Below are 54,435 nucleotides of genomic sequence, written 5' to 3'. Positions count from 1 at the left end.
GCACCGACCGGCGGATCCTGAGGGCGCTCTCACAGGATCCCCGGCAGACGGTGGTGGCGCTCGCGCAGAAGCTGGGCCTGTCCCGCAACACGGTCCAGGCCAGGATGGCCCAGCTGGAGCGCAGGAACGTCTTTCTCTCGTTTGACCGCCGGATCAACCCGGCCGCTCTGGGCTATCCGCTCATGGCTTTCATCTCGGTGCACGTCCAGCAGCGCAAGCTGGGCCAGCTGAGCCATGACCTCGCGGAAATCCCCGAGGTGCTTGAGGCCTTCGGGCTGACCGGGTCGGCTGACCTGCTGCTGCGGGTGGTGGCGCTCGACGCCGAAGATCTGTTCCGGATCAACGGCAAGATCCTGGCCTGCGACGGGGTGGAACGGGCCGACACGGCACTGGCAATGGGGGATTTGATTCCCTTCCGGATGGAGCCGCTGCTGGAGAAGGAACCCCCGGCAGCCTCATGAACAGCCGGGCCCTCCGGGCGGTGGAGTACGCGTGGACGGGCCGCTGAATCGAAATATGCTTGAAGCAGCTGAACCCGATCCGGTGTCATCGATGTGCAAGGAGCCAGGATGTCCACACCCGCCGATCCGCAGGAGCCCGGACGCGGGCCCGCAGACGGCCGTGCACCGGAGCCGTCAGGCATCCCGCCGCGCCCGCTGATGCCGCCGAATCTGGCGGCCCCCTCCTACCCTGCCCAAGGCGGCTATCCCGGCGGACCCCAGTATCCCGGCGGAGCCCAGTACCCCGGCGGACCCCAGTACCCCGGGCAGCCCTATCCCCCGGATGCGTTCGGCAGGGGCGGTCCCCCGAAGGGCCGCAGCCGCCGGGGCCTGTGGATAGGCCTCGGTATTGCCGGAGGCGTCGTGCTGCTGGCCATTGTCGGCCTCGTGGTGCTCTTTTCCTTGATCGGCAACAGTGTCAGCAGGGTGCAGTCGGCCGCCGACGAATTCAACCACCACATCATCAAAGGCGAAACCTCCGAGGCCTACGAGCAATTCGATCCTGCCCTCAAGCGAAACCTGTCGGCCACCCGCTTCGCTAATGGCGTCGCCGGCCTGCGGCTGACCCCGGACTGCGCGCTGAAATACTCCGACGTCTCGAGCAAGACGGTCAACGGTGCCACCCAGGGGTCGGCCGCCGGCACCCTCGACTGTCCCAACGGCAACGTCAATTTCTCCTATGTCTTTTCCGGCTCCGAACCGCCGCTGATGACGTCCATCCAGATCAGGCCCCAAGGCTAGGCTGCGCCGGCGGCTCCCCCGCCGGGCGGAAAGGCAACACCATGCGCGTGGGAATCCCCAGGGAAGTCAAGGACAACGAGTTCCGGGTGGCCATCACTCCCGCGGGTGTGCATGAGCTGATGCTCGACGGGCACGACGTATTCGTCGAGTCCGGCGCCGGGTTGGGCTCCTCCATCACTGACGGCGACTACGCCGAGGCCGGCGCCCGGATCCTTCCGGATGCGGACCATACCTGGGGCGAAGCCGACCTGGTGCTGAAGGTGAAGGAGCCGGTGGCGGAGGAATACCACCGCCTGCGCGGGGACCTGACCCTCTTCGCCTACCTCCACCTGGCTGCCGCGAGGTCCCTGACCCACCAGCTGTGCGAGGCGGGGACCACGGCGGTGGCCTATGAAACGGTGCAGCTGCCCGACGGTTCCCTGCCGCTGCTCGCGCCGATGAGCGAAGTCGCCGGGCGGCTTGCGCCGCAGGTGGGAGCCGAGGCGCTGCTGCGGCCCAACGGCGGGCGCGGGGTCCTGCTTGGCGGCGTCCCCGGGACCCATCCGGCGAACGTCGTCGTCCTCGGCGGCGGCGTCGCGGGATCCAACGCCGTCGCCATCGCCGCCGGCATGCGCGCCGACGTGACGGTCCTGGACACAAACATCGCCAGGCTGCGCCAGCTCGAGGAGGAATACGCCGGACGGGTCAACACCGTCGTCAGCAACGCCTGGGAGGTCACCCGGGCCGTCCTCGACGCCGACCTCGTCATCGGTGCCGTGCTCGTCGCCGGGGCCAAGGCCCCGAAGCTGGTCAGCAACGACCTGGTGTCCCGGATGCGGCCCGGTGCCGTCCTCGTCGACATCGCCATCGATCAAGGCGGCTGCTTCGAGGACTCGCGGCCCACCACCCATTCCGATCCAACCTTCCTGGTCCACGACACCGTGTTCTACTGCGTCGCCAACATGCCCGGGGCGGTGCCGCGGACCTCGACCTACGCGCTGACCAACGCCACCCTCCCCTATGTGCGGGCCATCGCCGGCCAGGGCTTCGACCTGGCGGCCGAACGGCTCCCCCAGCTCCGGCCGGGACTGAATGTCCGGCACGGGCACATCGTCTCCGCGCCGGTGCGCGAGGCGCACCCCGGACTCTAGCCGGCGATTTCCCGTTGAGGTCCCATCCTCCGGCGCAGCAGCCCCGAACCACTGCGTGAGAGCCCCAGAAGGGACTCGCAGGCAAGGATCCTCCGGCGCCGAGCCGGGATCCACAACGGAAGGTTCGAATCATGCGCACATCACCCAACCGGTTGATCGCCACCATTTTTGGCGCGGTGTACCTCTTGGTGGGCGTCCTGGGCTTCTTTGTCACCGCCGGGGTCGGTTTCTTCGCTACCTCCGGCGCCGACCTGATCATCTTCGAGGTCAACCCGCTGCACAACGTCATCCACCTGGCCATCGGAGCTGCCCTGCTCATCGCCGGGCTGAACTCCGTTCCCGCCGCCAAGTCGGTGAACACCACCGTCGGCGCTGTGTACCTGCTCGTCGGCATCCTGGGCCTGTTCCTGCTCAACAGCGCGCTGAACATCATCGCCCTGAACGGCCCGGACAACGTCCTGCACCTGGCCAGCGCCGTGCTGCTGCTCGGCGTCGGCCTCTCCCAGGACAAGGCGGCCGTCCGCACCTCCGCCGGCACCCGCGCCGTCTGAGCATGGCCGCCGCCACCCTTCCCGAGTCCGTCCGGCTGCTGGCCTTCTTCGCCGGCTACGGAGCGGCCACGGTTGAGTTCGGCATCAGCTCCACCGTGCTGGCCGGGGGTCCCGCCCCGGCCAGCACCGCTGGAGCCGCGCTCATCGGCCTGTGGGCTGCGTCCCTGGCGCTCTGGGCGACCCTGAGCCTCCGGGCAGGGCGCGTGCGCTTCGGCCGGTCCATCGCCGGCCTGCTCGCCGCCGCGGCCGCCGCCCATCTGGCCGCAGTCGTCGCCGAAGCGTGGTTCGCCCCCGCCGGCCAGCGGGGTCTGGACATCAGCAACCTCTGCGCCTTCGCCCTGAGCCTGCTGGTTCTCGGCTCGCTCGGCTGGCTCCGCTCGCACCGGCAGACCGCCCGGCCGGCAGCCGCAGCGGCACCTCCCGCCGGCCGGTTGCTCGGCGCCCTGTTCGCTGCCGCCGTCATCGTCGCCTCCGTCACCACCCCCGGCCTGGCCGCAAGCGCCGCCGGCCACGTCGCCGTTCCGCACGGCGCCCACGGAAGCCACCTGCAGGACCCGGCCCAGCACCACGGGCACTGATGACCACGGGCACTGAGCACCAGGCACGCCGACCACCAAGTGCACCAGCAGGAACGGAAGAGCCCCCGGCCGCGCGCCGGGGGCTCTTCGCATGCGTCGGCAGGCGCCCTGCAGGCTAGTGGTGCGCCGCCTTCTCAGCACCGATGCCGGTCAGCGAGCGCACCTCCATCTCTGCCTGCTTGACCTCGCTCTCCTTGTTCTTGTCCAGGACCGTGCCCAGCCAGCCGAGGAAGAACGCGAGCGGAATGGACACGATGCCCGGATTGCTCAGCCCGAACCAGGCGAAGTGCGCCCCCGGGATCATCGAGGTCTTTGCCCCGGAAACCACCGGCGAGAAGGCGATCAGGATCACCGCAGCGGCCAGGCCGCCGTACATGCTCCACACCGCGCCCTGGGTGGTGAACCGCTTCCAGAACAGCGAGTAGAGGATCGTCGGAAGGTTGGCGCTGGCCGCCACCGCGAAAGCGAGAGCCACGAGGAAGGCCACGTTCTGGCCGTTCGCGAAGATGCCACCGACAATCGCGAAAATGCCGATGACGACGACGGTGCGTCGGGCGACTTTGACCTCGCTGAGCGCGCTCGTGCGGCCCTTGGCAATGACATTCGAGTAGATGTCATGGGCGAAGGACGCCGCTGCCGTGATCGTCAGGCCGGCGACGACGGCGAGGATCGTCGCGAACGCCACGGCGGAGATGAAGCCCAGCAGCAGCGGCCCGCCCAGCTCGAAGGCCAGCAGCGGGGCCGCCGAGTTCACCCCGCCCGGTGCGGCGGTGATGGTCTTGGCTCCGATCAGCGCTGCCGCGCCGTAGCCGAGCACCAGGGTGAACAGGTAGAACAGGCCGATCAGCCAGATGGCCCAGACCACCGAGCGGCGCGCTTCCTTCGCCGTCGGCACCGTGTAGAAGCGCATCAGCACGTGCGGCAGGGCCGCTGTACCGAGCACCAGGGCCAGCGCCAGCGAGAGGAAGTCCAGCTTGGACGCATCCGTCTTGCCGTACTGCAGGCCGGGGTTGAGCAGCTGGGGGTTGCCGGTGGTCTCCGCGGCATGCCCGAGCAGCGCGGAAAGGTCGAAGCCGTGCATCGCCATCACCCAAATGGTCATCACGAAGGCGCCCGCGATCAGCAGGCCGGCCTTGATGATCTGGACCCATGTGGTGCCCTTCATCCCGCCCAGGAGCACGTAGAGGATCATCAGCGCGCCCACGACCGTGATGACCACGGCCTGGCCGCCCCAGTCGCTGATGCCCAGCAGCAGGGAGATCAGGCTCCCGGCGCCGGCCATCTGGGCCAGCAGGTAGAAGAAGCACACGGCCAGCGTGCTGGTGGCCGCCGCGATCCGGACGGGCCGCTGCTTGAGCCGGAAGGAAAGCACATCCGCCATGGTGAACTTGCCCGTGTTGCGCAGCAGCTCAGCAACCAGCAGGAGGGCCACCAGCCACGCCACCAGGAAGCCGATCGAGTAGAGGAAGCCGTCGTAGCCGTTGACCGCGATGGCTCCGGTGATGCCCAGGAACGAGGCGGCCGAAAGGTAGTCGCCTGCGATCGCCGTTCCGTTCTGGCCGCCGGTGAAGGACCGCCCCGCCGCGTAGTAGTCAGCCGCGGTGCGGTTGTTGCGGCTCGCGCGCAGCACGATCACGAGGGTGATGGCGACGAACACGGCGAAAATGAGCATGTTCAGCCAGGTGGTGTCCTTCAGGTTGGCCACCGCGGCCATCGGTATCCTCATCGCTGCACCTTCTTCGCGTCGTGTTCATGTCCTTCAATGCTGGTGCGGATGTCCGTCGCCTCAGGGTCCAGCCGCCGGTTCGCGTAGCTGACGTACCACATGGTGATGGCGAAGGTGCTCACGAACTGCAGCAGGCCGAAGAGGAGGCCGACGGTGATGTTGCCTGCCACCTTGATTGACATGAAGTCGTGCGCGTAGTCGGCCAGCAGCACGTACAGGAAGTACCAAAGCAGGAACGCCACCGCGAGCGGGAAGACGAAGCTGCGGTGCCGGCGTCGAAGTTCCTGGAATTGCCCCGTGGCCTGAACTTCCTGAAAGTCAACGGAGGCCGCGGGGTCGGCATCCGTGATGTGGGCGTCTTTACCCATCATTCCTCCTTGATCCGGACACAGAGCAAAAGTCTGTGATCTGTATCACCTTGCGCCCTGCGCGGCGGCGCGGCGCTTTCCGTCGCCACTGCAGTCGCCCAGCGGCTGCGGGCGTGCGCCGAACGGTCCCCGGCGGCCGCTGGTTACTCTTGTTCCATGCCCGAATCCGCGTTCGTCGTCGCCGCCTCCATCGCGGTGATCGCCGTCGCCGTCGCCATCGTCGCTGCCATCGGCTTCCGGCTCTCGCGCTCGTACCGGGACCTGGGGACCGATGCCGAACGCGCCACCTACAACACCCTCCATTCGGCCGCGCTGGCGGGTCAGCACCTGCGGGACGGGCTGCGCGGCGGGGGCGCGGCGAAGGCGAGCCGCCACCTGCGCTCGATGCTCGGCTGCGCCGCGCTGGCCCTCACCGACGACGACGAGGTGCTCGCCTGGGACGGTGCCGGTGAGAAGCACCGGCCCGCGGTCATGGAGCTCGCGGCGAGGGCACTGGCCACCGGCCGCACCCAGGTGGTGCGCGCCGGAAAGCTCCCGCACGCCGCGGCCGGCTGCACCGACGGCGGCTGCCCGCTGCACGAGGCGGTGATCTCCCCCATCCGCGTCGGTGCCAGGACGGTCGGCACCGTGGCCGCCTTCGCGGACGTGGCCGGGGCCGGCCTTGTGCGGGCCACCAGCGAGGTCGCGGACTGGGTGGCGGCCCAGGTGGAACTCGAAGAGCTCGACTCGTCCAAGGCGATGCTCGCTGAGGCGGAGGTGAAGGCGCTCCGGGCGCAGATCAGCCCGCACTTCATCTACAACTCGCTCAACGCCATCGCCTCCTTCATCAACACGGACCCGGCGCGCGCACGCGAACTGGTGGTCGAGTTCGCGGATTTCACGCGCTACTCGTTCCGGCGGCACGGGGATTTCACCACCCTGGCCGAGGAACTGCGCTCCATCGACCGGTACCTGCTGCTGGAGCGCGCCCGGTTCGGCGAGCGGCTGCAGGTCAGCCTGCGCATCGCCCCCGAGGTGCTGAGCACTGTCATCCCGTTCCTGAGCCTGCAGCCGCTGGTCGAGAATGCCGTGCGGCACGGCCTCGAAGCAAAGGAAGGAGTTGGGCACATCGAGATCACCGCCAACGATTCCGGCGCCTACGCCGAGGTCACGGTCGAGGACGACGGAACCGGCATCGACCCGGAGAAACTGCGTTCCGTCCTTGCCGGCCGCGGCGACGGGGACCACGTGGGCCTGCGCAACGTGGACACGCGGCTGCGGCAGGTTTACGGCGACGACCACGGCCTGGTGATCGACACAGCCCCTGGCGCGGGAACGCTGGTCACGCTCCGCGTGCCCAAGTCCCAGCCGCAGCACGACGTCGACTGACCGCTCCGCCGCCGGACCACCGCAGGCAGCCGCCGGCCGGACCGTAAACTTTTGCCATGATCAACGTTCTCGTCGCCGACGACGAAGCCCCCGCCGTCGAGGAACTGGCGTTCCTGCTGGGCCGGGATGACCGGGTCGGGGCCGTGCACAGGGCTTCCTCCGGGGCCGAGGCGCTCGGGGCCCTGGAACACCACGACGTCGACGCGTTCTTCCTCGACATTCACATGCCAGGGCTGTCCGGCATGGACATCGCCCGCCGGCTCGCAGAGCTGCCGAAGCCGCCCGCCGTCGTGTTCGTCACCGCGGACGAGGACTGCGCGTTGGAAGCATTCGAGCTCGCGGCCGTGGACTACCTGCTCAAGCCCGTCCGCGCCGAGCGGCTGGCGAAGTCGGTCGGCCGCATCTGTGAACTCCTCGACGACGGCGGCCAGAAGCCCGACGTGATCACCGTCGACCAGGGCGGCGTCACCCGGATGATCCGCCGCGACGACGTGCGCTACGTGCAGGCGCAGGGCGACTACGCCCGGCTGCACACGGCTGAAGCGAGCTATCTGGTGCGGGTGCCCCTGGCCGACCTGGAGAAGCAGTGGGCTGAGCACGGGTTCGTGCGGATCCACCGATCGTATCTGGTGGCGATGCCGTATGTCGGCCAGGTCAAGCTCGGCTCGGCCCATCCGAGCGTGCGGGCCGGTGACGCCGAACTGCCCGTCAGCCGACGGCACCTCCCGGCGCTGCGCGAGATGCTCAAATCCAACCGGATCCGGCCGGCGTCATGACCGGTGCCGGCGAACAGGACCCATCCGGTACCTCCTCCCCTGCCGCGGCGGTCCCTGCCGCCCCGGTCCCTGCCGCTGCGCGTCCGGCGCGGGTCCGGGTCACCGCCCCCTCACCCTCGGCCCGGGAGCGGTCGCGCCGGCTGGCGGCGGCCGGCCCGCGGGATGCCGCGGAGCAGACCGAGGCGGGCGAAGTGTTCATCCGCTCCCTGATCCGCTCCCAGTTGCGGCTCGCCGTCGTCGTCGCGGGCGGCTTCCTGCTGATCCTGCTCGGGTTCCCGGTGCTGCTCTCGGTCGCTCCGGCGGTCGGCGCCATCCCCGTGTTCGGAATCCCGTTCTCGTGGCTGCTGCTGGGCCTTGGCATCTATCCGGTCATCGGGCTCTCGGCCTGGCTCTACATCCGCAGCGCCGCACGGAACGAGGACACCTACCGGGACCTGTCGGAGGAGCGGTGAACCCGGCGGTCGGAGTCCTGGCCCTCCTGCTGGTCGCCGTCGCGACGGCCCTGATCGGGTTCTACGGGCTGCGGGTCTCGCGCACCACCGGGGACTTCTACGTGGCATCGCGCACGGTGCGGCCGTGGTGGAACGCCTCGGCCATCGGCGGCGAATACCTTTCGGCCGCCAGTTTCCTCGGCGTCGCCGGGCTGATCCTGGTCTCGGGAACCGACGCTCTCTGGTTCCCGATCGGCTACACCGCCGGGTACTTGATGCTGCTGCTGTTCGTGGCAGCGCCGCTGCGCCGCTCGGGCGCCTACACCATCCCCGACTTCACCGAGGCGCGGCTGGACTCGCCCGGGGCCCGGCGGGTGACGAGCGCCCTGGTCGTGGTGGTGGGGTGGTTCTACATTGTCCCGCAGCTCCAAGGAGCCGGGCTCACCATCCGCATCACCACGGGCCTGCCGGCGTGGTCCGGGGCGGTCGCCGTCGTCGTGGTGGTGTGCCTGACCGTGGTCGCCGGCGGCATGCGCTCCATCACCTTCGTCCAGGCGTTCCAGTACTGGCTGAAACTGACGGCGCTGGCCGTTCCGGCGGCTTTCATCCTGGTCCATCTGGCCGGTACCGGCCGCAGCTTCCCCGACAGCGCCGCCGTTTACACCGCTGCGCTGGATCCGCAGGGGCCTGCGAGCCTGTACCGGACCCTGTCCCTGGTCATCGCACTGCTCTTCGGCACGCTCGGCCTGCCGCACGTGCTCGTGCGCTTTTACACCAACCCCGACGGCCGTTCCGCCCGGCGGACGACGCTGATCGTGCTGGGGCTGCTCTCGGTCTTCTACCTGTTTCCGACCATTTACGGGGCGCTCGCGCGGGCCTTCGCCCCGGACCTGGCTGCGGGCGGCCAGGCGGATGCGGCGGTCCTGCTGCTGCCGGGACGGCTCGTTCCCGGCCCCGCGGGTGACGCCCTGACGGCGCTCGTGGTGGCCGGCGCCTTCGCGGCGTTCCTCTCCACGACGTCCGGCCTCGTGGTCTCGCTCGCGGGCGTGGTGAGCCAGGACCTCTTCGGCGGCAGCGTGAAGGGGTTCCGAACGGCTGCCGTGCTCTCCGCGGCGGTGCCGCTGCTGGTCGCGCTCAGCACCGACTCGGGCGCGCTGGCGGGAAGCGTGGGCCTGGTGTTTGCCTTCACCGCCTCAACGATCTGCCCGATGCTGCTCCTGGGGATCTGGTGGCGCGGCCTTACCCCCGCCGGCGCGGTGGCCGGAATGTCCGCCGGAGCTCTGCTCTGCGGCGGCGCCATCCTCATCGGCGCCCAGGTGGCCCCCGCCGGGCCGGTGCACGAGCTGCTCGCCCAGCCGGCGGCGTGGACCGTGCCGGCGGCGTTCGCCGTGATGGTGTCCGTCTCCCGGGCCACCAAGGGCCAGTCCCCTGCGGCCGTCACCCGGATCATGACCCGGCTGCACGCGCCGGAGCGCACCTACTGAGCCGGCACCGCGCGGCCCTCGCGCACCAATCTCAGTCGATGGCTGCCATTAGCTCGACGACGCGGTCCAGGAAGGCGTCCACCTGGGTTTCCTCATAGCCGGCAGCACCCTTGGCCGGCTGGAAGACGGCGCGGCGCACGACGTCGACACTGAGCGGTTTGTCATTTTCGAAGTAGCCGAGCAGCTCGTTGCAGAGCCGGTCGACGTCGGCGGTGCTGTAGCTGCGCACCCGCCGCTTGGGGCGCCGGAACCGCTGGCCGTCCGGCCGGTGCAGGCGGGCACGCAGGACGGCGGAAATCCGGCCGATCTGGGCCAGCCAAGCCTCCTCGCCTTTGGACGCAATCAGCTCGTCGCGTTCGCGTTGCGCAAAGACATCCTCAAGCCGGTCCAGGGCAGCGTCCACGGCCTGGGCGTCGTAGCCGCCCTTGGCGGGGTCGAACGACGTCGAGCGCACCTCGTGGCTCGTCACGGCGGCGGCGTTCTTGTCGGCCGAAGTGTAGTAGGCGCGCGCCCGGCGCAGGAAGTCATCCACCTGCTTGGGGTTGTACCCGTATTCGTTGCCGTCCACCCGCGCGAACGGAGTGGCAGCGCGCTGCTGTTCATCCACAGTCATTTGTGTCCCTTGTTACTGACTTTCGTCGATTCCGCTGCCCATTTTACGGTGCCGCGCCGGGCGCAGCCCCAAAGGCGCCCGCGCGGGCCCGGCCGGCTAGCTGTGCCCGAGCAGCAGGAAGAGCAGGTAGGCCACCGGCGAGGCGAACAGGATCGAATCCAGCCGGTCCATCATGCCGCCGTGCCCGGGCAGGATGCTGCTCATATCCTTGATTCCCAGTTCCCGCTTGACCATCGACTCGGCGAGGTCCCCCGCCGTGGCGGCCGCGACCAGGCCGGCGGCGATGATCAGCCCGGACCACCAGGGCATGTCCAGCAGCAGCAGCGACGCCAGCAGGCCCACCACCATGGCTCCGGCAATTGACCCCGCAAACCCTTCCCATGACTTCTTCGGGCTGATCTTCGGCGCCATCGGATGCCTGCCGAAGAGCACCCCCACAAGGTAACCGAAGGTGTCGTTGGCGACGACCAGCAGCAGGGTCACGGCGATCTGCAGTGCCTCAAAGGGAACCGACGCCCCGGGCCAGATCAGCGCCGTCGGCACGGTCTCGGCGGCGTGCAGCGGCAGTATCGCGAAGCTGATGAAGAACGGCACCCAACACAGCGTGAAGATGCCGGCAAAAATGCTCTGCGCCGCGCCCTCCGCCGGTTCCAGGCTGCGCCAAAGCAGCACCGCCACCGCGCTGCCGGTGAGGGCGAACATGAGGCTTTCGGTGCCGCCGAAGTAAGCCACCAGGGGCATCGCCAGGGAACCGACCAGGACAGGGACGATAGGCATGTGGATCCCCCGCACGCCCATTGCCCGCGACACTTCCCACACACCGAACACCGCGAACACGGTGACCAGCAGCACGAAGGCGAGCGGGATGAGCAGCAGGCCCACGAGCACGGAGACCAGCATGGCCACGCCCACAATGATGGCGGCAGGAAGGTTCCGGCCGGCCTTCGGCGTCGGGTTCTGGGTCATCCGGAAGCGTCGGCGCGAACCAAGCACCGGCGCCCGGCCACCAGCCCCGTGCCCCCGCGGGCCAGCCGGGCCGGCGCCGGGGGCACTCTCAGGCTGGGATCGCTCCATCAGACTTCGAGGAGCTCTACTTCTTTGCGCTTGAGCAGTTCGTCGACCAGGTCGGTGTGCGACTTGGTCAGCGCGTCCAGCTCCTTCTCCGCCCGGGCGCCCTCGTCCTCGCCGGCGTCCCCGTCCTTGACGATGCGGTCCAGCTCGTCCTTGGCCTTGCGGCGGATGCTGCGGATGGACACCTTGGCATCCTCGCCCTTGCCGCGCACGATCTTCACGTATTCCTTGCGGCGTTCCTGGGTCAACTCAGGGACGGTCACGCGGATGACGTTGCCGTCGTTGGACGGGTTCGCACCGACCTCTGAGTCGCTGAGCGCCTTCTCGATGTCGCGCAGCGCGCTCTTGTCGTAGGGGGTGATCAGGATCGTGCGCGCTTCGGGAGTCGCGAAGGACGCCAGCTGCTGCAGCGGCGTCGGCGAGCCGTAGTAGTCCACAATCACCTTCGCGTACATGGAAGGCGTGGCGCGGCCGCTGCGGATGGATGCGAAGTCTTCCTTGGCAACCTCGACGGCCTTGTCCATCTTCTCTTCGGCTTCGAGCAAGGTGTCTTCGATCACGATGTCTCCTTAGACGTGTTGTGCCGCCACAGCGGCAGGATTCTGCTATTCATCCTATACGGCGGGCCTGCGGGCCCGGGCGCCGGCGCAGCGCCGGTTCAGGCGCTGACGACGGTGCCGATGGTTTCGCCGAGGATGGCACGCGTGACGTTGCCTTCGCCTTCCATGCCGAAGACCACCATCGGGAGGTTGTTGTCCTTGCACATTGTCATCGCGGTCAGGTCCATCACCCGGATGTCCTGGCGGATGGCGTCGTCATAGGTGAGCGTGTCGAGCTTCTGTGCCGAGGGGTCCTTGCGCGGGTCCGCGGTGTAGACGCCGTCGACGCCGCTCTTGGCCATCAGCACCACTTCCGCGTGCACCTCAAGGGCCCGCTGGGCGGCGACGGTGTCCGTGGAGAAGTAGGGCAGGCCGGCGCCGGCGCCGAAGATCACGACCCGGTTCTTTTCCATGTGCCGGATGGCGCGGCGCGGGATGTAAGCCTCGGCCACCTGGCCCATCGTGATGGCGGACTGGACGCGGGTCTCGACGCCGGCCTGCTCAAGGAAGTCCTGCAGGGCCAGGCAGTTCATCACCGTGCCGAGCATGCCCATGTAGTCGGCGCGGGAGCGGTCCATGCCGCTTTGGGACAGTTCGGCCCCGCGGAAGAAGTTGCCGCCGCCGACGACGATGGCGACCTCGACGGTGCCGACGGTTGCGGCAATCTGCTTGGCCACGTTGCGGACCGTCTCGGGGTCGACGCCGAGCTTGCCGCCGCCGAAAACCTCGCCGGAGAGCTTAAGCAGGACGCGGCGTCGGACCGGATGACCGGTGGGGGTTGGGGTGTCCATGGTGCCTTCCGCTGGAACAGATCGAACTGGTAACTAACCTATCGCGCCCGGCCGGGCAGGGCGTAACACCTGGCACCGGGCGGGGCGAAGGCGGGCAAACGAAAGGGCGGCCACCTGAAGTGACCGCCCTTTCGGTGCTTGTGACTGAGGCTCTTAGGCGCCGACGCGGAAACGCGCGAAGCCGGTAGCGGTAACGCCGGCTTCCTGCAGCACCTGGGCCACGCTCTTCTTGGCGTCCTTCGCGAAGGCCTGGTCCAGCAGGACACCTTCCTTGAAGAAGCCGGTGAGGCGGCCTTCGACGATCTTGGTCAGCGCGGCTTCGGGCTTGCCCTCGGCGCGTGCGGTTTCGTCGGCGATCCGGCGCTCGTTCTCGACCAGCTCGGCCGGAACGTCGTCGCGGGTCAGGTAGGTCGGAGCGAACGCGGCGATGTGCACCGCGACGTCGTGGGCGGCTTCCTCAGCGGCAGCGCCTTCGCCGTCGACGGCGAAGAGCACGCCGACCTGGGCCGGGAGGTCCTTCGAGGTCTTGTGCAGGTAAGCGGAAACCAGCTTGCCTTCAAGACGGGCCACGCGGCGGACGACGATCTTCTCGCCCAGCAGGGCGCCGGCTTCGACGACCTGCTCGGAAACGGGCTTGCCGTCCAGTTCGGCGGCCAGCAGGCCGTCGACGTCGGAGGCGCCGGAGGCGACAGCGGCGGCGAGGACCTTGTTGGAGAACTCGATGAACGGAGCAGCCTTGGCCACGAAGTCGGTCTCGCAGTTGACCTCGACCAGGACGCCGACGCCGTCGTTGACCTGCGCGGCCACGAGGCCCTCGGCCGTGGAACGGCCTTCGCGCTTGGTGACGCCCTTCAGGCCCTTGATGCGGATGATTTCCATCGCCTTGTCGGCGTCGCCGTTGGCCTCGTCGAGAGCCTTCTTGACGTCGAGCATGCCAGCGCCCGTGCGCTCGCGCAGAGCCTTGATGTCAGCGGCAGTGTAGTTCGCCATGTGAACCCCTCTGATGTAGAGAATGAGTAGTTTACGGACTGACAGGACAGCTGCTCAGCTCCTGAGCAACCGTCCTGTCAGATGCCTCCGGCGCGTTTCGCACCGGAGAAGGTCCTGATTTACTTGTCGGCGTCGGCTGCGTCCGCGGCCGGAGCCTCGGCAGCCGGTGCCTCAGCGGCGGGGGCAGCCTCAGCAGCGGGTGCCTCAGCGGCAGGGGCAGCTTCAGCAGCCGGTGCCTCAGCGGCAGGGGCAGCCTCGGAAGCTGCGGCTTCGGCCTTGGAGCTCTCGAGCAGCTCGCGCTCCCACTCGGCCAGGGGCTCTTCAGCACCCGTCTGGGCGTCGGTGCCGGCGGCGCGGTTGTTGCGGGCGATCAGGCCCTCGGCAACGGCGTCGGCCACGACGCGGGTCAGCAGGTTCACGGAGCGGATGGCGTCGTCGTTGCCCGGGATCGGGAAGTCGACCTCGTCCGGGTCGCAGTTGGTGTCCAGAATGGCCACGACCGGGATGTTCAGCTTCTTGGCCTCGTCGACGGCGAGGTGTTCCTTCTTGGTGTCCACGATCCAGACCACGGACGGAGCCTTGGTCAGGTTGCGGATGCCGCCGAGGGTGGTTTCCAGCTTGGTCTTCTCGCGCTGCAGGAGCAGGAGCTCCTTCTTGGTGCGGCCGGAGCTGGCGACGTCCTCGAAGTTGATCTCTTCGAGTTCCTTTAGGCGCTGGATGCGCTTGGAGACGGTCTGGAAGTTGGTCAGCATGCCGCCCAGCCAGCGCTGGTTGACGTAGGGCTGGCCGACGCGGGTGGCCTGCTCGGCGATGGCTTCCTGTGCCTGCTTCTTGGTGCCGACGAAGAGCACGGTGCCGCCGTGGGCAACCGTGGCCTTGACGAACTCGTAGGCGCGGTCGATGTAGGACAGCGACTGCTGCAGGTCAATGATGTAGATGCCGTTGCGCTCGGTGAAGATAAAGCGCTTCATCTTCGGGTTCCAACGGCGGGTCTGGTGACCAAAGTGGACGCCGCTGTCAAGCAGCTGGCGCATGGTTACGACGGGCATGCCGACGCTCCTTCCGGCAGCGCGGAACTCATTCCAATCGCTGCCAATTGACGGTTGTCTTGCTGTGCACCCGGGCGGGTGCCGCACCTGGTATCCCTCGCGCGCCGCACCGCTGCCGAAACAGCGGACCGAAGCGGGCGCAATCCTGCACCAACCGGCTTCCCGGCAAGTGGAGGTGTGGATACGCGTAGTCAGTGCGCCGGGCTCCGGCCGTCTCCGGAAAGGCTCCCGGTGTTGGAAATGAGCACAGCGAACTGCTCGTCCCAGTGTACTACAGCCGCGTGTCCGCCACGGCCGCGCTCCCCGCCGGGTTATCCACATGGCCGGGGATGCCCGTGGCCCGGCTGCCGGCGGTGCGGCCAGGGTGAAGGGATGGACCTTGGACCCCGACGCAGAGCCAGTTGCGCCCATTTCGCCGGCGCCATTCCCGATCTGGCGGTGGGCCGCTGCAGCCGCTGCCGCACCGTCCTGTTCGTGCTGGCGGCCCTCCTTGCACTGTGTCTCGCGGCCGGCGCGCCGTGGCCCGCGGGCGCGGGCGCGGCCGCAGCCGGGCCAGCCGGCACACCCGTGCAGCCGGTTGGCACCCCCGCGGAGCCGGCCGGCACGGCTTCCCCGGAACGGCCGGCGTGGACGTGGCCGCTGGTCCCCCGCCCGCGCGTCGTGGCGACGTTTGATCCGCCGGCGCGGCCGTGGCTGAGCGGGCACCGCGGCGTGGACCTAGGTGCGTTGCCCGGCGCGCCGGTCGTGGCGCCGGCCGCGGGTGTGGTGGTGTTCGCTGGTCAGGTGGCGGACCGCCCGGTGCTGACCATCGCCACCGCCAGCGGGCTGCGCAGCAGCGTCGAGCCGGTGGAGAGTCCCCTCGCAGCCGGCAGCACCGTCCGGCGCGGCCAGGTCATCGGCACACTTGCCCGCCCGCCGCAGGCCGGAGGGCATTGCTCGAACGGCTGCCTGCACTGGGGAGTGCGGCGGGGCCAGGACTACGTCAATCCCCTGGCGCTGCTGCTGGACCTGCGTCCTTCAGTGCTGCTGCCGCTGGAGGGCCCGCCCCCGGCGCCCGGGCCTCAGACGATCGCGGAGATGCCCGTGATGGCGCGGCCGGTCACGAGGGTGTTGATTTCGTGGGTGCCTTCGTAGGAGTAAATGGCCTCGGCGTCGGCGAAGATCTTCGCCATCTCGTAGTCGGCGACGATGCCGTTGCCGCCCATCAGGCTGCGGCCGATGGCCACCGTCTCGCGCATCCGCGCAGTCGTGAAGGCCTTGGCCAGCGCGGACTGCTCGTCCTTCGCGTTGCCCTCGTCTTCCAGCTGCGACAGGCGCACCATCATTGACATGGAGGCCACGGTGTTGCCGAGCATCTGGACCAGCTGGCTCTGGACCAGCTGGAAGGAAGCAAGCTGCCGCCCGAACTGCAGCCGTTCGATCGAGTAGCGCCGCGCGACGTCGAAGGCAGCCAGCTGCTGGCCCACGGCCTGCCAGGCGACGGAGAGACGCGTCACCTTCAGGACCTTGTTCGTGTCGCGGAAGCTGTTGGCGTTCGCGAGCTTGTACTCGTCCGGGACGACGACATCGGTGAGCGTGATGTCGGCGTTCTGGACGGTACGCAGCGAGATCTTGTTTTCGATCCGGGAGGCGGCGTAGCCCTCGGTGGCGGTGTCCACCAGGAAGCCCTTGACCTGGTTGTCCTCGACGTCGCGTGCGTAGACCACTACCCAGTCGGAGAAGGTGGCGTTGCCGATCCAGCGCTTGGCGCCGTTGAGGATCCAGTTGCCGCCTTCCCTGCGCGCGGTGGTGCGGGTGCCGCCGGCCACGTCGGAACCGCCCAGGGGCTCGGTGAGGCCGAAGGCGCCGATCTTCTTCAAGGAATAGATGTCCGGCAGCCACTGCTGCTTCTGTTCCTCGGATGCCAGCGCCTCGATGGAACCAGTGAAGAGGCCGTCGTGCACCCCCATGAAGGTCGCAATCGAAGAGTCGGCGCGCGTGAATTCGGCGTGCACGAGTCCGGCGAACAGATTCGAATAGCCCTGGCGGCGGACCGGGCTGACCAGGTCGATCTCGGCCAGCTTGGGGATCAGGTCCATCGGGAACTCGGCCCGGTTCCAGCAGTCCACGGCAATCGGGCGCACTTCCTTGTCCAGGAAGTCGCGGACCTCCTGCAGGCGGTCGCGTTCGCGCTCGGTGAGCATCTGCTCAAAGCCGTAAAAATCCCCGTCGGCGTAGGGAAGGTCGTTGAGGTCTACTGATGCCTTGGCCATGGACTGTCCTCCTGCTCGGATCGGCGTCGATCACTAAGTTACTGAGCAGTAACATATCCCATCCCCCGCCGGGCGGCAACGGCGCGCAGCAGCGCGGCGGCTCCTGGAAGCGGGCGCGGTAAAAGCAATCAAGCCGCAGCCCCGGCATCTCGATGCCAGGTCTGCGGCTTGTTCTGTAGGGCTGGTGGGGCTTGAACCCACGACCGACGGATTATGAGTCCGGGCTTTTCATGGGTTTCCGTTGGGTGGTGTCTGGCCTGCCGTGGCGCGGACTTTCGCGCCTTTTGCGCCTCCGTCGCTTTCACTGGTTTTCGTTGGGTTGCGCTGTTTTCGTTGGGTAAACGTTGGGTCAGGACCAGCTACCCGACTACCTCTTCATGCATCGTCACGCCGCCGAGCCCGTCCGCGATCGTCCCGGCCGTCACCTTCTCCCCCGGCAGGTCTTTAGGCGCCGGCGTCTCCCCCTGGTGCGCGAACGTGTACTTCAGCAGCTCGCCGCCCTGGTTGGTGAATTGCAAAGCCAATGTCGCGTCCGCGTCGACGAAGGCAGTCCACCCGGTGCCCTGCGCGTAGTAGAGCTCCTGCTTATTCGCGTTCAGGAGGTTCACGACGCTGTCCTCCGCGGCCGGCGTGGACCAGCTGTACACGTCGACCCGACGCCCACTAAGCGTGCATGAGGCCCAAGACGCGAGATTCGGGCCGCCCTGCGCCACATCGCCCGGCTTCACATCGCCACAGCCGGGAATCCGGGCTGCGACCGCGGACGCGGTCTCCCCGTAGTAGGACGTCGGACGGATGGTTGGTGAAGGCGTCGCCGGTGCGGCTTGGTCGTTGGTGCCGCAGCCTGTGAGAAGGAGCGTGGAGACGGCGAAGGGCAGTAGGACAGGTTTCATGATTCCCCCAAGGTTTGTTTGTTTGAAAGCTGGTGTGCATAGAGTACGGCGAGCCGCCGACACAGAGTAGGGGCGACGGAGAGCCTTCGATCTCCCATTGCGTCTGTCAGAAATCCGGTTTAGGCTCCCTAACATCCTGTCTGGTCTCGCTTTGGGGGATGGACAGGGGCACAAGAGAGGCCCTGCCGGTTGATTGGGGGATACGACCGGCAAGGCCTCTCGGTGTGCACACTAGCAGGGTTGGGTTCGAGGCGATACCCACCAGCTCGCGAGGCCGGCCCGATCATGGGGGCAATCTGGCCGGCCCCCAGAATCTAGCACAGTGACCTCTTCACGGCCACTTCCACCCGGGTTTAGGCTGTGGTCGGTGGCCCCGCCGGAGCGACTACCTCATCCTCATCCTGGCGGGGCCACCCCATAACCTCAGGCGCCCGGACGCCGTCGGTTCTGGTCAGCGACCCAATTACCAATCTGCTGGACGGCCACATTGACCATGTCGGACCGCATTTCCCGGCCGTCGATGTACACGTGCACGACCGGCGCCGGGGCCGGCCCGGATGGGACGGGGACGGGTTGTGTGAGCAGCTGCCCGGTGCGGTTCATGTACTCGAACGCGTCGGGACCGATGGACCTGACCGAGGAGGCTTTGGTCATGAACTCGTCCGGGGATCCCATGATCGGCACCAGGTCCTGGGTGGGTCCCCCGGCGCCGTGCAGGAGGCCGCCACCGGTGATGTCGGCCCACCCGCCGCTGGCGAGGTGCCGGGGCACGAGACCGCCTTCACGCTGCGCGAAACGGGTTCCCCCTCCATGTGTTCCCACACCGGACGTCAGCCCCGTGTTCCCGCTGTTCATGGTCGATTCCATGATGGTCGTGTAGATGACCTTGTCGTGCAGGTTGTCCAGGCCCGCCTTGACCGCGGCAATTGCCGCGACGGCCTGAGCGTTATCGACCTCAAGCTGCGTGGGCGGAATGGACCTCGGAATCTTGAACAGGCTGTCCAGGTACCGGATGACAGAGTCCCTGTTTTCGCCGTGCGCGACCGCATTATCAATGATTTCGTTGCGCATGGCGATCATCTTGTTGCGGGTCTCGTCGGTCTTGGCCCCGTTGTTGCGCATGGCCTCAGCCACACTGTTCAGGTCCGTGACTTGGTTGATGAGCTCGCCACGGTTCTTCACCGCCGCCGCCGACATGCCGTCGAGCGACGTCGAGGCCCGGTTGATGGTCTTTCCCGTCGCATCCACGTGCTTATCGCTGTTGGCGATGGCCGAATCGAATGTGTTCTGGGCCTGAGCCGCACTGATGGTTTTGCCGTTCAGCGCATCGAGGGTGACTTTGAGAAGCCCGCCGGCGTCGTTCTCCCGGTACATGGCGTTAGCGGCCGCTTGCTGTTGGGCCGCCTGGGCGTCCGCTGCCTTACCCGCCGCCAAATACGCGTCCACCGACATGTGAGCAGCGTTAGCGGCCTGCTGCGTGGCCCATGCCTGCGCTGTGGAAGCCGTTGAACTACTGGTGATCGCTGATGTGTAGTTCTTGTAGTTGTGCTCCCCTTGCTGCAGGCCGCCATTCAAGCTGCTGATGCCGCTCAAGAGCTTGGTCGCCGCATCGTACTGGTCTTGTTGCTGCTGGGTGACAAGGTGGGTGGCCCGGCCCATGTTGTCCACACTGACCGCGCTGTTGTCGTAAGCGTCGATGGCCTGCTCGGCCTTCGCCTTCACCTGGTCAAGGGAGTCACCCTGGCCGAGGATCGCGTCGGTGACCTGCGGCAGGGATATCCCCAGCTGGTTAGCGGCGTCGAGCAAACCGCCGTCCTCCGCCTTCTTCGCGGCCATCTTCTGGATGTTCGCGTCGATCGCACCGTTGGACTGCTCCAGGGCGGTGGTCCAGCTGGTGACGTCCCCGGTGTTGGTCTGGGTGGCGGCGGACATGCCCACCAGCGCCCCGGCGAGCAGGCCCACGCCAGCGACGATGAGGCCGACAGGACCCAACGCGATGTTCTCGGCTATACCGAATGCCTCCAGGACGGGGATCACGTTCTTGAAGAGCATGAACGCCCCAACAGCACCGGACACCGCGGGGGCGAGGACCGTGATGGCTTCCACCGGCAGCGCGTTGATCGCGTCAGCCAGGACCTTCAGGCTGGTGAGTGCGACGTTGCCGATGGGTGCGAGTCCCTGCAGCAGGTGGAACGCCGCCGTCACCAGGGACTCGATGGTCGCGGTCACCGGGGGAATTGCCTGCATGGCGTACTCGGCGAAGTCCTTCATGCCCTGTGAGTGGCCGAACGCGTCCAGCTTCGCCGTGACGTTCGTCAGCCAGGCACCGAAGATCACAGCCGCGGGCTGCAGCGCCTGCATCGCACCGAGAGCGAATCCGAGCCCGTGGGTGACGGTGTTGCCCATTTCCGCGCCGAACACGGACACGTCGCTGGTGAGCTGCGGCATGACACCGTTGAGGGTGGCCACCCCGCCCTGGAAGGTGTTCAGGAACGCGGACGCGCCGGTCCGCGACAGCCCATCCAGGTCGTCCTTCAGCACGGACAGGCCGGCCGCGTACTGGTTGCCCTGGTACGTGCCAGCCGCCATTTCGTCGTGGATACCTTTGATGGCCAGGATGCCGGCGGCGCCCATCCCCGCGAGCGCGACGCCGCCCGCGGTGGCAGCGGCTGCGATCGGCACCGCAGCGGGGGCGATCATGGCCAGGGCACTCCAGAGGAGTCCCATCGCGCCCGCGTTGTTCTGGGTGGCCTGGGTGTTGTTTTTCTTGGCCGCCGTATCGGTCTCGGTGGCGGCCGCGTCCTCCACCGTCCTTGCTACCGCGGTTTCCTTGGCCTTGTTGAGCGCCTCAGTGGCAGCCAAATGGCGGAGTTCCGCGCCTTCCGCGTTGCGGTCCGCTCTGGCGAGGGCTTCCTCCGCGGCCGTCAACTGCAGGGTGGTCGCACTTCCGCGCTCGCGCATTACCTTGAGTCGTTCGGAGGCGACGTAGGCAGTGGACGCAGCGTTAGCCGCTTGCCGGCTGGCTACATCCAGGCGGTGCTCGGCCGCGGCGACCGCGTCCAGTTTCGCGGAAGCGTCAGCCGCGCCCGTGGTTTCGATCTTGACCTTCGGGTCCACCGACTCCAGCTCGCGGGCCTTGGCCTCAGCGGCGTCAAGTGCCGCGTTCCAGGCAGAGGAGTCGATGCGCAGCCGACCGACAATAGAACCAACTTCGGTCTCTTCCGACATGGCAAGTCTCCTTCGCGTCTAGTGGCGGGGAACGCGGAACGCGGTAATGGTCCCGGTGAAACCCGCGCCCAGGTCGAGGCAGATACTGCCGTCAGCCTGCTTGACGTGGGCGGACGTGAAAGGCCCGATCCACTGGGTCTGGCCGGCGCCGATACTCACCGCAATCCCCGTGTCGGCGGCGAACATGAGCTTCCCGCCGAGGACGGTGAGCGACTGGGCGGTGCCCGCGGTGTTCTGCACCCGGAGCACGGTCTGTTCGGGCCAGGAACGCGACGGGACGGCCGTGTCGCGAATGACGTGCCCGTTCACCGGGTCAGCGGTCGTCCCCGTCACGTCAACGAGGTTCGCGTCCGTGAGGAGGTTGGTGTACGGGATGAGAGTCCGTGCCATCAGTTACCGCCTCCAGGCTTCTTCTCCGAGCGGCCGGCGAGGACGTCGTCGAGCCGGCCTTCCTTCTGCGCTTTCACGATCTCCTCCGGGGAGGCGGTCTTCAACCACGACTCGGGCAACTGGTCGGCGCTCATTCGCCCCACGCTTCCTGCCGGCTGATCGCGACCAGGTTGCCTCGGGTGAGGAAGTCCTGGTCCTTGGGCTTGTCGAAACGGAACACGGCACCGGTCTCCTGGTTCCTGTAGAAGAAGAGGGCGCCGTCGGCGGGTGCCCGGTCGAAGTCGACGTTCGCGACGTCGGCTAGCAGGTCGCCGGCCTGGACACCTTCCACTGGGCGGAAGAGTCCTTCTGCGCGGAGCAGCTCGAACGCCCTGCTGATGAAGTGGTTGGCATCCAGGTTGTCGATCTGCCGGCGGCCGGCGATGATGCCGGCTCCCGTCCACCCGGTGTACCCGTTCTTCGCCAGCCCAAGCCGTCCATGCTCCGCTGGCGGGGTCGTCGGGTGCAGGTGCACGGGCACGCCGAGCTCCTCGGCCCGGGCCCGCCACCCGTACACCCGCTCGTTGTGCTCGTTGACGGCGGCGACGAAGGCCCGCAGGCTGTCCAGGGCGCCGCCGAGATGCTGCGCCAGGACTTCACCCTCACCCGCAGTGTGGGCGTCGATTTCGGCTTTGAGCGCTTCGCAGGCCTGCCGGCGGGCCTGTTCCCGGGCTTTGGCAGCCTTGACCGCTGCCCCCTCCCTGCGGAGCCTCACGAAGTCCAGCAGTCGCCGGGCGTTGGAAATCTCTTCGTGGGTCACCGTGTCGTCGCCGGACCGGACCTTCCCCTCGAGGGTTTCGACGAGCTGGGCGGCCTCCTGGGCTTCCTGCTCGGCGGAGGCGATGATCGCGTCCGGGTCTTCGGTTGGTGTTGTGGTCATGCCGCCCTCCTAAGGACGTTGGTAAGTGAATTTAGGTCTATGCGCCAGGTGCGTCCTCCGAAGCGCTCAGCGCGTACCTGGCCGGCCTGAGCGAGGCGCCGAATGTGGCGCTCGCTCAGGCCGGTTTGGGCGGCAGCAGCAGCAACTGGAACCCAGTCGTCACCTGACACCTTCACAGTCTCAAATGGAGGTCCGCTAGCGGACATGACCGTCGAAGGTCTCAGCACGGCCTCGCCCGACGCAGCCTCCAGCGCCTGGTACACGGGCAGCGCCCAGGCCGGGATCGGGGCACCGTTCAGCCGGGCCTGGGCGTTTAGGTCTCTCATGAGAGAGCGCAGCATCGCGTGGGCGATCGGTCCGCGTACGAGCGCGCCCAAGGGCACCAGATCAGCCATTGCGGCGCTCCTCCGGCAGCATCCCGCCCCAGATCCCTGTGCGCTCCGGGGCTGCGTACGCGTATGCCTGGCATTGGAGGAGCACGGGGCAGCCTGCGCACGCGGCGGCCGCTGCTTTGCGTTGCGGCCTGGATGGGGTGAACCACTGCTCCGGAGTGAGCATGGTCCTGCACGGGGTGACCGGGTTCGCCTCCAGTGCGTCGAGCAGGGCCCGCCACGCGGCCATGGCGTGGTGCGGGACGCCCAGCATGGACAACGGGGCACGTCCATGTTCGAGCAGCTCCGGCTCAACCATGGTTGACCTCCGCCCAGGCGGCCGGGTCGTCCACCCGTTCCCAGTCGAGGATGTGGCCGCCCCGGATGAGCCGGAAGTGCCTGGACGGCAGATCGACCTCCATGCCCAAGTCGTAAGCTTCCTTCACCATGACCGTGAACGCCCGGTCCACGGCCGCAGTGGCCCGGGTACCCGACGCAGGCCAGACGAGATCAACCAGCCCCCACCCGCCTGACGTGTCGGGTAGGCCGAAGCGAGCAGGGTTGCTGACGATGAAGACGCCGGTCACGGCCGCCCGATCCTCGCCGGTCACGAGGGCCCTTGGGACTGACTCATAACCACGCATTCCATGGATCGAACCCGGACATTCCCGCGCCAGCACTGGGAAAGCAGCGGCACTGAGCGCCCGGGCGACGACAGGACCCAACGTTTACCCAACGCTTTCACCCGATTCACCCCGGTTGCGACGGACCGTGACCTCGACCTCGGCGAGCGCCTCCGCCCTGGCCAAGTCCTCCCGCGCCTGCTCGATCAGTGGTGCAAGGATCGCAGCCTCCCGCTCCACCAACGCCGCCGGCAGGCCCTTCGCGGCCCTGCGGTTGTCCTCCTGGGTGCGGAGCAGGGACCGCAACGCCCACTCCGCCTGTGACACGGTGAGCGCCTTCCGGGCCGGCGACCGCCGACGGTGATGCGTCCGTAAGCTCGGACCCGCCAACGCCCTCAACCTGTCCACGCTGACCGTGGTCGTGACCGGGTCCAGGACGGCGGCGAGGGCGTTGATGCTGTCCACGGTGGGACGGGTGCGCCCGTGCTCGAGTCGGGACAGGCTCTGACGGTTCAAGCCGGCCAGCTCCGAGGCCCGGTCAATCGTGAGGCCGGCGGCAGCCCGCAGCCGGGACAGTTCAGCACCGAAACCAGCGGCCAGCCGCTCCCGCTCGACGTCGCCCACCTCCCCGCGCCGGTCGCGTCGCGTAACGCCCGCACGCCCACCGGGGCCGGCCGATCGACCGGTCGCCTCGTTGTTCATTTGTTGCTCCCGAGGATGATGAGGGGCAGGCGGGCGTACTCGTCGTAGAGGGCGGCGAGGATCGGGTCGGTGTGGCTGGGGTCTTCCGGCTTGCCGAGGATTGGATGGCGGGTGGAGTGGAGGTGTAGGCGGCAGAGCTCTCCGGTGGGTTTCCAGAGGCCGACCAGGCAAAGCGAGAAGAAGTGTCCGGTGTCGATGCCGTTGACGCGGCCGATGGGTTCGAAATGCTCCCATTTCTCGGCCGGGACGTAGTCGAGTTGCCAGTAAATTCTTTTGGTGAGGCGTTCGCCGGCGATGTCGAGAACTTTGATGGGGACGGTCAGGAAGCTGATTTGGGTGTTGGTGGCATTGGTGGTGGCTGCCATTTTGGGTCCTAGGTGTGTTGGTGGGTTGGGTTTTTGGAGGTTAGTGACGTTTGTGACGCGGGAAAGTGTTATCTCCCGTATGTGTGTGTGCGTAGGGGGAACACTTGAACAGGTCACTAACGTCACTGTTGGTCCAAGCCGTTGCCGTAAGCCGGCGTTTTCAGAGTGATTCCGAGCCTCGATCGGATGCCGCCAGTACCTCGCTTCACGGGGAATCCGCGCGCCTCAAGCGCCTCGCCGAAGGCTTTTTTGCCCATTGGTGAGGCGCCTTCCTGGAAAGCCCAGGTGCTCCATTCCCGGTGCAAGGCCTCGGTGAGCGCTGACAGGCCCGGCCCGGTTTCGCAGCATTCCTCCAGGAACCTGCCGAGCGCATCGCTGTCCGCCTGGTAGTGCTCCGTGGCCACCATGACCGCGTCCGGCTCCGCCAGCCCGTGCGCTTGGTATTCCCTCCAGCCACAAGCAGCCCAGGTCAGGACGGCGTCGAGCTCGAGGTGGAGTTTCTCCGGCAGCTTGGGATCCCGTTCGGCGCGGGGAATGACGACGCCGAACGGGACGACGCGGATGCGAGCCCAAATGGCGGGGTCGTCGCCGCTGACTTTGGGCAGGTGGTTCGTGATGAGCGCGACCGAATGCGAAGGTGTGAACTCGACAAAGTCCTGCCGCATTTTCCGGGCACGAATTTTGTCACCGCCTGTGAGGCGTTTGACGGTCGCTTCGGCTAGCCGGCGGCCTTGGTCAGATTCGGAGACAGCGACGAGGCGGCGGCCGAGGAGGTCCATTTCGCCGGTTGGGTGGGCGTTCTCGCGGTGCATGAACAGGTCGGGTTCTGCCATGGCGGCGTAGTCTCCGAGCGCGGCGGAGATTGTGGCCCAGAGGACGCTTTTGCCGTTGCGGCCGGTGCCGGTGAGGATGGCCAGGAGGTGTTCGAGGGTGAGGCCGACGAGGGCTTGCCCGATGAAGCGTTGCAGGAAGCCCCTCACGGCTTCGTCGGGGAGGCTCCTGGCCAGGAAGGCATCCCACGTTTTTGAGGGCGCATCCGGGTCGTAAGCGGCCGCCGCGAGCTTGGTGATGTTGTCCGCCGGGTCGTGAGGCCTGAGTTCACCTGTGCGCAGGTCGAGGGTTCCGTTGGCGACGTTGAGGAGGTATGGGTCGGCGTCGAGGTCGGCGACGGTGATGGCGTAGGGCGGGAGCGCTGCTGCGATGTCCAGTACGCCTGCGATGCCGGCGGCGCTTTCGCAGCGTTCGGCGTCTCGCATGAGCCCCTTGTCGTCGTCATCGATGGCTTTGTGTTTCGCGGAGAGGATGGTTTCGAGGACGGCCCTTTTGGCGTGGCCGTGTTCGTCGGCCGCCCAGCGCTTCCCGTCCCAGTGGCGCCAGCCGAGGTTGTAAACGTGCCGTAGCTTGTCCGGCCAGTTGTGGACGAGCGTTGTCGCTATGAGCGCCTGGCCGCGGTGTTCGGTGGTGTCCGCGCCGGTGGCGGGTTGGGTCGGGGCGGCATCTACCGGGCTGGTGGCAGCCGTGGCAGCTGCTTCGAGGTGTGTGCGCACGTCGGGGGGCATGTTTTTGCCGGGGTTGTCTTGCTTCCATTCACCTGCGCGCCGCCCAAACTCTTTGAGGAATGGTGCCCGCTGCTTTTCCGGCAGCTGCATGAAGTACGGGCCGGTGTTCACTCGTCTGCATCCCCGGCGGCCTGGATACGGCGGGCGAGGATGCTGGTGTCGAGGAGGCTGTGTGACAGCGTGATCATGTCGATGATCGACACGTCGATACCGTAGTCGACTGTGATTTCCCTGATTTCGTCGGCGTGCCGGATCTCGACCGCGGCGAGGAGGTCGGCCGCGAGCTGCAAGGCCGCGGCCTCGGTCAGATAGGTGCCCGCCTGACCGTCGCCGCCGCGTTCCGGGCCGAGGAACACTCCGCCCTGATCGATGTCCTCGCGGTGGAACGGATAAACGACCAGATGGTCGGGTTGGGCGGCGCCCTCGTCGTCCTCGATTCCCGGGGCGGTGAGGGTCTGCGGACCCACACACTCGTCGCCGGCGTGGCAGACGCAAAATTCCGCGCAGTCGGGGTGCCGGGGCCCGTCGTCCTGGAAGAGGAACTGATTGGGGCGGTCACTGTAGGTGGTCGAGACGTGGTCGGTTACAGTGGACATCACTGGACTCTTTTCCTTTTGGTGGGTGGGGGTTTGGTGTTGAGGGAGTCGGGTGGTGCCGGCTCCCTTTTTCGTGCCTGGACAGTGGGCGTGCTGGGTCACTTGCTGCCTGCCTCGACTTTTGCTTGCTCCCATGCGAGGACGTCGGAAAGGCGGTAGCGGACGTGCCGGCCGAGCTTCATGGCCTGCGGGTCTACGCCTTTGTGCCGCCAGAGACGGACGGTTTGTAGAGGGACGCCGAGGCGGTCAGCCAGGTCCTGGGGGGTGAGGTGACGCTCCGGTGTGTCGATAGCGCTCATGGGAGGGGCCTTTCTCTATCTCGTTTTACGATGGACTTCCATCCGTAAACAGAGTAACAGCAATACGCAATAGTACGCCACTACATATTGCTGTATCTTCAATGGCATGAGTGAGGACCAAGAAAATAACCGAGCAGTTGGACGAGCCGTGGCCCGCCTGCGCGAGGAGACAGGCTTGAGCCAGTCAGAACTGGCGCAAGCACTCCGGTCACGCGGCGTCCCGTGGACACAAGGAACACTGTCACGCGTTGAGAATGGAGACCGCGCCGTCAAGCTAACCGAAGCACCGGCACTTGCGTCGGCGTTGGGGTCTACGATCGATCAGCTACTGACCACGCCCGTCGACGATCTGAATGCCACGCTGGTGGACGTCATCAACCGGCTCAAGGCCGTAGATGACATGTCGGATCAGGTCATCCGTACGCTCTCTCAGATGCGGCAGGAACTCCGAGCGATAAATATCAACCTCGTCCTGACGCCCCAGCTAGGACCGACTGCTGCTGATATTGATGAGATGGGAAATGAGGTCCCAGCTTCAGCGCACGAGCTGAGCGAAGGCGACGCAAGGAAGGGTGCCCGGTAATGCCTAGGCCGGCCCTGCCCCTCGGCTCCTGGGGGAAAATCACCCGCACACAGCAGGGCAACGCTGCTTGGGTGGCGAAAGCCCGCGTGCGTGACCTCGACGGCATCACCCGCCTGGTCGAACGGTCGGGGCGTACCGGGGCCGCAGCCGAACGAAACCTCGTCGCCGCCCTCACCGAACGCACCGCCCCCACCACCGAAGACCTCAGCCCCAACACGAGGCTCACCGCCCTCTGGGACGCCTATTTGGGGCACCTGCGCACCGAAGGCCGCTCCCCCAGGACATTCGAGAGGTACGAGTACGTCGCCGGGTACGTCGTGAAGGGCCTGGGAGGGCTCAGAATCCGCGAAGCCACCACTCAGCGCCTCGACGGGTTCCTGAAGGCTCTGGCGGCCAACAGCGGCCCCTCCGTCGCTGTTACGGCCCGCGTCATCCTCTCCGGCATGTTCGGGCTCGCCGTCCGCTACGACGCGATCACACACAACCCCGTCCGCGACGTCGGCAATGTGCGCACCGCCCCCGTGAAGAAAGCCCGCGCCCTCACCGTCGACGAGCTCCGCGGCATTCTCGACGCCGTGCACCACTCCCCTATTCCGATCAACCCGGGCAACAAGGTCCGTCCCGGCCTCACCCTGGCGGAGTACTGCGCGGAGGCTGACCTCGCGGACGTCGTCACCATGTTCGCCGGCACCGGGGCCCGCATCAGCGAGGTGCTGGGCATCCGGTGGGAAGACATCAACCTCGACGCCAAGACGGTGGCGATCAGCGGGAAGGTCGGCCGCACCAAGGGCCAGGGCATGATCCGTGAAGGTTTCCTCAAGAGCGAGGCCGGTGAACGCACCCTGCCCCTGCCCGGTTTCGCTGTGGCCATGCTGCTGCGCCGGCAGGTCGAGTCCGTGCCGAACCTGCACAACGCCGTGTTCCCGTCGTCTACGGGGTCGCTGCGGGACCCGTCGGCGGTGTCGAAGCAGTGGCGGAAGGTGCGGGACCGGCTCGGATTCGACTGGGTAACGTCCCACACGTTCCGGAAGACGGTGGCGACCATGATTGATGCGCAGGGGCTGTCGGCCCGTGTGGGCGCGGATCAGTTAGGGCATGCGAATGTGTCCATGACTCAGGACCGCTACCACGGACGGAAAACTACGCATGTGGAGGTAGCGGAGGTCCTCGATCAAGCGGTGAGAAGGAGACTTGATGTCTAGCTCGGATTGGGTGGCTATCGCGGTGGCTGTCGCGGCATCCATCTTCAGCTTTCTGATGTGGAGGCGCGCGGGTACTGCCAACAGGCATGCGGAGGCGTCGTCCGAGGCGGCCAGGCGTTCGGCGGAAGAGGCTGCCCGTTCATCGGACATCGCGGAACGGGTCGAGCAACGCCAGATCGAGCGCCACGATGTCGTCTGGGGCCTCGAATGGGATCGAACGAAAAAGGTCCTGAAGATGAGGAACAAGGGTTCAGACGACGCTGAGAAGGTTGTCTTCGTGGTGGATTTCCTGGGGGGAAGCCGCGTGGAGGAAGCGGGGACTATTCCGAGCTTGGTGTCGTACGACTTCGACCTTCTCGAAAGTTGGGTCGACCTGTCGCAAAGTCTGCGGGCGGCGAATAACGGGCTTCCTGTGATGCCCTTGCGGGTCCCATTCCAGCGGCCGTGTGATCTGGGAGTCCCGTCTTGGCACTCCGTATTCGCACACGTTTGAGAAGCTAACACTCTCTTGAGCCGTCCGCGTCGCTTATCGATTTGATTTCGTTGGGTAAACGTTGGGTCCGTGCCAACGAAACAACCGCAGGCCAGGGGCATTGTGCCTCTGACCTGCGGTTATTGTAGGGCTGGTGGGGCTTGAACCCACGACCGACGGATTATGAGTCCGCTGCTCTAACCGGCTGAGCTACAGCCCCCTTCGGGCGCCGCGGTTCCGCCGCGCCACAGCTATGGTAGCGGCTAAACCGCGTGGTCCTCGTAACTTTCGCCGCGGTAGAGGCCCTCGAAAGTGTCCAGCGTGGAGGCCATGCTGTGCTTGCCCACCATCTCCCTGCTGACCCGGCCCATGGCTTCGCGCTCCTCCGCCGGCAGGGACAGGATCTTCGTGATCTTCTCCGCCAGTTCGGTGCTGTTCATCGGGGTGAAGAGGTAGCCGTTTTCTCCTTCGCGCACCAGGTGCGGCAGTGCCATCGCGTTGGCGAGAACCACCGGCGTCGCCGCGGACATCGCTTCGAGGGTGACCAGGGACTGCAGTTCGGCGGTTCCGGGCATGCAGAACAGGTCGGCCCGGATGTAGGCGGTCCTCAGGTCCTCGTCGCTGGCGAGTCCGAGGAATTTCACCCGGTCCTCAAGCCCGAGCCGCGCCACCTGGGCCTCCAGGGCGGGCTTCACTTCGCCGCCGCCGACGATCTCCAGGTGCACATTCAGGGCGCGGTCCGTCTTGGCAACCGCGTCGATGAGCACGTCGATGTGCTTCTCCTCGGCCAGCCGTCCGGCAAAGAGCACTGTCGGGAACGTGTGCTTCTCCACCGTCTCGCCTTCGCGGAGTTCGTAGACGGAGGCGTCGATGCCGTTGGAGATCGGCAGCACCTTGTGCAGGAACGCGTGGTCGTGCATCGCCTTTGCGGCCAGCGGGGTCGGCGTCGTGACGACGTCGGCCTTGCCCATGACCTTGCCCATGTCGCGCCAGGAGTTCTTGGCGACGATGTCCAGGAACCACTGCGGGAACGGCAGGAACGGTGCAAGGTTTTCCGGCATGAAGTGGTTCGTGGCGACGACCCGCACGCCGCGTTTGACCGCCTCGTACAGCGTGTACTCGCCGATCATGTAATGCGACTGGATGTGCACGACGTCGGGCTGGATCCGGTCGAAGAGCATGCTGATGTGCTTCTTGATCTCCCACGGCAGGCAGATGCGGAAGTAAGGGTGGGTGGGCACGGACCGGGACCTGAGCCGGTGCACTGTCCCCTCCGGCCGGGACTCCGTGAACGGGCCGCCCTTGTCCCCGCGCGGGGCGAGCACGTGCACGTCGTGCCCGCGGGCCGTCATGCCCTTGGCCAGCCGCAGGCCGAATTGCGCCGCACCGTTGATGTTCGGCTGGTAGGTGTCCGCTGCGATCAAGATGGTCAGGGGCTTGTGGTCGTCGGGCAAGCTCACTCATTAACTCCTGGTCGGTGGGTCCGCTGCCAACGGCGGCAGCCTGCGATGCGCAGCGCGCGTCAGCGGCGTCGACCCTCTGTACGCGGGTCTTTGGCGGCCTTGACGACGTCGGGGTGGTGACGGGACAAGGCAACGACCCCCACAATAGCAACCAATGCCGCGGCGCCCATGGCAATCGCGGTCACGGCGTGGACGTCCGGACGCAGCTCGCCGAGGATGGAGATGCCGATCGCGATGCCCACCATCGGGTCGACCACTGTCAGGCCGGCGATGACCAGGTCGGGGGGCCCGTTGGAGTAGGCGTTCTGCACGAACCAGGATCCCAGCAGGCCGGCGACGGCGATCGCCACCACTGAATACCAGGACACATTGAGCAGGAACCGGCCGTTCGGGTCCAGCAGGTGCTTGGCGATGATGCGGGTGAGCACCGCGACGAACCCGAAGAGCATGCCGGCGCCCAGAATGTAGACGAAGGCGCTGATCCGGTGCCGCAGGAGGACCGCCAGGCTGCCGAAGAAGCCGACGACGACCGCGAGCAGCAGCACGATGGTCAGTTCCTGCGGGACCCCGACGTGGTTGTTCTCGTTGGTCACGTTCACCGCCAGCAGCACGAACAAGGCCGACCCGGTCACGCACAGCGCGATCGCGACAACGGTCATGCGGTTCAGCCGGATGCCCTGGTCCCGGGAGTTCACCACCGTTGTGATGACCAAGGCGATGGCCCCGATCGGCTGGACTACGGTCAGCGGAGCGGTGGCCAGGGCGATGACATTCAAACCCATCCCGGTGATCAGCAGGACCAGGCCGAAGACCCACCGGCCGTTGGCGAGCAGACGCAGGAAACCGTGCGAGCTCAGTGTCAGGCCCCCGGTGTTGGCGCGGACCGCGCTGCCCTGCCGCTGCGCGCCGACCGCGAGGAAGAAGGAGGCGGCGACCGCGCAGGCTACGGCAAGCCACTCCATCAGGCGTCTCCCGTTCCGGCCCCGCGCCGGCCAAGGCTGCGGTACTTGGCGAGGATCGCACGGAAATACACCACGGCGGCGGCCAAGTGCAGCGCGCAGCCCGCAATGAGGATCCCCAGGGCGAGCGCGCGCAGCACCGGCGCGGCGGGTGAGGTGACAGCGGAGAGCAGCAGCAGCGGCGTGCCGACCAGGAACAGGGCCGTGCGGATCTTGCCGATCCAGAGCACCGGCAGGTCGGGGTGGCTGTGGAAGAGCCACAGCGAGGTCGCGACCAGGACGGCGTCGGGCACGAACACCACATACAGCAGCCAGGCCGGAGCGATGCCGGCCACGGCCAGCGTGATGAACACCACGATCAGGGCCAGCCGGTCCGCTATCGGGTCCATGATGCGCCCCAGCCTGGACGTTTGGTTGAACCGGCGTGCGAGATAGCCGTCCACCCAGTCGGTGCTGCCCATCACGGCCAGCACCACGACCGCAGCGCCATAGTCCCGGGCGGAAAGTACGAGCCAGACGAAGACGGGGACGCCGCAAAAGCGCAGCACGGTCACCAGGTTCGGTACCGTCAGCACGTCATCCCGGTCAGGGTCGGGCTGCTCGGACCGGCCGCTTGCGCCGCTGAGCCTCATGTCCTCCCCTTGCGTAGCCAGAATGCCGCCTCCGGGGCCACCGTCCCGGCGCCCCGGTTCTAGGACTTGCCCAGCTTACGCGCCAGAACCGCAACCGCGGCCAGCGAGGCGCCGAGGACAGACAGCGGCTTCCAGCGGTCCATCACGGTGTTGATGACGTCCTCAGGCAGGATAACGGGCTTGGCCTCCCCCGCCGTGGCGGGCTGGCCGGCGGCGCGCCGGCCGGAGGAAGTGGCCCCTGCGCCGGAAAGGCGGGCGCCCGCGGTGCCCTTCACTGCCACCATGAGCTCCTCGAACTTCTTCTTGACGTCCAGTTCCTCACCGAGGTCTTCGCGCAGGCCCGTGAGGTGCTCGCGGCGTTCGCCGGTGCGGGTCTGCAGCTCGGATTCCGAGGGAGCCGGCGGCTGGGCGGCCTTCTCCGCCTTCGCCCTGGCCTTTTCTTCCTGCTTGGCCTTGTCCTTGTTTTCGTCAGCCGGAGACTTCTTGTCCAGCGTGGACGGGTCGAAGCGGCGGCCTTCCTTCAGCACGCCGATGTCGTACTTCACGCCGCGGATCGCCTGCTCGGGCAGCAGCGGCATGGCCTTCTTGAACCGCGACAGGCCAAGCATGGCGCCGAGCCCCGCGATGATCACGAACAGCAGGCCGAAGATCAGCGCGGAGAGCCACGCCGGCATCACGGTCGCCAGGGCCATGACGGCGGCAATGATCAGGGCCACCGCCAGCGCCGCGACAAACAACAGCGCGACCACGAAAAACGCCGAGGCAATCCCCGCCTGGATCCCCTTGCGCTTGAGTTCGGTCTTTGCGAGCTCCAGCTCGTCAGCAAGCTGCTTCGGCGCGAGCCGGGACACCAGCTTGACGGCGCCGACAAGCGAAGGCTGTCCGGTGGCCTGAGTGGCTCCGGCGCGTCGGGAAGTTGCCATGGGTACCGCCTCCATCAATGGTTCCTGCAGTGCCGCGTGGCCCCTCGCGCCCGACAGAACGCGGAAGGAAGCACGCTTACTGAATAAAATTACCATTGAGGAACTTCCCGCCCGCCTACCCGCCCTACCCGACGCGGCAACTGCTGCCGTTTCTGCGCGTCCGGGGCCGCCTGCGACCCTAGGATGGAATAGCACGCGCGCGGGCCGCGTTAGCGCCCCCGGAGCCGGTTTGCTTCCGCCCCGGCACAGCTTCCCCTCACCGCACCAGCCATAAAGGACCTCTCTTGAGCACCACCACGCATCCGGGCGATGCTCTCAGCCGGAACCAGAAGCTCGTCTACGTCCTCGTGCTCGGCGCCCTGACGGCACTGGGTCCGTTCACCATCGACCTGTACCTGCCCGCCTTCCCCGCCCTGGAGCAGGATCTCGGGGTATCCGCGACCGCTGTGCAGCTCACCCTGACGGGGACCACGCTGGGTTTCGCAACCGGTCAGCTGCTGATGGGCCCCTTCAGCGACAAGGTGGGACGCAGGCTTCCCCTGATCCTGGCGACGGCGCTGCACGTGCTCGCCTCGGTAGGGGCGGCGTCGGCTGACAACATCACCATGCTCGGCTTCTTCCGGGTGCTCCAAGGCGTCGGCGCGGCGGGCGGCGGCGTCGTGGCGATGGCCATGGTGCGCGACCTGTTCAGCGGCTACCCCCTGGTCCGGATGTTCTCGCGGATGGCGCTCGTGAACGGAATGGCCCCCATCCTCGCCCCCGTCATCGGCTCGCAGCTGCTGCTCGTGATGGCGTGGCCGGGGGTGTTCTGGTTCCTTGCCGGCTACGGGGTCCTGGTGCTGCTCGCCGCGCTGTTCCTGATCATCGAGACGCTGCCCGCCGAGAACCGGGGCCGTCACGGGCTGACCGTCGCGCAGCGCTACAAAGCGGTCTTCTCCGACCGGATCTTCGTCGGCATGCTCGTCGTCGGCGGGATGAGCTTCAGCGGGCTCTTCACCTACCTCTCGGCGTCGCCGTTCCTGTTCCAGAACGTGTACAGCTTCAGCGCCCAGCAGTACGGTCTGCTCTTCGGGATCAATTCCCTGGGCATCGTGGCGGGTGTGCAGATCAGTGCCCGCGTGGTGCGGCGCGTCGGACCGCAGTGGGTGATTGCGGCGGCGACGGCGACCATGCTCGCCATGGCGTGCCTGATCATGCTCTTCGACTCGCTCGGCTTCGGCCTGTGGGGCGTACTGGTGCCGCTTTGGCTCTACATCTGTGCCACCGGCTTCACCTTCCCTTGCGTCCAGGCCCTCGCGCTGGCCAACCACGGCGCCCAGGCCGGCACCGCGGCTTCCCTGCTGGGCGCGGTGAACTTCGGGATGGCGGGCCTGGTCTCCCCCGTCGTGGGGCTGCTCGGGGTCGGCTCGGCCGCCCCGATGGGCCTGGTCATGTCCATCTGCATGGCGGTGGCTATTGCCGGGCTGTGGCTGCTGGTCAGGCCGCGGACCGTCCCGGCGCTTCAGTAGCGTTCGGAGGCCGAGCCGCGGATCCCGTAGCGTGGGGTTCATGGCTGTCAAAGATAACCGCAACGGCCGGGGCCTTTTCGTCGGAGCCGTCCTCGGCGCCGTCCTCGGTTTCATCCTGGGCCGCTTCATCGGCAACCCCGTGTTCGGTGCGCTGCTCGGCGCGGTGGTGCTGGGGGCAGCGATGTACCGGGTCAACCCCGGCCGCCGCCGGCGCTGACGGAGGCCGGCCGGGACGGCGTCAGAGAGCTCCCAAGGCTGATCCGGCCAGCGTGAATTCGGCCGGCACGCGCCCCCGACCGGTGGCAAGGCCCGCGGCAAGCTTGCCAACGAGGGGCGCGAACTTCGCGCCGTGGCCCGAGCAGGGCGAGACCAGCACGATCCCCCCGATCCTGTCGATCAGGAAGTCCTCCGTGGGCGTGCTCGTGTAGAGGCAAGTGTCCTCCGCCACCGGGGTGGGCCGCAGCCCGGGCAGATACGTGCGGACGTAGTCGATCAACCGGTCGCGTGCGGCCGGGTCCACGATCCCGTCCCGCCCGCTGGCCGTGGTCGGCCTGCCGCCGTCGTGCTCGGCGACCTTCATTGCGAGCCCGTCGACGTCCCGTCCGCCGGGCAGGCCGTAGACCTGCAGCGGGCCCATGTGCACGAAAACGGGCCAGTCGGCCAGGTCCCGCACCGGAAAATGGAGGACCTGCTGCTGGGTGACCGCCAGCCGCGGAAGGGCCCGCAGCGCCGCGTCCGGCAGCGGCAACTCCGGAAGCATCTCCGGCAGCCACGCTCCCGCGCAGACCACCACGGTCTCCGCGTGCACAAGCGGCCGTCCCGGGGATTTGAGGGTGTAGCCCCTGGCGCTCGGCGTGACGGAGCCGATGGGCCAGCCGGAGAGCAACTGGGCACCGGACGCGCAGGCAAGGTCAAGCATGGCCCGCACGGCGAGATCGGCGTCTATCACTCCCGCGTCCGGCTGGTACAGCACCTCGGTGTCGAAATTGATTTGCGGCCAGAGGCTGCGCGCTTCCTCGGCGCCGTAGAGCCTGCTGTAGATGCCCAGCGATTCGAGCACACGGGCCAGCTTGCGCGGGTTGCGCTGCGCCCCGAAATCAAGGCCCCCCGTCGTAGTGAGCACCTTCGCGCCGCTCTCGGCGGCCAGTTCGTGCCAGAGTGCCTCGGCCCTTCCGGTGAGATGGGCGTAGAACGCTTGCGGGTACACCCGTCGGAAAATCCGCGCGCTGCCGTGCGAACTGCCGTAAGGGTGGCCGACGTCGTACTGCTCGATGGCGGTCACCTCGTGGCCGGCACGCGCCAGTTGCCAGGCGGTGGCTGCTCCGGCCAGTCCCGCACCGATCACCGCATACTTGGTCTGCAGCATTGCTTCCTCCCGGCGGCCGCGGTGTTGATAGGAGCTACTGCACGCTACCCGCAATGCCGTATCGCGCCGGGACCGGCCGGGTTAATTCCGCGTAACGTACTCGCGGGAGCAGGCAGTGCCTGCTCAGATTGCGAAGCCTGCCTCCAGCACGAGGAATTCCTCGGCCGCGTCGATGGCGGCCTGGAAGGCATCCCGGTCAGTGGCACCGGACGCGGAAAAGGGCCGCCATTCGTGGGGGCTCGAGCGGACCTGCACCAGCCCTCCTGACGGCGGTGCGTAGTAGATTGCGAAGCGCTGGACCGGCCAGTCCGCTGATGTCTCCGGCGCCACGAGCAGCGCGGCCCGCTCGCCGACGTTGACCCATTGGGCGATCGGACGCCGGTGATCGCGCACGAAGAGTCCGTCAGCGAACGTGGCGGCGGATCCGGGACCGTGCAGTTCCTCGTGCCGGTCCTTCCAAATCGTCAGCAGCGCCCCGCGGTAGCGCCGCCAGCCCTCCGGGAGCTGGCGCCCGCCGGGCTCGCGGGCCGGTTCCTGCGCCATCGCACACCTCCGGTTGCAGCCGACGGACGACGCCGGCGGCCTTCTTGCCACCAATGATATGCCGGGCGCCGGTCCGGCCAGCCACAGTCTTTCGGCCCCGGACGCCCCTGCCGCCGGCACCGGCTCAGAACATGAACATGTGCTTAACACGCCGGCGACCGGCGTGTTTGTCGGTCCGCAGGAGCATAATCCTCCTTACGTCACGCGAACCAACGATCGGAGAGCCAGATGACCCCCTCAGGCAGTCAGCCCGGAAGCACGCCCGCGGCCCAGGAACCCACCGTCGCACTGCCCGGCTCGGAGCGGTCCGCCTTCCTCGGCATCAGTGCCGCGCACGGTCCGGCGGACCCGTCCCGGCCCATCGAAGTCACGGTGGTGCTGCGTCGGCAGGCGGATCTTCCCGAGGAAGCGCTTGCCGCGCCAATGAGCCGGGAGGAATTCGCGGCGGCGCACGGCGCCTCGCCCGCTGACCTGCAGCTGGCGGTCGAGACGTTCACCCGTCTCGGTGCCGAGGTCCTCGCGGCGGACCAGCCGTCCCGGCGGATCCGGCTGGGCGGCACGGTGGAACTGCTGAGCACGATCTTCGGAACAAGCCTGGACGATGTGACCAGCAGCGGGCCGCATGGGGGCACGGTGACGCACCGGCACCGCACCGGGGGCCTGCGGGTTCCTGCGGTCCTTGACGGAGTCGTCACTGCCGTCCTGGGCCTCGATGACCGGCCGCAGGCGCGCGCCCAGTTCCGGGCCATCCCGCTGGCGTCCGCCGGCACCAGCTACACCCCGCCCGAGCTCGGAAAGATCTACAACTTCCCGCAAGGCACTGACGGCGCCGGGCAGCAGGTGGCGATCATCGAACTGGGCGGCGGGTACGGCCAGCAGGACCTCGACGCCTACTTCAGCGGCCTGGGCCTGAAGACGCCTGCAGTGAAAGCCGTCGGGGTGGACGGGGGCGCCAACCAGCCAGGCCAGGATCCCGGAGGGGCCGATGGCGAGGTGCTGCTCGACGTCGAAGTAGTCGGCGCACTGGCACCGGCCGCGGAACTGATGGTCTACTTCGCGCCCAACACCGATGCCGGTTTCCTGGATGCTATTGCCGCTGCCTCCCACGCGACCCCTGCGCCGGCCGCCATCAGCATCAGCTGGGGCCAGAGCGAGGATGCGTGGACCGCGCAGGCCCGGACCGTCTTCGACCAGGCCTTGGCCGACGCGGCGGCACTCGGTGTCACGGTAACGGCGGCCGCGGGCGACAACGGCAGCACGGACGGCGCGGGCGACGGCAAGGACCACGCCGATTTTCCGGCCTCAAGTCCCCATGTACTTGCCTGCGGCGGAACGCGGCTGGATGCGGACCCGGGCACCGGCTCGGTCAGGGCGGAAACCGTCTGGAACGACGGGCCGCGGTCGGCCACCGGCGGCGGTTACAGCGACGTGTTCCCCGCTCCCGCCTGGCAGTCCGGGCTGGCCGCGCACGGCCGCCACCGGCGGCCTTCCGGGCCGGCGGCCCGGCAGGGCCGGGGCGTGCCGGACGTCAGCGCCGTGGCCGACCCCCAAACCGGTTACAAGGTCCGCGTGGACGGCAAAGACATGGTGATCGGCGGAACGAGTGCAGTCGCGCCGCTCTGGGCCGCCTTGGTGGCACGGCTGGCCCAGGCGTCAGGCCGTCCGCTGGGACTCCTCCAGCCGTTGCTGTACCGTCCGGCAGCAGGCTCGTCCGCTGCCTTCCGCGATATCACCAGCGGCAGCAACGGCACGTACCAGGCCGCGACCGGCTGGGACCCTTGCACCGGCCTGGGCAGCCCCGATGGCGCCGCTTTGCTGGCCGTCGTCAGGGGACAGTAGTCCGTGCGGGCCCGGACGGGGCGGTTACCCGCCCTGTGCGAGCTGAACGGCCAGGACGCGGCCAGACTTAGGGCCGGCCGCGTCCATCGCGCCCGGCCAGTCCGCGGCCGTCGCGAAGAGCAGGTCGCCGGCCGTTCCGCCGACAGCACAGGAAAAGCAGCCCTGGGGAAACTGCACGGCGTCGGCGACCTCGCCGCCTTCCCGCACGAGCACACACCGGCGGTTGGGTACATCCGCGTACCAGATCCCGCCGTCGGGGCTCCAGCAGATCCCGTCCGGCGCGCTGCCCTCCACCGCAGCCCAAACCCGGCGGTTCGCCAGCGCCCCGCCATCCCCGATGTCGAAGCAGGTCAACCGGCCGGCGTGGGATTCGGCCACGACCAGCAAGGCACCGTCCGGGCTGATGACCATGCCATTGGGAAAGGCGAGTCCGCCGGCCACCCGGGTTGCCGTCCCATCCGGGGCGACCCTCGCAATCAGGCCTTCCGCCCGCGGCGGCCCCGCGAAGTCATACCCGATCCCGTCGACGTAGAGCGCGCCTCCAGGGTGCACCGCCAGTTCATTCCAGGGATCCGGTGAGAGGTGCCCAAGGCCCGCTATCCGGGCCAGCCGGCCGCCGAAACCGGCGAGCACCTCGGCAGTGCCGCCGGACACCACCACCATGCGGCCGTCGTCGAACCAGTCGAAGGAGATCGGGAATGACGGCACCGTGGCGACAACGGACGCCGCCCCGCCGGATCCGAGGACCGAGACCGTCCGGGCCATCCAGTCGGCGTACCAGAGGGTGCCGTTGTGCCACCGTGCGGACTCGCCCATGCCGATTCCGGTGACAACGGTCGAGATCCTGCCCATCATCCGCCCTGCCCTACGCGCCGCTTATGCCACTGGCGCCAATCTTCGCAGCGTCCGCTCCAGGTGGCCAGAGATTTTCGCGGCATTCGCCGGTGATTCGTCCCCGGAGCGGGCGGCGGCGGGGGCACAATGATGGGAAAGACATTCCGCGCCAAGGACGGTGCACAGCATGAGCGACACCAGCGACAACGCTTCCTCTCCAGCCGGCCCGGCGACGCGGGGGTCCGGGTACGTGCATGCTCCGAACCGCCGCGAGGCGCTGGGCGCGCTGGCGGCATCACTGGTCCTGGGACTGACGGCCTGCTCGGGCAGCGGAACGCAACCGTCCCGGACGGGCCCAGGGTTTGCCGCCGGTCCGCTGCCTCCGGGAGCAGGCCTGTCCGCCGGGTCGGCTGGCCCCGTGAGCCGCCCCTCAGCTGCTGCGCCCAAGGTCGCCAAGCCGTACGTGCCGGATTTCCAGCTGCCGCCGGTGCGCGACGGACTCGCGCCGGTGCTGACCAGCGTCCCGACCCGGCACCCGGTGGTGTTCCTCACCATCGATGACGGCATCACCAAGAATCCCGCGATGGTCGCTTTGATGAAGTCCCACGGGTACCGGGCCTCGCTGTTCCTGACACGGAACTTTGTCAGAGGAAACCCGGACTTCTTCCGCGAACTCACCTCGCTGGGCAGCGTGGTTGAGAACCACACAGTCAGCCACAACACGGCCATGGTGGCCGAGCTCGACTACGCAGGACAACTGGCCGAGATAGCCGGAATGCAGGACTACGCCCGCCAAGTGTACGGGCGCAGTCCTGCCCTGTTCAGGCCGCCGGGCGGCGCCTACTCAACGACGATGCGCCGGGCGGCAGCCGCTGCGGGCCTGAAAGCCGTTGTGGACTGGAAAGCGAAAGCCAATGCCGGGCGAATGGACTATCAGGTCGGCAATGCGCTGCGGCCAGGGGACATCGTGCTGATGCATTTCCGGCCGGAGTTCGCCGCCGACCTGGCGGCGTTCCGCCAAGCCCATCTCGCCGCAGGGCTTGAGGTCGTGCTGCTCGAGGAGTTCCTCGGCGTGCTGTGACCGCGGAGGCGTTTATCCGGCCTCGAGGTCCAGCTGCCGGGGTCCCGGGTTCTTGCCTGCCAGCAGGGTGACGACTTCCTGAACCGTCAGGTTGGCGGCCGTCGCCACGCGCGAGAGGCTGGTTTTTCCCTTGGCTGCTGCCAGGACCGCATCCAGCAGCTGGCGGTTGGCACGGTCGTATTCGATTTCGGCGCCTTCCTGGTACGCCGAAGCGGTCCAGACATTCAGGAGGGCGAGGTCCTCGGCAGCGGGCTCAAGAGGGCCGTCTGCGTCAGCGGAAAAATTGTGGGAGTAGCGGGCGGTGGCCATGGAGGCCCCCAATCAGTTGTGCGGGGTTGTCCGCCTTCTGCTCGACGGAGCAAAAACCCTCGGCCGGCTTTAGAGCGCCCCGGCGAGCATCTTGTCTTTCGACTCTATCACCCTCATCCCGCGCAGCCGCGCCGGCGGCCCCCTCAGCGTTGCGTCCGGGGACCGGGCGCCTGCTCGTCGACGGCCTCGAATTCGAACTCGTCCTCCTCGACGGCTGCGGCGATGTCCTCCGGGCTCATCGCCAGGCTCACCGCGTAGTAGAACATGACGAGGCTGAAGAGGACCACGACGAGGATGTCGATCCAGTCCGGGAAGATGCTCAGCGAGCCCTTTCCGTAGCGGCCCAGCAGCCCGATGACCAGGATGCCGATCAGCCAGGGCCAGATCCACGACGCCGCCCGCCAGTCGATGTCACGGCGCAGCCGCAAGGTCTTGGACCGGCGCAGCGCGATCTCGAAGATGATGCGGCCGAGCAGGATCGCCGTGAGCAGCTTCCAGATGGACTCGAACCCCGACCAGTAGATGATCAGGTTCGCGGCCACGAAACCGAGCGGCGTCAGGAAGCCGGGCCACGGAATCCGGTACGGGTGCTCCCGGCCGGCATGCTGGCGGATCAGCGCCTCGAGCGAGACAGGAGCGAACGCGTACATGATTGCCGTCGCATCCGTGACCAGCCCGACCAGGGCCTGCCAGCTCGGGAAGGGCAACAACGCGATCATCCCGATGATGAAGGACAGGACGATGGAGCCGAATGGCACCCCGCGCTTGCTCACCGTCGTGAGGGCGGAGGGCAGGGCGTCGTCCTCCCCGAGCGCGTAGGAGATGCGTGCGGAGGTTCCGATGTACACCAACCCGGTCCCGGCAGGGGACGCCACCGCATCGATGAGGAGAATGGTCGCCAGCCACCCGGCGCCCACCGAGACCGCCAGCGCGTAGTACGGGCCGAAGGAACCGGCCCCGAGCGGGTTCTTCCAGTTCTGCGCAATGTTGGCGGGGTTGAGGGCCCCGATGAAGGCAACCTCGAGCAGAATGTAGATCGCCGCCCCGATGAACATCGCGATGATGATCGCCCGGGCCACGTCCTTCTTCGGGTTGCGGGCCTCGCCGGCCATCTGGGCAGCCTGCTCAAAGCCCTGGAGGGCGAAGATGACCCCCAGCGGAAGCGCAGCGAAGATGCCGTGCACGCCGTCGGGCGCAAACCCTCCCCCGGCCTGCGTGAAGTTCTGCGGGTGGAAGCTGAGGATGATGATCACCACGATCGTCAGCACGGGCACAGCGGTCTTCCAGATCACGAGGATGATGTTGCTGTCCGAGAGCCATTTCGCGCCCAGCAGGTTGATGCCGGTGAAGACGGCAAGGGCGGCGGCCGCGATCAGCAGGCCCAGCGGCGTCAACGTTGAATCCGGGTTCACCATCTTGATGCCGGAGGCCCACGGGGCGCTCTCAAGGTAGGTGATGCTGCCTTCGACTTCGATCGGCGCGATGGTCACCGCCTGCAGGTAGCCCGCCCACCCGGCGGTGAAGCCGGCCAGCGCGCCGAAAGCATAGTGCGGGTAGCGTGCCGTGCCGCCGGCGACGGGATAGGCGGCGCCCAGGTCTGCATGGACGAGTGCCAGGACCAGGAGCAGCACGGCGGCAAGCAGCCAGGAGATGATCGACGCCGGGCCGGCCGCCTGGGCGGCGCCAAGGGCCCCCAGCAGCCAGCCGGAGCCGATGATCGAGCCGAGCGAAACGAATGTGAGACCCCAGAAGCCGACCACCCGCTTCAGTGGTTTCCCGCCGTGTGTCCTAGCACTGAGATCAGTTGCCATCCGAACCATTCCCTTGGTGTCCGTGCTGCTGCCCAGGGCCCCCGCGGCACTCCTGAGAATAGTGCCAGCGGCGCCGGCAGGAAAGATGCAGTTGCCACTGAAGGCAGGCAAAACCACCGTAAAAGAAAAGGCGGCTTTCCGGTGTACCGGAAAACCGCCTTTTTGTCCGCTCCCCCGACTGGACTTGAACCAGTAACCCTTCGATTAACAGTCGAATGCTCTGCCAATTGAGCTACGGGGGAATGAAGCTCTACAAGAATAACAAAGGTTTTCGCCGGTGCGAAATCGGGCGGAAAACGCCGGATTTCAGGGGTTTTCAGCCCTCGGAGCGCAGGGCACGGCGCTGCATCTCCAGCTCGAGGAGTTCCCGCTGGATCCGCTGGTACGCCTCCGGATCCCCGGCCGGGTCGGTGCGCTGCAGTTGGCCCATCTTCTCCGCCTTCTGGTGCGTGATCTGCAGCTCGAACAGCCGCGAGAGCATCGCCTGGCAGTACTTGCGCAGCGAGTCGGCGTTGGTGGCGGGAAGGGGCGTCACCGCGAGCCGCGAGACAAAGCCGCGGAGCGGTTCGGGCACCTCCTGCCGGACCCGCTCCACCCACTGCGCCGGCGACGTGTCCGCCGCCCCGGCGGCCTGGATGGCCTCGAAGACCGCCAGGTGCGCAGGCGCGGCGAACCGGGCCCCGGCGAACCGTTCCCACTGTTCCTTGCTGAGCATGCCAGGCTGCTGCAGCACCACTTCGAGCGCCTCGCGCTCCATCCGCGTCACCGGGTCCCTCGGGTCGGGCTCGGAAAACAGCGCCGGCGCCGGCCGTTCCCTGCCGGCCCGCGGGTCGGCATGCTGCTCCCGCTCCGGGCGCCGGCCGTGCGGCTCGGGCTGGGTGTCGGTGCGCTTGCCCGCTGCGGCGACGGCACGCAGCACGTCTTCCACCGGGACGCCCAGCCAACCGGCCAGCTGCCGCCCGTAGGCCGGACGGATGGCGGCGTCACGGATTTGGGCGACGACGGGAGCACTCTCGCGCAGGGCGCCGACCCGGCCCTCGACGGTGCTCAGGTCGTGTTTCTTCAAGGTGGCCCGGATGGCGAATTCGAAGAGCGGCCGCCGGCTCTGGATCAGGCCGCGGACGGCCTCGTCCCCGGAATGCTGGCGCAGGTCGCAGGGATCGGCTCCGGTCGGCTCGACGGCGACAAAGGTCTGCGCGACGAACCGCTGGTCCTCCTCGAACGCCCGCAGGGCCGCCTTCTGGCCCGCTTCGTCGCCGTCGAAGGTGAAGATTACTTCGCCGCCGCTTCCGTCGTCGGAGAGCAGCCGGCGCGCGATCTTGATGTGGTCCGCGCCGAACGCGGTGCCGCAGGTGGCGACGGCTGTGTCCACCCCCGCGAGGTGGCAGGCCATGACGTCCGTGTAGCCCTCGACCACGACGAGCTGGCGCTGGCGCGCGATTTGCCGTTTGGCCAGGTCGATGCCGTAGAGCACGTGGGACTTCTTGTAGAGCACTGTCTCGGGTGTGTTCAGGTATTTGGGGCCCTGGTCCTCGTCCAGCAGCCGCCGCGCGCCGAATCCGATCGTGTCCCCCGCGATGTCGCGGATCGGCCAGATCAGCCGGCCGCGGAAGCGGTCGTAGAGGCCGCGCTGGCCCTCGGAGAACATGCCGGTGAGCTTGAGTTCATCCTCGCGGAAGCCGCGGCCGCGCAGATGCTTGAGCAGCCCGTCCCAGCCCTGCGGCGCGAAGCCCACCCCGAACTTCTCAGCAGCGGCCCGGTCGAAGCCGCGCTCGGCCAGGAACTGGCGGCCCGGCGCGGCGCCCGGGGTGAGGAGCTGGTCGCGGAAGAATTCGGCGGCCACCTTGTGCGCGTCCAGCAGCCGCTGGCGCTTGCCGACCTCCTCGCGCCTGGGGCCCTGGCCGTCCTCGTAGTGCAGTTCGAAGCCGATCCGGGCTGCGAGTTTCTCGACCGTTTCGGCAAAACTGGTGTGGTCAAGCTTCTGGACGAAAGAGATCACGTCACCGCTCTCGCCGCAGCCGAAGCAGTGGTAGGTGCCCACCTGGGGCCGGACGTGGAACGACGGCGACCGCTCGTCGTGGAAGGGGCACAGCCCCTTGAAGGAGCCGATGCCCGCGGACTTGAGCGTGACGTAGCCGTCCACGACTTCCTTGATGTCCGTGCGCTGGCGGACCTCGTCAATGTCCTCGCGTTTGATTAAACCAGCCACCATGCCAGTCTATGGGACGACGCCGACAGCACAGCGCCTGTCCCCAGGGCCAGCGGGTCAGGTCGTGGCGGGCACCTTGCGGACCAGCCGGCTGTGCCAGGCGAGGGCGGAGGCGTCAGTGAGCGAGGCGACCTGGTCGATGACCACGCGCAGCCGGGCATCGTCGTCGGCCGCGTTCTGCCAGTCCGCGGCGAACATGGTCTCCAGATGACGGTCGCCCGTCGCGGCCAGCGCGGTCACGAGTTCGGTGAGCACCTCGCGCTGGCGCTCGTAGATCGGCACCCGCTGGTCCGTCGTCATCACGAACGTCGTGGCCAGGCCCTTCATCACCGCGATCTCCAGAATCGTTTCCTCGGGCACCACCACGTCGGCCGCGTAGCGGGTCAGCGGGTCCGGGCCGAACAGCTCCCGGGTGGTTTCCAGCGCGCTCTGGCAGAACCGGCCGATGAGCTGGCTCGTCATGTCCTTCAGCGCCGCCATCGACCGGCGGGAGCCGTCCGCATGCCGCACCCACACGCTGGTTGCCTCGAGCCGGGACAGCGCCGCGTCCACCGCTGCCGCGTCGCTGTGCGGGAGGTACCACTGCTGGGTGTAGCCGATGGCGCGGGCCCGCTCGTCCTTGTCGGCCAGGGTGCCCAGCTGCAGGTGGCCGGCAACGATGGCGTCCTCGACGTCGTGCACCGAGTAGGAAATGTCGTCGGCGAGGTCCATGATCTGCGCCTCGATGCAGGAATGCCTTTCCGGGGCGCCGCGCCGCAACCAGTCAAAGACCGGGAGGTCGTCCTGGTAGACGCCGAACTTGCTGGTGCGGTGCCCGTGGATCAGCGGGGCATCCTCGGCGGCCCACGGGTACTTGCAGGCAGCATCGAGGCTGGCCCGGGTGAGGTTCAATCCTGCGGAAGAACCGTCCGCCGCGATGATTTTGGGCTCGAGCCGGGTGAGCAGCCGCAGCGTCTGGGCGTTGCCCTCGAACCCGCCAATGCGGTGCGCCAGATCGTTCAGCGCCGATTCACCGTTGTGACCGAACGGCGGGTGCCCCAGGTCGTGCGAGAGGCAGGCCGCGTCGACGACGTCGGGGTCGCAGCCGAGCGTGCGGCCCAGTTCGCGCCCGATCTGGGCGACCTCAAGGCTGTGGGTGAGCCGGGTCCGGACGAAGTCGTCGGTGTCAGGGGCGACCACCTGGGTCTTGGCACCCAGGCGCCGCAGCGCAGAGGAATGCAGCACGCGGGCGCGGTCGCGTTCGAACTGGGTGCGGTAGGGCTTTTTCGGCGCCTCCGCGGCCCAGCGCTCGCTGTCATGCCCGGTGTAGGCGGCCGCTGCCGCCGGCTCAGCCACCCGACACATCCAGCTCGGCGGCCGCGATGTCGGCCTGCTGCGCGGTGTTCAGGGTGCGCTCCTTGAGCCATCCGTCCGGCAGGGCGGTGCGTTTGGGCGAGCCCGCGCGGCCGCGCGGGCCCTCCGCTCCCGCGCCCGGATACGGCGCGGCCGGGTCCAGCTCATCGAGCAGCCCGCGCAGTTCGACGAGCGTTGACACGGTGGCCAGCCGGGCCCGCAGGTCCCCGCCGACGACATAGCCCTTGAAGTACCAAGCCATGTGTTTGCGGATGTCGCGCAGGGCCTTCGGTTCCTCGCCGAAGGTGTCGATCATCAGCTCGGCATGCCGGTAGACCGCATCCGCGACCTCCTTCAACCCGGGCCGGATCCGGCGGTCGCTGCCCTCGAAGGCCGCCATCAGGTCCGCGAAGAGCCAGGGCCGTCCCTGGCAGCCGCGGCCGACGACGACGCCGTCGACGCCCGTCTGCTGGACCATCCGGACGGCGTCCTCCGCGGACCAGATGTCGCCGTTGCCCAGCACCGGGATGTCCGGCAGGGCTTCGCGCAGGTCCGCGATGGCGTTCCAGTCCGCCTGGCCGGAGTAGAACTGCGAGGCGGTGCGGCCGTGCAGCGCGACCGCTGCCACGCCGCTGTCGCGCGCAATCCGGCCGGCCTCACGGTACGTGAGGTGGTCCTCGTCAATGCCCTTGCGCATCTTGATCGTCAGCGGCAGCCCGCCCTTGGAGGCCTCACGGACGGCGGTCTGCACAATCGAGGTGAACAGGTCCAGCTTCCAAGGCAGCGCCGCTCCCCCGCCGCGCCGGGTGACCTTGGGCACCGGGCAGCCGAAGTTCAGGTCGATGTGGTCCGCGCGGTCCTCCTCGACCAGCATCCGCACGGCGGCGCCCACGGTCACCGGCTCGACGCCGTACAGCTGGACCGAGCGAACCTTCTCGTCGTCGTCGTGCTTGATGATCCGCAGCGACTCCGGCGTGCGCTCGACCAGGGCACGGGAGGTGACCATCTCGGACACGTACAAGCCGCCGCCGTACTCGCGGCAGAGGCGGCGGAAGGCATTGTTGGTGATGCCGGCCATCGGGGCCAGCACCACGGGGGTGTCCACCGTGATGTTGCCCAGTTTCAGCGGCGGCAGCCCCGGACTGGTCTGCGGGGGCGCTTCGGATACGACAGAACTCACGGTTCCATTGTCGCAAAGCGGGGCAAATCGGCCTCACGGCGGGTCCGCAGGCTGCCGTGCCTGGTGCAACTGCCGTGCCGGCGCCCATCCGGACCCTCACCGGCTCCGAACCTTGTGTGCCACCATAATCCCAACGCTGATCATCGCAACGCTGCCAGCCCCGGAAAGGCCAACGACGTGTCAAACCGCAAGATCGATGAGGCCGACGAAGCAGGCCCCGCCGAAATCGCCCACGCCCCGGTGCTGACGGTGCGCGCCTCCAGCGTCCAGGCCAAGGCAGTGGTCCTGGTACTGCACGGAGGCCGGGCGAACAGCTACGACCCCGTCCGGGCGCGGCACCTGAGCCCGGCACGGATGGTCCCGTTTGCGCGGTTGCTCTCCCGCTGGGGCTCGGACCTCGGTGTGGAGGTCTGGTCGCTGCGCAACCGGGTCCGCGGGTGGAACGGCGCGGAACAGTCCCCGGTCCAGGACGCGCGCTGGGCGCTGGAGAAGATCCGTGAAACCCACGCGGGCCTGCCGGTCTACCTCGTCGGGCACTCCATGGGAGGCTCGGTCGCCCTGGCGGTGGCCGACGATGACCGGGTCAAAGGCGTCGTCTCGCTGGCACCGTGGCTGAATCCGTCCTCGGACACCACCAGCGTGACGGAGCGCCGGGTGCTCATCATCCATGGCGACAAAGACCGCTGGACCAGCCCGACCGAGTCGCTGCGCTACGCCCGCCGTGCGGAGCCGATCGCCGAAGAGGTGCGCTACGTGCTGCTGGACGGGGTCGGGCACTTCATGCTCAGCAAGATCGGCATCTGGCACCGGCTGACCGTTTCCTACGTGCTGCGCTCGTTCGGCGAGCAGACCGGGACCGAGATCCCGGCCGCCGTGCGCCGGCACTCGGACCGGCTGTTCGAGCAGCCGCCCGTCCTCCCGATGGTGATGTGACCGCCGTGCCCTTCTTCAACTTTGGAGCCTTCGCCGCCAGCCTCCCCTGGACGGCCGCTGCCCTGCTGGTGCTGCTGGCGGCCACTTTTGCGCTCGGTGTCGCGCAGCGGCGGCACTCGGTGATCGACACGGCATGGGGACTCGGTTTTGTGGTCGTCGCCGTCGTGTCGTGGATGCTCAGTTCAGGCCACGGCGACGCCGGCCGGCGCACCCTGATGCTGGTGCTGACCGCCCTGTGGGGCCTGCGGCTGGCGGGGTTCATCGGCTGGCGCGCCCGCGGCGGCGAGGAGGACCCCCGCTACGAGAAAATGCTCTCGGCAGCGCCGGGTTCCCGCAACACGTACGCCATCCGGCGCGTCTACTTGCCGCAGGCGGTGGTGCTGTTCTTCGTCTCGCTCACCATCCAGGTAGCAATGTTCTCCACCGGCGCCGTCGGCTGGCTGGCGTGGCTGGGCGTTGCGGCCTGGGCGGTGGGCCTGTTCTTCGAGGCCGTCGGCGACTGGCAGCTCGCGCGATTCAAGGCTGATCCGGCCCGTAAAGGCACGGTGCTCAACACCGGGCTCTGGCGCTATACCCGGCACCCCAACTACTTCGGCGATGCGGCGGTCTGGGCGGGCTTGTTCCTGGTCGCCGCCGACTCCTGGCCCGGCGTGCTGACGGTCCTCTCGCCCGCCCTGATGATCTGGGCACTGGCCGGGCGCACGGGCAAACCGCTCACCGAGCAGCGCATGAATGAGCGCCCCGGCTACCGGGAGTACATCGAAGCCACCAGCGGCTTCTTCCCGCTCCCGCCGCGCCGGAAGGCCTCCTGAGACATGGCCTGGCGCCCCCCGCAGAACAACACCTTCTACCGCTGCCTCATCCGCACCGGGATGATCCTGCGCGGGCTGTTCCGGATCGCCATCCTGTCCAGCGGCGAGGAACACCTCCCGGCGCCCGACCCCACCGACGGGCGGCAGCGGGTTCCGGTTCCCGGGCGGGGCGCCGTCGTGGCCATCACCCATTTCGGCTACCTCGACTTCGCTGTCACCGAGCTGGTGTTCTGGCGGTGTCTGCGCGCTCACCTGCGGTTCCTCATCACCAAGGCCGCCGCTGACCACTGGCTGACCGGCGCGGCGGTGACGGCGGCAGGCCACGTGGAGGTCGACCGTGCCGACGGCAGCGGGGCCTACCGCCACGCGGTGCAGAAGCTGTGCGCCGGCGAGTTCGTGGCAGTACTGCCCGAGGCAGGGGTCAGCCGGTCCTTCACGGTGCGCGAATGCAAAACCGGCGCGGTCCGGATGGCAGCCGAGGCGCAGGTGCCGCTGATCCCGGTCTCCGTCTGGGGCAGCCACCGGCTGATGAGCCGCGGCCACCCGTTCTCCCTCCGGCGCAGCTGGCGTGCGCCCGTCCGGGTGCACATCGGGCCGCCGCAGCACTACCCGGCCGACGTCGACGCCGCCGCGGCCACCGCGGACCTGCGCGCACTGCTGCAGGAGGGGATCGACGCCGGCATGGCGGACTTCCCGCTCCGGCCCGAGCCCGGCGCGTGGTGGATGCCCGCCGCTCTTGGCGGCGGCGCCGTCACGGTCGAGGAACAGGCACGGCTCGACGCCGAGGACGCACGCCGTTTCGCCTCCCGCCACCACGGCCGTGCTGCCGCCCGGGGAGCCGGCGCGGAATAATCCCGGGCCGCGGGCGTTGGGAAGGGCATGACAAACTTCGCAGCTCCCCGCACCATCGGATTCATCGGCAGCGGCCACATCGGCTCCACGCTTGCGAGACTGGCCGTGGACCACGGCTACGACGTCGTCCTGAGCAACTCGCGCGGCCCCGAGACGCTGAGTGGCCTCGTTGAAGAACTCGGCCCGCGCGCCCGGGCCGCCACCGCCGAGGAAGCAGCCTCGGCCGGCGACGTCGTCGTCGTCACCATTCCGCTGAAGAACTACCGGCAGGTCCCGGTTGCCCCGCTGGACGGCAAGGTCGTGATCGACACGAACAACTACTACCCGCAGCGCGACGGCAACTTCCCGGAGCTCGATGCGGAGGAAACCACCACCAGCGAACTGCTGCAGGCGCACCTGCCGGGGTCCTTCGTGGTGAAGGCCTTCAACCACATCCACTTCAAGGACCTCGCCAGCCAGGGCACGCCCGCCGGCACCCCCGGCCGCAGGGCCCTGGCCATCGCCGGCAACAGCGAAGACGCGCGCCGGGTCGCCGCGGCACTGATCGAGGACTTCGGCTTCGACGTCGTCGACGCCGGTGCGCTAAGCGAGGGCTGGCGCTACCAGCGCGACACCGAAGCGTACGTGGACCGGTACGACGCGGAGGGCCTGCGGCACGCCCTGGCCCAGGCGAAGCGCTACCGCGACGCCTGAGCCCTGGCCTGGCTATTCGCTGACGACCAGGGTTTCGCTGAGCACATCGGCGGTCCCGGCGGCGATGAGCGGGTCGACGACGGCGGCCAGCGCGGTCATCGAATCGTCCAGTTCGAGCTCGACCGGGTACCGGTGCACGAGCAGGGCCAGCAGCTTCTCCACCGCCGCTTCGGTGCCCGGCGCCGTGGTGTCGTAGCCAAGCAGGACGTCGGCCGCTGCGTCCTCGGGCGCGTCCGCCGCCGGCAGGCTGTAGCTGATGGCAAAGGCCTTGATGGCGCCCTGCTCCCGCAGTACCACCGCTCCGTGCGCGCCGGCGCCTTCGCTGAGGAACAGCTGGTTGACCCGGCCCAGGCCGAGGTCGGCCGGCGGATCCCAGGTGTGCACTGCGGTGTAGAAGTCCCACAGGGCACGCGTGAGCTCGACCGAACCGGTCGCCAGATCCTCCACCTGCTGGCCGCTGTCCTCGGCGAGGCCGCCAAGCCGCAGCGCACCGGGCCGGACCCGCACGATCCGGGAACGCTGGATCGGCTTCAGGCCGGCCGAGGCCGCGAAGGCAGCCCCGGCGGAACCGGTGGCCACTTTGGCCCGCAGCGGCTTCCCGGCCTGCGGGCCCGCAGCCGCCTCGCGCCGGAGCATGGCGAGCAGGGTCGAACCGACACCCGCCTGCCGGTGGTCCTTGGCCACCTCGACATACGCCCACAGGCGCTCGGGGTGGACACTGGCCTCCCCGACGACGCCGGCGGCCACCGGGATGCCCTGGTCCTCGGCGACGATGGTGCGCGACCATGGCGTGTCCGACGCCGGGCGGAACAGTTCCCGGCCGGCAGCCGCCGCGGAGGGCGCATCCGACCAGATTTCGTTCAGCGCGCGGTCATCGCCCTCGCGCCACGGGCGGTAGTTCAGCTCGGCCATCGGTGCCTAGGCCCCGATGAGCTTGCCGGCGAGGTAGCCTTCGACCTTGTCCAGGCCAACGCGCTCCTGGCTCATCGTGTCGCGTTCGCGGATGGTCACCGCCTGGTCCTCGAGGGTGTCGAAGTCCACGGTGATGCAGAACGGGGTTCCGACCTCGTCCTGGCGGCGGTAGCGGCGGCCGATGGCGCCGGCGTCGTCGAACTCGATGTTCCAGTTCCGGCGCAGCTGGGCGGCGAGATCGCGTGCCTTGGGCGAGAGGTCCTCGTTGCGGCTCAGCGGCAGCACCGCGGCCTTGATCGGGGCCAGGCGCGGGTCCAGCTTCAGGACAGTGCGCTTGTCCACCCCGCCCTTCGCGTTCGGCGCCTCGTCCTCGGTGTAGGCGTCCACGAGGAACGCCATGAAGGAGCGGGTCAGGCCGGCGGCCGGTTCGATCACGTACGGCGTGTAGCGCTCGTTGGTGGCCTGGTTGAAGTAGCTCAGGTCGGTGCCCGAGTGCTTCGAGTGGGTGCTCAGGTCAAAGTCGGTGCGGTTCGCGACGCCCTCGAGCTCGCCCCACTCCGACCCCTGGAAGCCGAAGCGGTATTCGATGTCGGTGGTGCCCTTGGAATAGTGGCTGAGCTTTTCCTGCGGGTGCACGAACAGGCGCAGGTTTTCCTCGCGGATGCCCAGGTCCTTGTACCACTGCAGGCGCGTGTCGATCCAGTACTGGTGCCACTGCTCGTCCGTGCCGGGCTCGACGAAGAACTCCATCTCCATCTGCTCGAACTCGCGCGTGCGGAAGATGAAGTTGCCGGGCGTGATTTCGTTGCGGAAGCTCTTGCCCATCTGACCGATGCCGAACGGCGGCTTCTTCCGGCTCGTGGTGAGCACGTTGTTGAAGTTCACGAAGATGCCCTGGGCGGTCTCCGGGCGGAGGTAGTGCAGGCCTTCCTCGTTCTCGACCGGGCCGAGGTAGGTCTTGAGCAGCCCGGAGAAGTTCTGCGGCTCGGTCCACTGGCCTTTGGTGCCGCAGTTGGCACAGGCGATGTCGGCCAGGCCGTTCTCGGCGGGACGGCCCTTCTTCTCCTCGTATTCCTCTTCGAGGTGGTCCGCGCGGTACCGCTTGTGGCAGCTCAGGCACTCCACCAGCGGGTCGCTGAAGACCTCGACGTGGCCGGAGGCCTCCCAGACCTGGCGGGGCAGGATGACGGAGGAGTCAAGACCGACGACGTCTTCGCGGCCGCGGACCATCGACTGCCACCACTGGCGCTTGATGTTCTCCTTCAGCTCCGCCCCGAGGGGACCGTAGTCCCAGGCCGAGCGGGAACCGCCGTAGATTTCACCAGCCTGAAAGACAAAGCCGCGGCGCTTGGCCAGGGAGATGATCGGGTCCAGGTTGGATTTTGCTGCTGCCATGTGGGGCTACTCCAGATATCTACGGGGCCGCTGGGTGCGGTCCGCCAGGCTTCTCGTCGGGCTCTAGGGCGCTAGTGCCGCCTACCAGCCTACCGGCAGGCTCAGCGCCGCGCGTCCTCCGCGCTGTCTTCGGTGTTCCCGTCCGCGGTGCGAGCCGCGCTGTTTTCCGTGCGGCCTTCGGACCGGGCAGCGCCGCCCTGCGCCTGCGGTGCCGGGCGGCGGGACCCGGAGCGGCGCAGGGCGCCCCTCGGCCACGGCAGGGTGGCGACCACCATGGCCACCAGGGTGAGCAGGGTACCGAGCACCGTCGGCAGCGAGATCACCGTCCCGGGCACCGGCAGCACGGCGTCGAGCGCAAGGGAGCCCAGCAGCTGGCCGCCGATGATGCCCAAGCCCATCAGCAGCACCCCGATCGCGCGCACGAGGACTGAGCTGACCGCCACGAAGAGGCAGCCGAGCGGACCTCCGAGGTAGTACCACCACTCCCCCGGCAGCGGCGCACCGGCACCGGCGACCGCGAGCTTCACCAGCCACGCGGCGAGCAGGACAATCGCGCCGCCAAGGAAGTTCAGGAAAGTCGAGGTCAGCGGCGTGCGGGCTGCCGCCGCCATGCTGCCGAGCATGGCCTGCTGCGGAGCCTGCAGCAGGCCGCCGATGAACGGCATGAGCAGCGGCCCTGCCAGTACTGCGATTCCGGCGACCGCGCCCAGCCGCGGCGACACGGCCCAGGCGACGGCGGCGAGCGTCATCCCCGCTCCGAGGGCGCGGGCAAAGGTGATCCGGCGCCGGCCGATGGGTCCGAAGCCGATCCGGTCGACAGCCAGCCCGCCGAGCATGGAGCCCGCCACGACAGCGACCGTGAAGAGTGCCACGCCCAGGAGTCCGATCGTGACGGCCTGGGCGAGCACATAGAAGGCGCCGATCACCCCGGAGAGCAGGTACCACGCCGGCAGCTCACGGGTGCGCAGTTCGCCGCGCAGGGTCTTCAGGCCCTGACGGCCCTTCGGCAGCACCACGCTGAGCACCGCCACCAGCAGCAGCCCGGTGGTGAAACTGACCAGGGCAGCAGCGAAGCTGTCACCGAGTTTGGCGCCCAGGGCGCCGTTGACGCGGCCTTGGAGGGGCATCAGGACGCCCGCGGCCACCGCAATGGGCAGGCCGAGCAGGGCTGGGATTCTCGCCGGAGCAGACACGGCTCCAATCTACGACGCCGCCGCCGGGGTCGGTTAACGCTTCCCGCGGGGCGGACCGCCCGGCAGGAGGCAGAATGGGTGCATGACCCCTGAGCCCGAGTCCGTTCCGATCCGCGACGAATCCATCCGCCTTGGCCAGCTTCTGAAGCTCGCCAACCTCGCCGAAGACGGAATCCAGGCGAAGGAGTTCATCGAAAACGGCCTTGTCCAGGTCAACGGCGAAATCGAAACCCGCCGCGGCCGCCAGGTGCGCCCCGGCGACAGCGTCACCGTCAACGGGCAGGCCGTCGTCGTCGAACGCCAAAGCTGACCCGCGGACCCGTCGCCTCCGCGCCCGGTGAGGCGTCCCTCCCGCGCGAGCGGCCAGTTGCGGCGGCCTGATCGCGCCGGAGCCCGCCGAAATTGGCCGTTCGGCGCTACTTGTTCAGGACGTGGT

General features: G+C 68.1%; 59 protein-coding genes and 2 tRNA genes (2 of these 61 cut by a window edge). 22 read left to right on the top strand and 39 right to left on the bottom strand.

Going from position 1 to position 54,435, the window contains the following annotated elements:
* From KIH31_RS08610 to KIH31_RS08590, 5 genes are all read left to right on the top strand, one after another.
* On the top strand, positions 1 to 461 hold the 3' portion of the coding sequence (locus KIH31_RS08610; protein ID WP_214426662.1) for an Lrp/AsnC family transcriptional regulator. It extends 16 nt beyond the left edge of the window; the window shows 461 of its 477 coding nt (coding positions 17–477); the start codon falls outside the window, past its left edge; the stop codon is at positions 459 to 461.
* A gap of 108 nt (positions 462 to 569) precedes the next feature.
* Positions 570 to 1,241 (top strand): hypothetical protein, encoded by a 672-nt coding sequence (locus tag KIH31_RS08605; protein WP_214426661.1) that lies wholly within the window; start codon positions 570 to 572, stop codon positions 1,239 to 1,241.
* 41 nt (positions 1,242 to 1,282) lie between these two features.
* Positions 1,283 to 2,371 (top strand): alanine dehydrogenase, encoded by a 1,089-nt coding sequence (gene ald / locus KIH31_RS08600; RefSeq protein ID WP_214426660.1) that lies wholly within the window; start codon positions 1,283 to 1,285, stop codon positions 2,369 to 2,371.
* Between the two features lie 131 nt (positions 2,372 to 2,502).
* Positions 2,503 to 2,922, top strand: coding sequence for a DUF4383 domain-containing protein (locus tag KIH31_RS08595; protein WP_214426659.1), 420 nt, complete (start codon positions 2,503 to 2,505; stop codon positions 2,920 to 2,922).
* A 2-nt stretch (positions 2,923 to 2,924) separates the two neighbouring features.
* On the top strand, positions 2,925 to 3,500 hold the full coding sequence (locus KIH31_RS08590) for a hypothetical protein (protein ID WP_214426658.1): 576 nt from the start codon (positions 2,925 to 2,927) through the stop codon (positions 3,498 to 3,500).
* 115 nt (positions 3,501 to 3,615) lie between these two features.
* On the opposite strand, the gene KIH31_RS08585 is transcribed toward KIH31_RS08590, so the two are convergent.
* Positions 3,616 to 5,226: a cation acetate symporter gene (locus KIH31_RS08585; RefSeq protein ID WP_214426657.1), complete on the bottom strand. Its 1,611-nt coding sequence runs from the start codon at positions 5,224 to 5,226 to the stop codon at positions 3,616 to 3,618.
* Positions 5,223 to 5,594: a DUF485 domain-containing protein gene (locus KIH31_RS08580; protein WP_214426825.1), complete on the bottom strand. Its 372-nt coding sequence runs from the start codon at positions 5,592 to 5,594 to the stop codon at positions 5,223 to 5,225. Before KIH31_RS08580 ends, KIH31_RS08585 begins: the two co-directional genes overlap by 4 nt.
* A gap of 156 nt (positions 5,595 to 5,750) precedes the next feature.
* Here KIH31_RS08580 and KIH31_RS08575 point away from each other — a divergent pair, with 156 nt between their 5' ends.
* Genes KIH31_RS08575 through KIH31_RS08560 form a run of 4 tightly spaced genes read left to right on the top strand, consistent with a single transcriptional unit; the run spans position 5,751 to position 9,653 of the window.
* Positions 5,751 to 6,962, top strand: coding sequence for a sensor histidine kinase (locus KIH31_RS08575; RefSeq protein WP_214426656.1), 1,212 nt, complete (start codon positions 5,751 to 5,753; stop codon positions 6,960 to 6,962).
* A gap of 56 nt (positions 6,963 to 7,018) precedes the next feature.
* A complete protein-coding gene (locus KIH31_RS08570) occupies positions 7,019 to 7,738 on the top strand; it encodes a LytTR family DNA-binding domain-containing protein (protein ID WP_214426655.1) in 720 nt (239 codons plus the stop codon).
* A complete protein-coding gene (locus KIH31_RS08565) occupies positions 7,735 to 8,190 on the top strand; it encodes a DUF485 domain-containing protein (protein WP_214426654.1) in 456 nt (151 codons plus the stop codon). The genes KIH31_RS08570 and KIH31_RS08565 overlap by 4 nt, the downstream gene beginning before the upstream one ends.
* Positions 8,187 to 9,653, top strand: a complete 1,467-nt coding sequence (locus KIH31_RS08560) for a cation acetate symporter (protein WP_214426653.1) — start codon at positions 8,187 to 8,189, stop codon at positions 9,651 to 9,653. Before KIH31_RS08565 ends, KIH31_RS08560 begins: the two co-directional genes overlap by 4 nt.
* Before the next feature lie 31 nt (positions 9,654 to 9,684).
* Here KIH31_RS08560 and KIH31_RS08555 read toward each other — a convergent pair whose 3' ends face one another.
* From KIH31_RS08555 to rpsB, 6 genes are all read right to left on the bottom strand, one after another.
* A complete protein-coding gene (locus KIH31_RS08555; RefSeq protein WP_214426652.1) occupies positions 9,685 to 10,266 on the bottom strand; it encodes a DivIVA domain-containing protein in 582 nt (193 codons plus the stop codon).
* Positions 10,267 to 10,362: 96 nt separating this feature from the next.
* A complete protein-coding gene (locus KIH31_RS08550) occupies positions 10,363 to 11,232 on the bottom strand; it encodes a phosphatidate cytidylyltransferase (RefSeq protein WP_250545667.1) in 870 nt (289 codons plus the stop codon).
* 107 nt (positions 11,233 to 11,339) lie between these two features.
* Positions 11,340 to 11,897, bottom strand: a complete 558-nt coding sequence (frr, locus tag KIH31_RS08545; RefSeq protein WP_214426650.1) for a ribosome recycling factor — start codon at positions 11,895 to 11,897, stop codon at positions 11,340 to 11,342.
* 98 nt (positions 11,898 to 11,995) lie between these two features.
* The gene (pyrH, locus tag KIH31_RS08540) at positions 11,996 to 12,727 is read right to left on the bottom strand and encodes a UMP kinase (protein ID WP_214426649.1); all 732 of its coding nucleotides are present in this window, start codon (positions 12,725 to 12,727) and stop codon (positions 11,996 to 11,998) included.
* A gap of 153 nt (positions 12,728 to 12,880) precedes the next feature.
* Positions 12,881 to 13,717 carry a translation elongation factor Ts gene (gene tsf, locus KIH31_RS08535; RefSeq protein ID WP_214426648.1) on the bottom strand — a complete coding sequence of 279 codons (837 nt, stop codon included), beginning with the start codon at positions 13,715 to 13,717 and terminating at the stop codon, positions 12,881 to 12,883.
* Positions 13,718 to 13,836: 119 nt separating this feature from the next.
* Complete coding sequence (rpsB, locus tag KIH31_RS08530; RefSeq protein WP_214426647.1) at positions 13,837 to 14,766, bottom strand: 30S ribosomal protein S2; 930 nt, start codon at positions 14,764 to 14,766, stop codon at positions 13,837 to 13,839.
* A 372-nt stretch (positions 14,767 to 15,138) separates the two neighbouring features.
* On the opposite strand from rpsB, the gene KIH31_RS08525 reads away from it, so the two are divergent.
* Positions 15,139 to 15,900, top strand: coding sequence for a peptidoglycan DD-metalloendopeptidase family protein (locus KIH31_RS08525; protein WP_214426646.1), 762 nt, complete (start codon positions 15,139 to 15,141; stop codon positions 15,898 to 15,900).
* Here KIH31_RS08525 and KIH31_RS08520 read toward each other — a convergent pair.
* The 13 genes from KIH31_RS08520 to KIH31_RS08465 form a co-directional block, all read right to left on the bottom strand.
* Entirely contained in the window at positions 15,828 to 17,018 is a 1,191-nt protein-coding gene (locus KIH31_RS08520; RefSeq protein ID WP_214426645.1) for an acyl-CoA dehydrogenase family protein, read from the bottom strand. The two genes, KIH31_RS08525 and KIH31_RS08520, sit on opposite strands and share 73 nt — an antisense overlap.
* Before the next feature lie 359 nt (positions 17,019 to 17,377).
* Positions 17,378 to 17,911: a hypothetical protein gene (locus KIH31_RS08515; RefSeq protein WP_214426644.1), complete on the bottom strand. Its 534-nt coding sequence runs from the start codon at positions 17,909 to 17,911 to the stop codon at positions 17,378 to 17,380.
* A gap of 423 nt (positions 17,912 to 18,334) precedes the next feature.
* On the bottom strand, positions 18,335 to 21,139 hold the full coding sequence (locus KIH31_RS08510) for a hypothetical protein (RefSeq protein ID WP_214426643.1): 2,805 nt from the start codon (positions 21,137 to 21,139) through the stop codon (positions 18,335 to 18,337).
* Between the two features lie 18 nt (positions 21,140 to 21,157).
* Positions 21,158 to 21,529, bottom strand: a complete 372-nt coding sequence (locus KIH31_RS08505; RefSeq protein ID WP_214426642.1) for a hypothetical protein — start codon at positions 21,527 to 21,529, stop codon at positions 21,158 to 21,160.
* Positions 21,529 to 21,663, bottom strand: coding sequence for a hypothetical protein (locus KIH31_RS18305; protein ID WP_284675972.1), 135 nt, complete (start codon positions 21,661 to 21,663; stop codon positions 21,529 to 21,531). Before KIH31_RS18305 ends, KIH31_RS08505 begins: the two co-directional genes overlap by 1 nt.
* Positions 21,660 to 22,448, bottom strand: a complete 789-nt coding sequence (locus KIH31_RS08500) for a hypothetical protein (RefSeq protein ID WP_214426641.1) — start codon at positions 22,446 to 22,448, stop codon at positions 21,660 to 21,662. The genes KIH31_RS18305 and KIH31_RS08500 overlap by 4 nt, the downstream gene beginning before the upstream one ends.
* Before the next feature lie 387 nt (positions 22,449 to 22,835).
* A complete protein-coding gene (locus KIH31_RS08495) occupies positions 22,836 to 23,138 on the bottom strand; it encodes a WhiB family transcriptional regulator (protein WP_250545666.1) in 303 nt (100 codons plus the stop codon).
* Positions 23,131 to 23,430, bottom strand: a complete 300-nt coding sequence (locus KIH31_RS08490) for a hypothetical protein (protein WP_214426640.1) — start codon at positions 23,428 to 23,430, stop codon at positions 23,131 to 23,133. The genes KIH31_RS08495 and KIH31_RS08490 overlap by 8 nt, the downstream gene beginning before the upstream one ends.
* A 117-nt stretch (positions 23,431 to 23,547) precedes the next feature.
* Positions 23,548 to 24,144 (bottom strand): helix-turn-helix domain-containing protein, encoded by a 597-nt coding sequence (locus KIH31_RS08485; RefSeq protein WP_214426639.1) that lies wholly within the window; start codon positions 24,142 to 24,144, stop codon positions 23,548 to 23,550.
* Positions 24,141 to 24,509 carry a hypothetical protein gene (locus KIH31_RS08480; protein ID WP_214426638.1) on the bottom strand — a complete coding sequence of 123 codons (369 nt, stop codon included), beginning with the start codon at positions 24,507 to 24,509 and terminating at the stop codon, positions 24,141 to 24,143. Before KIH31_RS08480 ends, KIH31_RS08485 begins: the two co-directional genes overlap by 4 nt.
* 122 nt (positions 24,510 to 24,631) lie before the next feature.
* Positions 24,632 to 26,179: a phage/plasmid primase, P4 family gene (locus KIH31_RS08475; protein ID WP_214426637.1), complete on the bottom strand. Its 1,548-nt coding sequence runs from the start codon at positions 26,177 to 26,179 to the stop codon at positions 24,632 to 24,634.
* Positions 26,176 to 26,664: a hypothetical protein gene (locus KIH31_RS08470; RefSeq protein ID WP_214426636.1), complete on the bottom strand. Its 489-nt coding sequence runs from the start codon at positions 26,662 to 26,664 to the stop codon at positions 26,176 to 26,178. The genes KIH31_RS08475 and KIH31_RS08470 overlap by 4 nt, the downstream gene beginning before the upstream one ends.
* Before the next feature lie 98 nt (positions 26,665 to 26,762).
* A complete protein-coding gene (locus KIH31_RS08465; RefSeq protein ID WP_214426635.1) occupies positions 26,763 to 26,963 on the bottom strand; it encodes an AlpA family transcriptional regulator in 201 nt (66 codons plus the stop codon).
* A 106-nt stretch (positions 26,964 to 27,069) separates the two neighbouring features.
* On the opposite strand from KIH31_RS08465, the gene KIH31_RS08460 reads away from it, so the two are divergent.
* The 3 genes from KIH31_RS08460 to KIH31_RS08450 are packed head-to-tail and all read left to right on the top strand — an operon-like array spanning position 27,070 to position 29,241.
* Complete coding sequence (locus KIH31_RS08460) at positions 27,070 to 27,546, top strand: helix-turn-helix domain-containing protein (protein ID WP_214426634.1); 477 nt, start codon at positions 27,070 to 27,072, stop codon at positions 27,544 to 27,546.
* Complete coding sequence (gene xerC / locus KIH31_RS08455; RefSeq protein ID WP_214426633.1) at positions 27,546 to 28,748, top strand: tyrosine recombinase XerC; 1,203 nt, start codon at positions 27,546 to 27,548, stop codon at positions 28,746 to 28,748. The genes KIH31_RS08460 and xerC overlap by 1 nt, the downstream gene beginning before the upstream one ends.
* Entirely contained in the window at positions 28,741 to 29,241 is a 501-nt protein-coding gene (locus KIH31_RS08450; protein WP_214426632.1) for a hypothetical protein, read from the top strand. The genes xerC and KIH31_RS08450 overlap by 8 nt, the downstream gene beginning before the upstream one ends.
* Positions 29,242 to 29,366: 125 nt before the next feature.
* Here KIH31_RS08450 and KIH31_RS08445 read toward each other — a convergent pair.
* The 5 genes from KIH31_RS08445 to KIH31_RS08425 all read right to left on the bottom strand — a co-directional run bounded on the left by KIH31_RS08445 (position 29,367) and on the right by KIH31_RS08425 (position 33,197).
* A tRNA-Ile gene (locus KIH31_RS08445) sits at positions 29,367 to 29,440 on the bottom strand.
* A 43-nt stretch (positions 29,441 to 29,483) separates the two neighbouring features.
* Positions 29,484 to 30,680, bottom strand: a complete 1,197-nt coding sequence (locus KIH31_RS08440; protein ID WP_214426631.1) for a glycosyltransferase — start codon at positions 30,678 to 30,680, stop codon at positions 29,484 to 29,486.
* A gap of 62 nt (positions 30,681 to 30,742) precedes the next feature.
* The gene (locus KIH31_RS08435; RefSeq protein ID WP_214426630.1) at positions 30,743 to 31,645 is read right to left on the bottom strand and encodes a DMT family transporter; all 903 of its coding nucleotides are present in this window, start codon (positions 31,643 to 31,645) and stop codon (positions 30,743 to 30,745) included.
* On the bottom strand, positions 31,645 to 32,274 hold the full coding sequence (locus KIH31_RS08430; protein ID WP_214426629.1) for a CDP-alcohol phosphatidyltransferase family protein: 630 nt from the start codon (positions 32,272 to 32,274) through the stop codon (positions 31,645 to 31,647). The genes KIH31_RS08435 and KIH31_RS08430 overlap by 1 nt, the downstream gene beginning before the upstream one ends.
* A 59-nt stretch (positions 32,275 to 32,333) precedes the next feature.
* Complete coding sequence (locus KIH31_RS08425) at positions 32,334 to 33,197, bottom strand: phage holin family protein (protein ID WP_214426628.1); 864 nt, start codon at positions 33,195 to 33,197, stop codon at positions 32,334 to 32,336.
* Between the two features lie 284 nt (positions 33,198 to 33,481).
* Between KIH31_RS08425 and KIH31_RS08420 the strand changes: the two genes are divergently transcribed.
* Both KIH31_RS08420 and KIH31_RS08415 read left to right on the top strand, forming a co-directional pair.
* On the top strand, positions 33,482 to 34,705 hold the full coding sequence (locus KIH31_RS08420; protein WP_214426627.1) for a multidrug effflux MFS transporter: 1,224 nt from the start codon (positions 33,482 to 33,484) through the stop codon (positions 34,703 to 34,705).
* Positions 34,706 to 34,745: 40 nt separating this feature from the next.
* Complete coding sequence (locus tag KIH31_RS08415) at positions 34,746 to 34,922, top strand: glycine zipper domain-containing protein (protein WP_214426626.1); 177 nt, start codon at positions 34,746 to 34,748, stop codon at positions 34,920 to 34,922.
* 21 nt (positions 34,923 to 34,943) lie between these two features.
* Here the strand turns inward: KIH31_RS08415 and KIH31_RS08410 are convergent, their stop codons facing one another.
* Positions 34,944 to 36,071, bottom strand: a complete 1,128-nt coding sequence (locus tag KIH31_RS08410) for an FAD-dependent oxidoreductase (RefSeq protein WP_214426625.1) — start codon at positions 36,069 to 36,071, stop codon at positions 34,944 to 34,946.
* 123 nt (positions 36,072 to 36,194) lie between these two features.
* Positions 36,195 to 36,614: a hypothetical protein gene (locus KIH31_RS08405; RefSeq protein WP_250545665.1), complete on the bottom strand. Its 420-nt coding sequence runs from the start codon at positions 36,612 to 36,614 to the stop codon at positions 36,195 to 36,197.
* A 228-nt stretch (positions 36,615 to 36,842) separates the two neighbouring features.
* Here KIH31_RS08405 and KIH31_RS08400 point away from each other — a divergent pair, with 228 nt between their 5' ends.
* Positions 36,843 to 38,453, top strand: coding sequence for a protease pro-enzyme activation domain-containing protein (locus KIH31_RS08400; protein WP_214426624.1), 1,611 nt, complete (start codon positions 36,843 to 36,845; stop codon positions 38,451 to 38,453).
* Positions 38,454 to 38,477: 24 nt separating this feature from the next.
* Here KIH31_RS08400 and KIH31_RS08395 read toward each other — a convergent pair whose 3' ends face one another.
* A complete protein-coding gene (locus KIH31_RS08395; RefSeq protein WP_214426623.1) occupies positions 38,478 to 39,308 on the bottom strand; it encodes an SMP-30/gluconolactonase/LRE family protein in 831 nt (276 codons plus the stop codon).
* 166 nt (positions 39,309 to 39,474) lie between these two features.
* Here KIH31_RS08395 and KIH31_RS08390 point away from each other — a divergent pair, with 166 nt between their 5' ends.
* A complete protein-coding gene (locus KIH31_RS08390; protein WP_250545664.1) occupies positions 39,475 to 40,368 on the top strand; it encodes a polysaccharide deacetylase family protein in 894 nt (297 codons plus the stop codon).
* A gap of 12 nt (positions 40,369 to 40,380) precedes the next feature.
* Here KIH31_RS08390 and KIH31_RS08385 read toward each other — a convergent pair whose 3' ends face one another.
* The 6 genes from KIH31_RS08385 to dusB all read right to left on the bottom strand — a co-directional run bounded on the left by KIH31_RS08385 (position 40,381) and on the right by dusB (position 47,209).
* Positions 40,381 to 40,677, bottom strand: coding sequence for a hypothetical protein (locus KIH31_RS08385; protein ID WP_214426622.1), 297 nt, complete (start codon positions 40,675 to 40,677; stop codon positions 40,381 to 40,383).
* Between the two features lie 143 nt (positions 40,678 to 40,820).
* Positions 40,821 to 42,488, bottom strand: coding sequence for an APC family permease (locus KIH31_RS08380; RefSeq protein ID WP_214426621.1), 1,668 nt, complete (start codon positions 42,486 to 42,488; stop codon positions 40,821 to 40,823).
* A gap of 169 nt (positions 42,489 to 42,657) precedes the next feature.
* Positions 42,658 to 42,730, bottom strand: a tRNA-Asn gene (locus tag KIH31_RS08375).
* A gap of 74 nt (positions 42,731 to 42,804) precedes the next feature.
* Positions 42,805 to 44,697: a DNA primase gene (gene dnaG / locus KIH31_RS08370; protein ID WP_214426821.1), complete on the bottom strand. Its 1,893-nt coding sequence runs from the start codon at positions 44,695 to 44,697 to the stop codon at positions 42,805 to 42,807.
* Between the two features lie 57 nt (positions 44,698 to 44,754).
* Entirely contained in the window at positions 44,755 to 46,041 is a 1,287-nt protein-coding gene (locus KIH31_RS08365) for a deoxyguanosinetriphosphate triphosphohydrolase (protein WP_214426620.1), read from the bottom strand.
* Entirely contained in the window at positions 46,025 to 47,209 is a 1,185-nt protein-coding gene (gene dusB / locus KIH31_RS08360) for a tRNA dihydrouridine synthase DusB (protein WP_214426619.1), read from the bottom strand. Before dusB ends, KIH31_RS08365 begins: the two co-directional genes overlap by 17 nt.
* A 177-nt stretch (positions 47,210 to 47,386) precedes the next feature.
* Between dusB and KIH31_RS08355 the strand changes: the two genes are divergently transcribed.
* Genes KIH31_RS08355 through KIH31_RS08340 form a run of 4 tightly spaced genes read left to right on the top strand, consistent with a single transcriptional unit; the run spans position 47,387 to position 50,499 of the window.
* Positions 47,387 to 48,142: an alpha/beta hydrolase gene (locus KIH31_RS08355; RefSeq protein ID WP_214426618.1), complete on the top strand. Its 756-nt coding sequence runs from the start codon at positions 47,387 to 47,389 to the stop codon at positions 48,140 to 48,142.
* 5 nt (positions 48,143 to 48,147) lie between these two features.
* A complete protein-coding gene (locus KIH31_RS08350; RefSeq protein WP_214426820.1) occupies positions 48,148 to 48,954 on the top strand; it encodes a DUF1295 domain-containing protein in 807 nt (268 codons plus the stop codon).
* 3 nt (positions 48,955 to 48,957) lie between these two features.
* The gene (locus KIH31_RS08345; protein WP_214426617.1) at positions 48,958 to 49,806 is read left to right on the top strand and encodes a lysophospholipid acyltransferase family protein; all 849 of its coding nucleotides are present in this window, start codon (positions 48,958 to 48,960) and stop codon (positions 49,804 to 49,806) included.
* A gap of 27 nt (positions 49,807 to 49,833) precedes the next feature.
* On the top strand, positions 49,834 to 50,499 hold the full coding sequence (locus tag KIH31_RS08340; protein ID WP_214426616.1) for an NADPH-dependent F420 reductase: 666 nt from the start codon (positions 49,834 to 49,836) through the stop codon (positions 50,497 to 50,499).
* Between the two features lie 12 nt (positions 50,500 to 50,511).
* On the opposite strand, the gene KIH31_RS08335 is transcribed toward KIH31_RS08340, so the two are convergent.
* From KIH31_RS08335 to KIH31_RS08325, 3 genes are all read right to left on the bottom strand, one after another.
* Positions 50,512 to 51,411 (bottom strand): GNAT family N-acetyltransferase, encoded by a 900-nt coding sequence (locus tag KIH31_RS08335; RefSeq protein ID WP_214426615.1) that lies wholly within the window; start codon positions 51,409 to 51,411, stop codon positions 50,512 to 50,514.
* A gap of 6 nt (positions 51,412 to 51,417) precedes the next feature.
* The gene (locus KIH31_RS08330) at positions 51,418 to 52,806 is read right to left on the bottom strand and encodes a glycine--tRNA ligase (protein WP_214426614.1); all 1,389 of its coding nucleotides are present in this window, start codon (positions 52,804 to 52,806) and stop codon (positions 51,418 to 51,420) included.
* A gap of 101 nt (positions 52,807 to 52,907) precedes the next feature.
* Positions 52,908 to 53,999 (bottom strand): DMT family transporter, encoded by a 1,092-nt coding sequence (locus tag KIH31_RS08325; RefSeq protein ID WP_214426613.1) that lies wholly within the window; start codon positions 53,997 to 53,999, stop codon positions 52,908 to 52,910.
* 82 nt (positions 54,000 to 54,081) lie between these two features.
* On the opposite strand from KIH31_RS08325, the gene KIH31_RS08320 reads away from it, so the two are divergent.
* Positions 54,082 to 54,309 carry an RNA-binding S4 domain-containing protein gene (locus tag KIH31_RS08320; RefSeq protein ID WP_214426612.1) on the top strand — a complete coding sequence of 76 codons (228 nt, stop codon included), beginning with the start codon at positions 54,082 to 54,084 and terminating at the stop codon, positions 54,307 to 54,309.
* A gap of 106 nt (positions 54,310 to 54,415) precedes the next feature.
* Here KIH31_RS08320 and KIH31_RS08315 read toward each other — a convergent pair whose 3' ends face one another.
* Positions 54,416 to 54,435: the 3' portion of an alpha/beta hydrolase gene (locus tag KIH31_RS08315; RefSeq protein ID WP_214426611.1), read on the bottom strand. The gene runs 631 nt beyond the window's last position; the window shows 20 of its 651 coding nt (coding positions 632–651); its start codon lies off the right edge, out of view — the gene reads right to left on this strand; it ends in the stop codon at positions 54,416 to 54,418.

It is taken from the genome of Paenarthrobacter sp. DKR-5 (genome assembly GCF_018531425.1).
In the GTDB taxonomy this organism is placed as follows: domain Bacteria; phylum Actinomycetota; class Actinomycetes; order Actinomycetales; family Micrococcaceae; genus DKR-5.
Note: the sequence above shows the minus strand (reverse complement) of the source record. Positions and strands in the feature narration are given on the sequence as shown.

Coding starts and splice junctions, on each gene's coding strand:
- KIH31_RS08605 (WP_214426661.1), top strand. CDS start 570: ATGTCCACACCCGCCGATCCGCAGGAGCCCGGACGCGGGCCCGCAGAC.
- ald (WP_214426660.1), top strand. CDS start 1,283: ATGCGCGTGGGAATCCCCAGGGAAGTCAAGGACAACGAGTTCCGGGTG.
- KIH31_RS08595 (WP_214426659.1), top strand. CDS start 2,503: ATGCGCACATCACCCAACCGGTTGATCGCCACCATTTTTGGCGCGGTG.
- KIH31_RS08590 (WP_214426658.1), top strand. CDS start 2,925: ATGGCCGCCGCCACCCTTCCCGAGTCCGTCCGGCTGCTGGCCTTCTTC.
- KIH31_RS08585 (WP_214426657.1), bottom strand. CDS start 5,226: ATGAGGATACCGATGGCCGCGGTGGCCAACCTGAAGGACACCACCTGG.
- KIH31_RS08580 (WP_214426825.1), bottom strand. CDS start 5,594: ATGGGTAAAGACGCCCACATCACGGATGCCGACCCCGCGGCCTCCGTT.
- KIH31_RS08575 (WP_214426656.1), top strand. CDS start 5,751: ATGCCCGAATCCGCGTTCGTCGTCGCCGCCTCCATCGCGGTGATCGCC.
- KIH31_RS08570 (WP_214426655.1), top strand. CDS start 7,019: ATGATCAACGTTCTCGTCGCCGACGACGAAGCCCCCGCCGTCGAGGAA.
- KIH31_RS08565 (WP_214426654.1), top strand. CDS start 7,735: ATGACCGGTGCCGGCGAACAGGACCCATCCGGTACCTCCTCCCCTGCC.
- KIH31_RS08555 (WP_214426652.1), bottom strand. CDS start 10,266: ATGACTGTGGATGAACAGCAGCGCGCTGCCACTCCGTTCGCGCGGGTG.
- KIH31_RS08550 (WP_250545667.1), bottom strand. CDS start 11,232: ATGACCCAGAACCCGACGCCGAAGGCCGGCCGGAACCTTCCTGCCGCC.
- pyrH (WP_214426649.1), bottom strand. CDS start 12,727: ATGGACACCCCAACCCCCACCGGTCATCCGGTCCGACGCCGCGTCCTG.
- tsf (WP_214426648.1), bottom strand. CDS start 13,717: ATGGCGAACTACACTGCCGCTGACATCAAGGCTCTGCGCGAGCGCACG.
- rpsB (WP_214426647.1), bottom strand. CDS start 14,766: ATGCCCGTCGTAACCATGCGCCAGCTGCTTGACAGCGGCGTCCACTTT.
- KIH31_RS08525 (WP_214426646.1), top strand. CDS start 15,139: ATGGACCTTGGACCCCGACGCAGAGCCAGTTGCGCCCATTTCGCCGGC.
- KIH31_RS08520 (WP_214426645.1), bottom strand. CDS start 17,018: ATGGCCAAGGCATCAGTAGACCTCAACGACCTTCCCTACGCCGACGGG.
- KIH31_RS08515 (WP_214426644.1), bottom strand. CDS start 17,911: ATGAAACCTGTCCTACTGCCCTTCGCCGTCTCCACGCTCCTTCTCACA.
- KIH31_RS08510 (WP_214426643.1), bottom strand. CDS start 21,139: ATGTCGGAAGAGACCGAAGTTGGTTCTATTGTCGGTCGGCTGCGCATC.
- KIH31_RS08505 (WP_214426642.1), bottom strand. CDS start 21,529: ATGGCACGGACTCTCATCCCGTACACCAACCTCCTCACGGACGCGAAC.
- KIH31_RS18305 (WP_284675972.1), bottom strand. CDS start 21,663: ATGAGCGCCGACCAGTTGCCCGAGTCGTGGTTGAAGACCGCCTCCCCG.
- KIH31_RS08500 (WP_214426641.1), bottom strand. CDS start 22,448: ATGACCACAACACCAACCGAAGACCCGGACGCGATCATCGCCTCCGCC.
- KIH31_RS08495 (WP_250545666.1), bottom strand. CDS start 23,138: ATGGTTGAGCCGGAGCTGCTCGAACATGGACGTGCCCCGTTGTCCATG.
- KIH31_RS08485 (WP_214426639.1), bottom strand. CDS start 24,144: ATGAACAACGAGGCGACCGGTCGATCGGCCGGCCCCGGTGGGCGTGCG.
- KIH31_RS08480 (WP_214426638.1), bottom strand. CDS start 24,509: ATGGCAGCCACCACCAATGCCACCAACACCCAAATCAGCTTCCTGACC.
- KIH31_RS08470 (WP_214426636.1), bottom strand. CDS start 26,664: ATGTCCACTGTAACCGACCACGTCTCGACCACCTACAGTGACCGCCCC.
- KIH31_RS08465 (WP_214426635.1), bottom strand. CDS start 26,963: ATGAGCGCTATCGACACACCGGAGCGTCACCTCACCCCCCAGGACCTG.
- KIH31_RS08460 (WP_214426634.1), top strand. CDS start 27,070: ATGAGTGAGGACCAAGAAAATAACCGAGCAGTTGGACGAGCCGTGGCC.
- xerC (WP_214426633.1), top strand. CDS start 27,546: ATGCCTAGGCCGGCCCTGCCCCTCGGCTCCTGGGGGAAAATCACCCGC.
- KIH31_RS08450 (WP_214426632.1), top strand. CDS start 28,741: ATGTCTAGCTCGGATTGGGTGGCTATCGCGGTGGCTGTCGCGGCATCC.
- KIH31_RS08435 (WP_214426630.1), bottom strand. CDS start 31,645: ATGGAGTGGCTTGCCGTAGCCTGCGCGGTCGCCGCCTCCTTCTTCCTC.
- KIH31_RS08430 (WP_214426629.1), bottom strand. CDS start 32,274: ATGAGGCTCAGCGGCGCAAGCGGCCGGTCCGAGCAGCCCGACCCTGAC.
- KIH31_RS08425 (WP_214426628.1), bottom strand. CDS start 33,197: ATGGCAACTTCCCGACGCGCCGGAGCCACTCAGGCCACCGGACAGCCT.
- KIH31_RS08415 (WP_214426626.1), top strand. CDS start 34,746: ATGGCTGTCAAAGATAACCGCAACGGCCGGGGCCTTTTCGTCGGAGCC.
- KIH31_RS08410 (WP_214426625.1), bottom strand. CDS start 36,071: ATGCTGCAGACCAAGTATGCGGTGATCGGTGCGGGACTGGCCGGAGCA.
- KIH31_RS08405 (WP_250545665.1), bottom strand. CDS start 36,614: ATGGCGCAGGAACCGGCCCGCGAGCCCGGCGGGCGCCAGCTCCCGGAG.
- KIH31_RS08400 (WP_214426624.1), top strand. CDS start 36,843: ATGACCCCCTCAGGCAGTCAGCCCGGAAGCACGCCCGCGGCCCAGGAA.
- KIH31_RS08395 (WP_214426623.1), bottom strand. CDS start 39,308: ATGATGGGCAGGATCTCGACCGTTGTCACCGGAATCGGCATGGGCGAG.
- KIH31_RS08390 (WP_250545664.1), top strand. CDS start 39,475: ATGAGCGACACCAGCGACAACGCTTCCTCTCCAGCCGGCCCGGCGACG.
- KIH31_RS08385 (WP_214426622.1), bottom strand. CDS start 40,677: ATGGCCACCGCCCGCTACTCCCACAATTTTTCCGCTGACGCAGACGGC.
- KIH31_RS08380 (WP_214426621.1), bottom strand. CDS start 42,488: ATGGCAACTGATCTCAGTGCTAGGACACACGGCGGGAAACCACTGAAG.
- KIH31_RS08365 (WP_214426620.1), bottom strand. CDS start 46,041: ATGTGTCGGGTGGCTGAGCCGGCGGCAGCGGCCGCCTACACCGGGCAT.
- KIH31_RS08345 (WP_214426617.1), top strand. CDS start 48,958: ATGGCCTGGCGCCCCCCGCAGAACAACACCTTCTACCGCTGCCTCATC.
- KIH31_RS08340 (WP_214426616.1), top strand. CDS start 49,834: ATGACAAACTTCGCAGCTCCCCGCACCATCGGATTCATCGGCAGCGGC.
- KIH31_RS08335 (WP_214426615.1), bottom strand. CDS start 51,411: ATGGCCGAGCTGAACTACCGCCCGTGGCGCGAGGGCGATGACCGCGCG.
- KIH31_RS08330 (WP_214426614.1), bottom strand. CDS start 52,806: ATGGCAGCAGCAAAATCCAACCTGGACCCGATCATCTCCCTGGCCAAG.
- KIH31_RS08320 (WP_214426612.1), top strand. CDS start 54,082: ATGACCCCTGAGCCCGAGTCCGTTCCGATCCGCGACGAATCCATCCGC.